Below are 55,190 nucleotides of genomic sequence, written 5' to 3'. Positions count from 1 at the left end.
TCTGCTTCAGTCCTAGCGGCCAATGATGACATGCCGGTTACAATCCCGTCACCAAGGCGCGGCCGCTGGCTCGGCATTGGCGCCGTGGCGGCTGCGCTGATCGGCGGTGTGGTCGCCGTGCCGACTCTGATGCAGGGCGATGCGGCCTATGTCGTCGAAACCGGGCCGGGCGAGCAGCGCGTCGTCACGCTCGGAGACAATCATATCGTGCTCAACGGCGGCACTCGTCTGGGGCTCAAGCACGGCGATGACCGCTATGCCGAGCTCATCGATGGCGAGGCGCATTTCACGGTAGAGCATGATCCCGATCACCCCTTCGCGCTGCGGGTCGGCCAGGACGAGATACGCGACGTCGGCACCAGCTTCGACGTGGTGCGCGATGCCGCCGGCCTGCGTGTCGCCGTTGCCGAAGGTGCGGTCACCTTCAATCCGCGCAGCGACGCGATCCAACTTGCGGCCGGGCAGGAACTGCGCCGCTCGCGCGGGGCGGGTCCCAAGGTAGACGCGGTCGCGCCCGAGGCGGTGGGCGGCTGGCGCACCGGCCGTCTTTCCTATCGGGATGCGCCGCTCGCCGATGTCGGCCGGGATCTCGGCCGTGCACTCGGCACGACCGTGACCTTCGCTCCCGCCGTGGCGGCGCGATCCTTCACCGGCGTGATCCACATCGATCCGGACCGGCCGGCCATGCTACATCGCATCGGGCTATTGCTCGATCTGGATGTACGGAAGGATGCGGATCGTTGGACTTTCGTGCCGCGCGCTGGTGAGGCTCGCTAGTTGCGGGACGGCCGTGCTCGGCATCTGCCTCGGCACGGCCGGCGCCCATGCCGCCGAGATGAAGAGCTTCGATCTGCCGCGCGGCCCGCTCGACGCGGCGCTGCTCGCTTTCGGCCAGCAATCGGGATTTGACGTCGGGGTCGATGCGGCTGCCATCGGCGGGATATGGACACAGGGCGTGCGGGGCAGCTTTTCGTCGGAGGATGCGCTGTCCCGTCTGCTGGCCGGCACCGGGTGCAGTTTCCGTTTCGTCGACGCCAGGACGGTGCGGATCTCGCATCCCAGGCAGAGGCCGGCCCGGCATGGAGCGGAACCCGGCCGGATCGCGCGGCGCGATCCGGCCGAGATCGTGGTAACGGCCAGCAAGCAATCCAGCCTGCTTGCCGATTTCCCCGGTTCGGTGCTGATGATCGCGCTCGACAGCGACGCTCCGGCTGCCCGCACTGCGCATGGCAGCGATACCGTCCTCTCGCGCTTTCCGCAGATCGCTTCCACCAATCTCGGCCCTGGACGCAACAAGCTGTTCATTCGCGGCATATCGGACTCGAGCTTCTCGGGGCCGACGCAGGCGACGGTCGGGCAATATCTCGGTGAGGTGCGGCTCACCTACAACGCGCCCGATCCCGATTTGAATCTCTATGATGTGGAACGCGTCGAGGTGCTCGAAGGGCCGCAGAACACGCTCTACGGCACGGGTGCGCTCGGCGGCGTGTTCCGCATCGTGCCCCACGCTCCATCGGCCGACGGGATCGCCGCATCCTTCTCGGCGGGCCTCAGCGTGACCGAGCATGGCGGCGTCGGACACGATCTCGCCGGGATGGTCAACGTGCCGATCACCTCCCGCCTCGCGCTCCGCCTCGTCGGCTACCGGGAGTTGGACGCCGGCTATATCGACGATCCGGGCCGGGCGTTGCGCGACATCAATCATTCCAGCAGCTATGGTGGCCGCGCCGGGCTGCGCTACACGCCGGGCGGCGACTGGACGATCGACATCGGCGGCGTGCTCCAGAATATCGACATGAAGGACGGCCAATATGCGCTGTCGAATCTGCCGCCCCTGACGCGGGGCTCCGTCCTCGCCCAGCCGTTCGACAATGATTATGTCCTGGGCCACGTCACCATCCGCAAGCAATGGGGATCGATGGAGCTGGTCTCGGCCACCGGCTATGTCGACCAGGACGTGAAGACGCGTTTCGACGCGACCGGATCGGATGGCACGGCAAGCCCGCGCCTCTTCGTCGAGGACAACCGGTTGACGGTGCTCTCGCACGAGACCCGCCTGGCTGGCCACCGGCGCAAGGGGGTGAGTTGGGTCGCCGGCATCGCCTTCGTCTCCGCCACCGACGAGATCCGCCGCATGCTGGGCGATCCCGCCGCGCCGGTGGCGATCACCGGCGTGCGCAACGACAATATCGAGGCTGCGCTGTTCGGGCGGCTCACCTTCCCGCTGTGGCGCCGGTTTTCGCTGATGGTCGGCGGCCGCGTGACCTATGCCGACGCCAGCGGCCATCTGCTCGCCGTCCGGTCGGAGCCGGACGCATCGCGCGTTCGCCATGGCTGGAGCGTGTCGCCCAGCGTCGGCCTGACCTGGAAAATTCCGTCCGGCATGTCTCTCTTCCTGAGCTATGACGAAGGGCAACGTGCAGGCGGTCTCGCGGTGTCGAGCAGCGGCACCCAGGAGACGACCCAGCGCTTCGAACCGGACAGCATGTCGGCGATGCAGGGCGGCCTGCGCTTCGGGCGGGAGGAGCGGGGCCATGTCTCGGGCAGCATCATCGCTTCCTACACGCGCTGGAAGAACATCCAGGCCGATCTGATCGACGAGACCGGCCTGCCCTACACGGCCAATATCGGTGACGGCCGGATCAAGGCGCTGGAAGTGCAGCTGCAATGGATGCCGCTGTCCGGCCTGCGGGTGGCGGGTGGGTTGTTCGCCGACAAGAGTCGCCTGGTCAACGCCGCCACGGAGATCGTCTCGCCGACGCATATCGATCTGCCGAATGCGGCCCGGTTCGGCGGACGCGGCGGCTTGTTCTACCGAACGGAGCTGGGAGGGGATCGGACGCTCGCGCTCAATGCGTCGCTGCAATATGTCGGGCGTTCCCGGCTCGGGCCGCCGCCCGACCTCTATATCCGCCAGGGCGATTATTGGAACGCGGATCTCGGCGGCCGGCTGCAGCTGGGCCGGTTCGGCTTTTCCGCCGACGTCACGAATCTGTTCGATAGCCGCGGCAACCGTTTCTCCTATGGCAATCCGTTCACCGTGCGGCTCGGCAATCAGGTCACGCCGCTGCGCCCGCGCACCTGGAGGCTCGGCATCGATGCGGCATTCTGACGCGAAACGCCTGCTCGTTTCCATCCACGACGTCGGCCCGATGTTCGAAAGCGAGGTCGATCGCCTCGCCGATCGCCTGGCCGGCCATCTCGGCGGCCTGCGCCTCGCCATGCTGGTCGTCCCGGATCACTGGCATCAGGCGCCGCTGAGCCGGGCGCCGGCCTTTCGGGCGAAGCTGCGGGGATGGGCCGATGCCGGGGTGGAGATGTTCGTCCATGGCTGGAGCCATCGCGACGACAGCCGGCATGCGGGGGCGGTGGCCGGCTTCAAGGCGCGCCACATGACCGCGGGGGAGGGCGAGTTTCTCGGCCTCGACGCGGCGGAGGCGGCGCGGCGGATGCGCGAGGGCCGCGCCCTGGTCGAGGATGCGATCGGCCGCCCCGCCGCAGGCTTCATCGCGCCGGCCTGGCTCTATGGCGAAGGCGCGCATGCCGCGCTGGCGGAAACGGGCTTCGCGCTGGCCGAGGATCATATGCGCGTCTGGCGGCCGAGCGACGGCGCTACGCTGGCGCGCGGCCCGGTCGTCACATGGGCGAGCCGCAGCCGCGGGCGCATCCTCAGCTCGCTGTTCTTCGCCGCGCTTGCCCGCCAGGGTTTGAAGCCGCTCTCCACCCTCCGCGTCGCCGTGCATCCCGGCGACACTCGCATTCCCGCTCTGCTGGACAGCATCGATCGCACGATGCGCTCCGCACTCGCCGCGCGGCAGGCAGGCCGCTACGCCGATCTTCTGACATAGGCCCGGGCGAGAGATGCGGGTCTGTCGTGTCCGCGACGTCGTCGGGGCATGATCTCTCCCACGTCCGTCTCGGCGCAGCGGTTGCGAATTCTTTGTTTCCTCCACAGTTTCGAGCCGGGCGGTGTCGAGCGGGTCGCGCTTCGCCTCTGCGAGTCCTGGCAGCGCGCCGATGCGGAGGTGATCGTCGCGCTCGGCCGGCGGGAGGGAGCGTTGGGGGAGGATGCCCCATTCCTGGATTATCGGCTTTTCTCGTCGGGCCGGATATCGACGGCGTGGTTCGAAACGCTGTGGATGATCGTCAACTTGCCGAGCATGATCCGGCGGCTGCGGCCGGACATCCTCTTCTGCGCCGGCAATACCTACACGATCGTCGCCGTCGTGATGAAGCTGCTGCTCGGCCGCCGCTGCCCGCCGATCATCAGCAAGATCAGCAATTCGCTCGATCGCACCGATCTGCCGGCGCCGCTGCGCTGGTTCATCCGGCAATGGGGTCGGGTGCAGGGCCGTTTCATCGATCATTTCGTCGCGACGGCCGAGCCCGTTCGCGCGGAGGCGGCACGGGAGCTCGGCGTATCGGATCAGGTCATATCGGTCATTCCCAACCCCGTGCTGAACCGCGCCGATCTCGATCGCCTTGCCGCCAGCGGAATGGCTCGCCGATCGCGGGGGGAAGCGGGGGGGGTCCGTTTCCTCGCGGCTGGCCGCCTCGTCGCCCAGAAGGATTTCGCCGCGGCGCTCAAGGCTTTCGCCGAGGCATCCGGGCCTGCCGACCGGCTTGCCATCGTCGGCGAGGGACCTGAGCGAGGCGCGCTCGAGCGGCTGGCACGGCAGCTGGGTGTCGAGGATCGCGTGGTGCTGCCCGGACACGCCCGTTCGCTCGTCGAGTGGTTCGCGCGCAGCGACGTCTTCCTGCTGTCGTCCCGCTACGAAGGCGTGCCGGCCGTGATATTGGAGGCGCTGGCGGCAGCCATGCCGATCGTCGCCACGGACTGCTGCGTAGCCATGGCCGATCTGCTCCAGCAAGGGCGTCTCGGCCGGCTCGTGCCGCGCGGCGATCTGCCTGCGCTCGCCGCCGCCGTCCGCGCGTCTCGCGACGATCGGCAGGATGGAGCGCTCGCCCGGGCGCAGGCGGCGGGCTTCACCGTCGAGAGCGCATCCGACGCCTATGTCCGCACGATGACGATGCTCGCCCGCCGGGAACCGCTGCCGCGTGAACTTTCCGCAATGCAGTGCGGGACGGCCTCCCTCCTGCCGTCACAAGACTGAACAACGAAGCGGAACTCTTGCACGTGTACGATTCTCGTCTGGCCGTGAGCGGAGCCGAGACTGCCGATTGGACCGGCGTACTGGATCCGAAGACGGCCATTGCCGATCCCGAGCCGCTCAGGGCCGCGATCGGCGGATGGCGCCGCTGGATCGCCCCGGCCATTTCCCTCGCCATCATCGCTGCCGTAGCTCTGCAATTCGGCAGCCTCGATCTCGGCCGGGTCTGGCTGATGGTGCCGACCTCTCCGCTGTTCTGGTTCGTCTTCGCCATTTCCTACATGGTGGGCCCGGCATCGGAATGGCTGATTTTCCGCCGCCTGTGGCGATTGCCCGCGGCCGGCCTCGTCGCATTGCTGCGCAAGCTGATCGGGAACGAAATCCTGCTCGGCTATATCGGCGAGGTCTATTTCTACGGCTGGGCGCGCGCACGCACGGATCTGCCGGGTGCCCCGTTCGGCGCCATCAAAGACGTTGCGATCCTGTCGGCGATGACGCGCAATGCCGTCACGCTGATCATGCTGATGGTCTCCTGGCCGCTGTTCGGTTCGCTGCATCTCGGCCTCGAGGGGCGGCTGCTGCTGCTCTCGGTCGCCACGATGGTCGCATCCTCGCTGGTTGCCATGCTCTTCCGCCGGCGGTTGTTCAGCCTGCCGAAATCGGATCTCTGGTTCGTCACCAAGGTGCATCTGGTGCGGATCGGCGCCAGCGCCTTCCTTTCGGCGCTGCTCTGGCATCTGGTGCTGCCTTCCGTTGCGCTGAGCTGGTGGCTGCTGCTCTCGACGATGCGCATGCTGATCTCGCGGCTGCCCTTCGTCCCGAACAAGGATCTCGTCTTTGCCGGCGTGGCCATCTTCCTGATCGGGCGCGATGCCCAGATCTCCGATCTGATGGCGATGATGGGCGGCGTCATCCTGGCCACCCATCTCGCGCTCGGCGCTCTGCTCGGGACGGCGGACGTCGCCCAGCATGTCGCCCGGCGGATCGCGTGACCATGCTCCTTGCGATGCTCCTCGCCGCCTCCGGCCTGGCGTCGCGGCCCGAGCTCGGCATGGCGGAAGGACGCTGCCGCCAGAACGAGCCGGGGCCCGCGCTCCTGGTGACCGCGGTGGGGCTCAAGGATCGCAAGGGCCTGATCCGCGCCGAGCTTTATCCTCCGAACGATCCGGATTTCCTCGCAGACGACAATATTCTGATCGAACATGGCAAGACTTTCCGTCGCGTCGAGATGCCGGTGCCCAGTGCCGGACCGGTGCAGCTCTGCATCCGTGCGCCGGCTCCGGGCGTTTACACTCTCTCGCTGCTTCACGATCGCGACATGAACCGCAAATTCGGCTTCCTCAGCGATGGCATCGGCTTCCCCGGCAATCCGAAGCTCGGCCATTCCCAGCCGCCCGCCTCGGCGGCGCGAATAACCGTGGGGGCGGGCATCACCCCCATATCGATCGTCCTCAACTATTATCACGGGCTCTTCTCGTTCGGCCCGATCAAGGAGCGGTGACGATGAAGATCGTCGATGTCTGCGCCTTCTATGCGCCGCGCGGCGGCGGCGTCAGGACCTATGTGGAGCGCAAGCTCGCCGCCGGCCCGCGCTTCGGGCATGAGATCGTGATCATCGCGCCGGGCGAAGAGCATCGCGTCGAGGAGCGGGGCGAGGGCGCTCGCATCGTCTATCTGCCTGCGCCGCGCTTCCCCCTGGATCGCAACTATCGCTATTTCGACGACGCCCGGCTGCTCCATCAGGCGCTGGATGCGGAGCGGCCCGATTTCGTCGAGGCCTCCTCGCCCTGGCGCAGCGCGGACACGGTGGCGCAATGGCAGGGCTCGGCGCCGCGCGCGCTGGTGATGCACGCCGATCCGCTCGCCGCCTATGCCTATCGCTGGTTTGAACCGGTGGCGAGCCGACCGGCGATCGATCGCGGCTTCGATCTCTACTGGCGGCATCTGCGCAAGCTCGATCAGGGTTTCGATGCGGTGGTGAGCGCCAGCGAAAGCCTGTCCGGCCGGCTGCGCGAGGGCGGGCTGCACGGCGTGACGACGCAGCCCATGGGGGTGGAACCCGGTATCTTCGATCCGGCGCTGCGCGACGAGCAACTGCGCGCCCGCCTGCTCGCCCGCTGCGGGCTGGGGCGCGAGGGGACACTGCTCGTCGGCATCGGACGCCACGCTCCGGAAAAGCGATGGCCGATGGTGATCGATGCCTGCGTCGCTGCCAGCTATCGCCGCCCGGTTGCCCTGATGCTCGTCGGCGACGGGCGGGAACGGAAGAAGATAATGCGCCATGTCGGGCCGAACCCGCACATCCAGCTTCTCTCGCCGATCAGCGACCGGCCTGCGCTGGCCCGGCTGATGGCGAGTGCCGACGCGCTGATCCACGGTTGCGAAGCGGAGACCTTCTGCATGGTGGCGGCCGAGGCGCGTGCCTCCGGCCTACCGCTCATCGTGCCCGATCGCGGCGGCGCGAGCGATCAGGCGCGTGCGGCCGGCGGGCTGCTCTACACGGCTGCCGATGCGGCTTCGGCTGCGCAGGCGATCGGCCGTTTCGCCGACGTGGATCGCGTCGCATTGCGGCAGGCCGGGCTGTCCGGCGCCCGCGAGACACGCACCATGGATCGACATTTCGCGGAGCTTTTCGCGCTCTATGCATCGATCGCAACGCCGGTGCGACGGGCTGCATGATGGGTGCGCTGCCTCTACCCCGCACCGTGCCGTACGAGGAGGCACCGGTCGCCGACAGTCCCGCACCCGCGCCCATGGTGCGGACGCGGATGCAGGGCTGCGGCCTCAGCTATCTCGGCCCCTGCGAATGCCGTCCGATCTTCATGCGTTTGCTGGTCTGGGCGCTGCGGCGCAGCCGACGCTGAGGCTACGCGCGGTCCGGGCGATCTCGGGCCTCATTTCGATAGATCGGCCGCAATCGCACAGCATCGCCGTGCGCCCCTCGATGTCCGCCGGGCTCCGCTTGCTCTAAGGCTCCGGTCGATCGGATGCGTTGCAAGTGGAGAGAGGAATGAGCGGGACCGAGACGACCATCGCCGACAAGCAGGAGCTGGCCGAGCTTGTGCTCAACTATGCGCGCGGCTGCGACACGCAGGATCCCGAGATTTTCAAGGCGATCTTCGCCGAGGACGGCGTGATCGAATCCCCCCAGGCGACGATGGTCGGCCGCGATCAGATCGTCGATGTCGTGCCGCGCATGCTGGGCGAGATGTATCTGCGCTGCATGCATTTCGTCGGCAACATGCTGTTCGACGTCAAGGGCGATACGGCGACCGGCGAGGTCTATTGCCTCGCGCACCACCTCACCCGGGAATCGGACAGCCAGGCCTCCGATTTCATCATGTCGATCAAATATGCCGACGCGTTCCGTCGCGTCGACGGCCGCTGGCTGATCGCGCGCCGCCGCCTCAACCTGGGCTGGACCGAGACGCGCACCGTGCAGATCTGATCGTGCGCGCCTCCGACCACCCGGCGGGGCGGGACGTGGCTCAGGCGGCTTCTGCGGCGATGCTGCGTATCGCCTTCTCGAAGGCTTCGGGCGGTTGTCCGCCCGAGATAAGATAGCGCTCGTCGATCACGATCGCGGGCACCGCGCTGATGCCGCGGAGTTGCCAAAGCCGTTCGGCATGGCGCACCTCCTCGGCATAGCGGCCGGAGGCGAGCACATCGCGCGCGGCGTCCGGATCGAGCCCGGCCTTGCGCGCCGCGTCGATCAGCACCTCATGATCGGAGGGATCGCGCCCCTCGCTGAAATAGGCTTCGAACAGCGCATGCTTGAGCGCCTTCTGCTGGTTCTCTCCCGCCTGCTCGGCCCAGTGCAGCAGCCGGTGCGCGTCGAACGTGTTATAGATGCGGCTTTCGTCGGATCCGCGGATGGTGAAGCCGACATCGGCGGCGCGCTGGCGGATCATGTCCCGGTTCGCGGCCGACTGTTCCGGAGTCGAGCCATATTTCTGGGCGACATGCTCGACGATATTCTGCCCCTCGGGCGGCATGTCCGGATTGAGCTCGAACGGGCGGAAGGTGATGTGCGCGTCCACCACGTCGCGCGTCCGCTCCAGCGCCTCTTCCAGCCCGCGCAGCCCGATGATGCACCAGGGGCAGGATACGTCCGAGACGAAATCGATCTTCATGGGCTTGGCCATTGCGGGCTCCCTTGCGGTCAGCGCTTTAGGTAGGAAGCAGGTTGGCGCATTCCCACCCTCGCTCATTCCATAAATGGGGCCAGCGGCAATCGATCCGGCCCCGCCACCGTCGCACGGGATGGCCGGATGCCGCGGCGGATGCTACCGGCCGGACGCATAATCGGGGAGGATCATCATGGCTCAGCAGCTTCGCCGTTTCGACGATCGCAAGATTCTGATCACCGGCGCCGGATCGGGCATCGGCCAGGCCACCGTCGCGCGTCTGCTCGAGGAGGGCGGCACCGTCATCGCCACCGACATTTCCGAAGCGGGCCTCGCCGTCACGCGCGAGCGGGCGAAGGAGGCGGGCGACGGCGATCGCCTGTCGACGGTGGCGGCGGACGTCGCCAGCGAGGATGCGGTGCGCGGCGCGATCGGCGGTGCGATCCGCGATCTGGGCGGGCTCGACGTGGTGGTGAACGCCGCCGGCATCCTGCGCGCCTGCCACACCCACGAGATGACGCTCGACTTCTGGAACAAGCTGCTCGCCGTCAACCTGACCGGCACCTTCCTGGTCACGCGCGAGGCGCTGCCCGCGCTGCTCGCCTCCGGCCGCGGCGTGGTCGTCAATTTCAGCTCGACCTCGGCCACCTTCGCCCATCCCTATATGGCGGCCTATGCCGCGACCAAGGGCGGCATCCAGTCCTTCACCCACGCCATCGCGCTCGAATATGCCAAGCAGGGGCTGCGCGCCGTCTCGGTACAGCCGGGCAGCATCCGGTCGGGCATGAGCGACGATCCCGGCGTTCCCGCCGACGGCGACTGGAGCCTGTTCGCCAAGATGTCGCCCGCCCTCGCGCAGGGCTTCGCGCCGCCGTCGGTGGTGGCGAGCGTGATCGCGATGCTGGCGTCGGACGACGGCAAGTTCGTGACGGGCACGGAGCTGCGCATCGACGGCGGCGCGCATATGTGAGGCCGCTTGGTCTCTGCCCTGCCGATGTCGCCGGCCACGGCGGCAGCGTGATGCTGCCGCGCGGCGGGTCGGTAGTCCTATGCGGGTGGGGCGGGCCGGGCACATCAGTGCCTTCCGTGCCGCGCCTTCTTTCACCCCCGACGTTCAGGGGAGGGGCTTCTGGTCGCCCCACAAGGCGAGCGCATCCATCGCCTCCGCCCCCTCGGGCGATACCGCGAGCGGATTGACCTCCAGCGCGACGAGATCCGGCCCCAGCGCCATCGCCGCCTTCGCAAACGCCACGATCGCTTCCGCGACCCGGTCCAGATCGATCGGCGTCCGCCCCCGCGCGCCGGCGAACAGCGGCGCCGCCTTGAGGCTGCGCAGCGCAGCGATGATGCGCGGGGCGTCGGCCGGCAGCGGCAGCAGCACGCTGTCGCCGAGCAGCTCGACCCAGAGGCCCCCGAGCCCCAGCGCCAGCATCGGTCCCCACACCGGATCGCGCGTTACCGACATGATGAGCTCGATCGAATGGCGCCGCATCGGCGCGACGACGACGCCGTCGATCCGCGCATCTGCCAGCGGGCCGGCCATGATCGCCGCGAAGGCCGCACGCACCGTCTCCGCATCGGCGAGATCGAGCCGTACGCCGCCCACCTCGCTCTTGTGCGCAATATCTGGCGAGGCGAGCTTGAGCGCGACCGGATAGCCGATCGTCTCGGCGGCCGCGACCGCTGCATCGGCATCTGCCGCCAGCCGGCGCGGCGTCACCGGCACGCCGCGCGCGGCCAGCCAGTCGAGCAGCGCGGCCTCACCGACGGGGCGCTCGCCGACCGGTAGCGCCGGGGCCGGCGTCCCGAACAGGCTCACTGGCCGGGGATCGAGCGCGCGCTTGCTCCAGCGCGCATGCTGCACCAATGCTGCAACCGCAGGCTTGAGGCCCGGGATCGCGCCGGGCAGTCCGGCCTCGGCCAGCGCCTTGCGGCCGAAGGGGGTCACCGGCTCGGTCACGGTCGCGATCAGCGGCGGTGCTGACGGATAAGCGGCATAGCCGCGCGAGATGGAGCGCAACGTCTCGCTCATCCACTCGGCCTCGCCGCCGACCGGCACGTCCCAGATGCACATCGGCAGGCCGATCGTCTCGTCCTTGGCGATCGTCTGGAGCAGCCGTTCCCACAGGCTGATGTCGCGCAGCGCCGCGCCGGTGAGGTCCAGCGGATTGTGCGTCTGGCCAAAGCCGCTGACGATCGCGTCCAGCTCGGGCCGGATCGTCTCGGAGAAGGCTGGGAAGTCGACGCCCGCCATCCCCGCGAGATCGGACAATATCTCGCCCGATCCGCCCGATATGGTCAGTGCGGCGACGCCGGTCTTGGCGACCGGGCCGGTATGCTGCAGCAATGTCGCGGTGGCGACGAGATCCTCATAGCTGTCGACGCGGCATATGCCGAGCTCGCGCGCCACGGCGTCGAACGCCTTGTCGTCGCCGACCAGCGCGCCGGTGTGCGCGGCGGCCAGGCGCGCGGTGTTCTCGGCCGCGCCGGCCTTCAGCATGACGATCGGCTTTTTCATGGCGAGCGCCCGCTCGGCGGCGCGCGCGAAGCGCTCGGGATCGTAGATCGCCTCCAGGAAGACCGCGATCGAGCGCGTCTCCGGATCGTCGACCAGGAAGTCGACCACGTCGGCGATCGTCGTCCCCGCCTCGTTGCCCGCCAGCACGACATGCGACAGGCCGACGCCCTGGAGATGCGCCACCTTGGCGAGATAGCCGCCGACCGATCCCGACACCGAGGCGATGCCGAAGCTGCCGCGGAAATTCTCGCGCTCGAGCGTGGAGAGCGCGACGCCGTCGACATAGTTGAGGAAGCCGAGCGCGTTGGGGCCGAGCAGCGAAAGCCCCCGCTCGCGCGCGATGCTGCGCAATATCTCCTGCTGGCGATGCCCCTCCGCGCCGGTCTCCGCAAAGCCCGAGGAGACGATGACGAAGCCGGTGACGCCCGCCTCGGCCGCCTCGGTGACGACGTCGATCACGTTCGCCGAGGGCACGCAGACGAAGGCCGCGTCGATCGGGCCATCCAGTTCGCGCGGGCTGCGCAGGGTCGGCCGGCCGTTGACCGGCTCGCCCTTCGGGTTGACCAGCAGCACGTCGCCCTTGAAGCCGAAATGATCGATGTTGCGGACCACCGGCGCGGAGAAGGGGTTGCGCTCGGACGCGCCGATCACGGCAATGCGTTTGGCGCGCAGCATGCGCGCAAGGTCGGGGCGGGGTGCTTCAGCGGCCACGATGGTCGCGCTCCGTGCCGGCGGTCTTGGGGTGGGCATAGGGATGCGCATCGTCCATCTTGGTCACTTCCACCCTGGCTGCCTGTGCCGCGAAATCGCGCGCCAGCGCGATCAGCCGGTCCTCGGCGGCATAGTCGAACACGTCGAGCATCCGCCGCTCGATCTCGCCGCCGCGTTCCAGCGGATGGTCGCGATACCAGCGCACCGTGCGCTGCACCGCCTCGATCGTCGGCACCACGTCGCGATAGCCGAGTTCGGCGCGGATGCGGTGGATGTCCATCAGCTTATGGTCGGTGAGCGGTGCCAGCGCGGCGCTGCGCGTGGCGGGCGTATCGGGTACCGAGGCGATCTCCAGCGTGACGCCCAGCGCGTCGCCTGCCAGCTCGACGAACTGGCGGAGATCGAGCTGCACCTCGTCGCCGAGATTATAGGCCTTGCCGCCCGCAATGGCGGGATTGTCGATCGCAAGCATCACCGCATGGGCGATGTTGGCCGCGTATCCATGGGTGAGCAGCCCCATGCCGCCGTTGATCAGCACGATGGCGCGCCGCCCGTCGAGCACGCGCCGCACCACCGACCATTCGCGCGGCACGAGCTGGCGCGGGCCGTAGACATAGGGATAGCGGAACAGCGTGGCGCCGGGATGGTGACGCAGCACCGCGGCCTCGGCGGCGGCGACCAGCGCGGCGAACTTGTGCTCGGCCGGATCGGAGACCAGCGGCCAATCCTCCGGTGTCGGGATCGGCAGGCCCGAGGGCCGGGTCGTTTCCGGCGCGTAGAAGCCGCGATAGCCGACGAAGCCGCCGACGCCGATGAACCGTTCGGTCCGCCCGGCAAAGGCCTCGGCGACGATGCCGAGCCGGCCATAGCTGGCGACCACGAGGTCGAAGCTGCGCGTGCCGATCGCCTCGCGCAGCGGCTCCAGGAAATGCGGATCGCCGACGATCCGCTCGACATCGTCGGGCAGCTCCACCGGATGCACGCCGCGGTTGAGCACCGCGACGCGATAGCCGCGCGCCCGCAGCCCCTCGACGATATGCGGCCCCGTCGGCCCGCCGCCGCCAATCACCAAGGCCGTTTTCATAGCGCCTCCGCCCAGCGCGCCACCCGATCGAAGAAGCGGGTGCGGCTCGGATAGATGAAATGGTTATGCTTGGTATCCGGCAGCACCAGCAAGGTGATGTCCGGGCTGCCGGCGTAGGCGGCCGGCGTGCGATGGGGCTCCCTGTGCAGGTCTCCGTCGCCGAGCGCGATCAGCACCGGCACGTCGATCGCCGCGGCATCCGCCGCGATCATGCCCGGCAGCATCGCCATATAGGAAGGTGTCAGATAGACGCGGTCGATCGCGACGGCGGCGGAGACCGGCCGGCTGCTCGGCGGCGGCTCCAGCGCGATGAAGGCATCGGGGAAGCGCTTGCGCGTCAACTCGACCAGCCGGGTGCGCGTATCGACCGGATCGAGCCCAAAATCCCCCTCGCTGAGCTGCGCCGGCAGGCCGCCGGTGTGGAAGCCGAACAGGGCAAGCGCATCATGCATCGGCTCGGCCGCCTGCTGCACGATGGTGAGCAGCGCCCCCATCGAATGGCCGACGCCGATCGACCGCAGCTCCGGCGCAGCTGGATATCCCTCGATCAGCGTGCCGGCACGGAGGCCGCCGAGAATCTGCCGGGTCGCCACCGCATGGCTCTCCGCCATCCGGTCCGGATGCAGCGCGAAGCCATCCTCCGGCACGCTGCTGCCGCCGACACCGAGCGGATCGATCATCGCCACGGCATGGCCCTCTGCCAGCATCGCCCGCGCGAAGCTCACCTCCGTCTCGCCGGGCGGTGTCGGCAGATCGAAGTAGCGGCTGTTCATACCGCCGCCGGGCACGCAGACGAACAAGAAGCGCGGAACTGCGTCGCCCGGCACGATCAGCTCGACCGCGATATGGGCAGCGCAGCCGAGCGCGGCCGCCTCCGTCACGTCGATGCGGAGTTGCTCTCGAAGGGCAGGCCGTACGGAATTCCGGCCGCTGTCTGGATAATCGTTATGCACCGCCCCTCGTCGCCGCTGCCTGCGGCGGAGTCAATGGCGCCAAGTTTTAAAAAGAGCCGCCCTGCGCACATAGCGCCATCTTCGCTATTCCCCTCCCTGCAAGGGAGAGGTCAGGGGTGGGTCAGTGGTCGGTGGGGGCTCGATGCCCCAAAGCCTTTGTCCGTCATCCTGACCCTTCGACTTCGCTCAGGATAAACTCGCCTGCGGCGAAGTCAGGATCCATTCGCCGCAGCGTCGCGTCTTATTGGCAACGCTGCGGCGAATGGATCCCGGATCAGCGAAGCGACCCGCTGAGCCGGGATGATGAAGAAGAAAAAGCCGCGCTGACCATCACCCCGCCGGCATCGCCTCCGCCGTCCGTGTCTCCGACGCATCCTGCCAGCCGCCGCCCAACGCCCGGAACAGATCCACCTGCGCGAAGCCGACATCGCGGCCGGCATCGGCGAGGTCCGCCTCGGCGCCCGCCAGCGTGCGCTGCGCGTCGAGCACGGTCAGGAAATCGATCTGTCCCTCCCGTTGCCGCGCCAGGCTGATCCGCGCGGCGCGCGCCGCCTCGTCACGGGCGGCGACCAGGGTCTGCTGGCGCTCCACCGCATGCTGATAGGCGGAGAGGGCGGTCTCGGTCTCTTCCAGCGCGCGCAGCACCGTGCCGTCGAAGCTGGCGAGCGACGCGGCCGTGTCCGCCTTGGCGCCGCCGATGCGGGCGCGGATCGCCTCCTGGTTGGGGAAGCTCCAGCTGATCAGCGATCCGAACAGCCAGCGGAACGGCCCGCCGCCGACCACGTCGCCGAGGCCGAGGCTGGTCGTGCCGACCGACCCGCCGAGCGAGATGCGCGGATAGAGATCGGCGGTGGCGACGCCGATGCGCGCCGTGTCCGCCGCCAGCCGCCTTTCGGCGGCGCGCACGTCGGGCCGGCGGGCGAGCAGCGCGCGGCCGTCGCCGACCGGGATCGGCTGGTCGAGCGTCGGCGTCGTCGTGCGGTCGCGCACCTCGGCGGGCAGCTCCTGCGGGGTGCGTCCGGTCAAGGTCGCGAGGCGGAACAGCGCCGCGTCGCGCTCGGCGACGATGCTCGGGATCAGCGCCTTCTGCTGGTCGCGCAGCGCCGTCACCCGGATCACGTCGAGCCGGTCGGACCGGCCGGCATCGAAGCGGGCGCTGGTGATGCGGATCGATCGGTCGAGCAGGTCCACAGTATGCTGCGCCACCGCGATCCGCGCGGCCGCCGACGTCGCGTCGACATAGGCGCGCACCGTGTCGCTGACCACGGCGACGCGCACCGCGTCGGCATCGCCCTGCGCTGCGCCAAGATCGCCGCGCGCGGCCTGGATGCTGCGCTTCACCCGGCCGAACAGGTCGATCTCGTAGTTGACGTTGAGGCCGCCGTCCGCGCTCCAATTCTGCCGGTCGGTGCCGGGCAGCACCTGCGACGCGGGTACGCGGCTGTCGGTCAGCGATCCCGCGATGTCGGTTTGCGGCAGCCGGTCCGACCGCGCGCCGCGCAATTGCGCGCGCGCCTTTTCGAGATGCGCGATGGCCACCCGGATGTCGGTGTTGGCGGCGAGCGCATCGGCGATCAGCCGGTCGAGCACGGGATCACGATAGAGCTGCCACCAGCGGTCGTCGGTCGCGGCGGTCGTCACCACCGGATTCGCCGTGCCGATGAACGGCGCGGCGGCGGTGGCGGAGGTTTCGGGCCGGTGATAGTCCGGCCCCACGGCGCAGGCGGTCAGCGAGGTCGCGCCGAGCAGCAATGCAAGCAGGCCTTTGGTCATGGCGATGGTCCTCATTCGGCCGGTTGCAGCGTCGGCGCGTTGCCGCGGCCGCGCAGGCGGGCGACGCGGTCGCCGAGCGCGCGGCAGACGACGTAGAAGGTGGGGGTGAAGATCAGGCCGAAGCCGGTGACGCCGACCATGCCGAAGAACACCGCGGTGCCCAGCGCCTGGCGCAGCTCGGCGCCGGCTCCGCTCGCGATCACCAGCGGCACGGCGCCGAGGATGAAGGCGAAGCTGGTCATCAGGATCGGGCGCAGCCGGGTGCGCGCGGCATGCACCGCCGCCTCGACGGGCGAGAGGCCCTGCTCCTCCTCGGCCTGCTTGGCGAACTCGACCACAAGGATGGCGTTCTTGGCGGCGAGCGCGATCAGCACGACGAGGCCGATCTGGGTCAGGATATTATTGTCCATGCCCCGGATGTTCACGCCGGTCATCGCGGCGAGCAGGCACATCGGCACGATCAGGATGATCGCCAGCGGCAGGGTCAGGCTCTCATATTGCGCCGCCAGCACCAGGAAGACGAACAGCACGGCCATGCCGAAGACGATGCCCGCCGTGTTGCCCGCGGTCTCCTGCTGATAGGCGATGCCCGTCCACTCGCTGGTGTAGCCGGCGGGCAGCGTATCGGCGAGCTTGTTCATGATGGAGAGCGACTGGCCGGAGGAGAAGCCCGGCGGCGTGTTGCCGTCCACCTCCACCGCCGGCATGAGGTTGTAGCGCACGACGCGATAGGGGCCGGTCTTGTCGCGGAAGGTGGAGACCGATCCGATCGGCACCATCGCCCCCGAGTCCGACCGCGCCTTGAGATTGGCGATGTCGGCGACCGAGCCGCGATAGGGCGCGTCGGCCTGCGCGGTCACGCGATAGGTGCGGCCGAGCAGGTTGAAGTCGTTGACGAAGGTGGAGCCGAGATAGACCTGCATCGCCTCGAACACCCGCTCCGGCGGAACGCCGAGCAGATCGGCCTTGCGGCGGTCGACATCGGCGAAGATGCGCGGCGTGCCCATGTCGAACAGCGTGTAGACCTGGGTGAGGCCGGCGGTCTGGTTGGCCTTGGCGATCATGTCGCCCGCCGCCTTGGCGAGCCCGGCATAGCCGCGCCCCTCCTTGTCCTCCACCATGATGCGATAGCCGCCGGCGGGCACGATGCCCTGGATGGTCGGCGGCGGCAGCAGCAGGATTTTGGCCTTGTCATAGCCTTCGATCGCCTTGGCGGCCTGGTCCATGATGCCCTTGTAGGTCACGCCTTCCTTGCTGCGCTCGGCGAAGCTCTTGAACGGGAAGTAGATCGCGGCCGAGTTGGGCGCCGCGGTCTGCGAGGGCCCGTGGAAGCCGGCGAACATAACCGCGCCGCGCAGCCCCTTGATCGGCAGGATACGGGCGGCGACCTCGCGGGTCACTTCGTCGGTCCGCTGCAGCGAGGCGCCGGAGGGCAGGAAGACGACGGCGGCGAAATAGCCCTGGTCCTGCTGCGGCACGAAGCCGCCCGGCGTCGCCCAGAACAGGGCGACCGTCGCCGCGATCAGGCCGCCATAGACGGTCAGCATCTTCTTCGGCCGCAGCACCAGGAAGCGGGTCAGGCGGGCATACCCATTGCCCAGCCGGTCGAAGCCGCGGTTGAACCCATCCGCCGCGCCGCGCGCGAGCCGCTGCCAGCGATTGCCTGCCGGCGGCGCCTCTCCGCCATGCCGGGCGCGCAGCAGCAGCGCCGCCAGCGCCGGCGACAGGGTGAGCGAGAGCAGCAGCGAGATGATCGTCGCGGTCGAGATGGTCACCGCGAACTGCTTGTAGAAGGCGCCGCTGAGGCCGGTCAGGAACAGGGTCGGCACGAACACTGCGCACAGCACGAGCACGATCGCCACCAGCGCCGCCGACACCTCGTCCATCGAGACGCGGGCAGCCTCGAGGGGCTTCATCCCCTCCTCGATGTTGCGTTCGACATTCTCGACCACGACGATCGCGTCGTCGACGACGATGCCGATGGCGAGCACCAGGCCGAACAAGGACAGGGTGTTGAGCGAATAGCCGAGCGCGGCGAGCACCGCGAAGGTGCCGACCAGCGAGACCGGGATGGCCACGATCGGGATCACCGCGGCGCGCCAGTTCTGCAGGAAGATCAGGATGACGAGCACGACCAGGATCATCGCCTCGCCGAGCGTGTGGTAGACCGCGTCGATCGACTGGCTGATGAACTCGGTCGGGTTGTAGATGACGCTATATTCGAGGCCCTTGGGGAAGCCCTTGGACAGCGCGTCCATCTCCGCCTGAACGGCCTGCGCGGCGGCGAGCGCGTTGGATCCGGGCCGCTGCATCACCGCGATCACCACGGTGGGCTTGCCGCTCAGATAGGTGTTGATGCCATAATCCTGCGCGCCGAGCTCGACCCGGGCGACGTCGGACACGCGCACCTGGTGGCCGTCGGGATCGGTGCGCACGACGATGTCGGCGAACTGCTTGGGATCGGTGAGCCGGCCCTGCATCTCGACGCCGACCTGGAAGGCCTGGCCGGTGCTGTAGGGCGGCTGGCCGATCTCGCCCGAGGCGACCTGCACGTTCTGCGCGCGCAGCGCGGCGACGATCTCGCCGGCGGTTAGGTTCAGCGCGGCGGCGCGGCCCGGATCGATCCAGATGCGCATGCCATAGTCGCGCGCGCCGAACAGCTGCACGTCGCCGACGCCGTCGATGCGGGCCAGCCGGTCGCGCACCTTGGTGAGCGCATAGTTGGAGAGATAGTTGCGGTCGAACGTGTTGTCCGGGGACTGCAGGTTCACGACCATCAGGAAGTCGGGCGAGGTCTTGCGCGTGACGACGCCGAGGCGCTGCACCTCCTCGGGCAGGCGCGGCGTCGCCACCGCGACCCGGTTCTGCACCAGCACCTGCGCGGCATCGAGGTTGGTGCCGATCTTGAAGGTGACGGTGATGGTGAGCTTGCCGTCGCCGGTCGATTGCGAGCTCATGTAGAGCATGTTGTCGACGCCGTTGATCTCCTGCTCGATCGGCGCGGCGATGGTCTCGGCCACGGTCTCGGCGGAGGCGCCGGGATAGGTGGCGGAGACCGTCACCGTCGGCGGGACGACGTCGGGATATTGCGAGACGGGCAGCCCGGCGAAGGCGAGCGCGCCGACCACGGTGATGATCACCGCGATGACGGCCGCGAAGATCGGGCGGTCGATGAAGAAACGCGACAGACGCATCGTCTTGGTCCTCGAACGGACGCACCGGGCCGGCGGGCAGCCGATGGCGCCCGGGGAATGCGTCGCGGGGGTGTTTTCGTCCCGGCAGGGATAGGCCTTGCCGGGCTCATTTTTCTTTTCTCGTCATCCCAGCGAAAGCTGGGATCGCTCTCTAAGCGGGAGCGGCTTGAGGTTGGGAGCGATCCCAGCTTTCGCTGGGATGACGCCCATTCCGAACTTCCCCCGCTACGATGCGAACGTCGCCTGCGCCGCGACCGGCGCCGTAGCATCCGGCGTATCCGGTGCGCCCGCGTCGGGCTTGATCCGCTCGAGATGCGTCGTCACCTTGGCGCCGGCCGTCGCCGACTGCATGTTGGAGACGATCACCCGGTCGCTTGCGGCAAGGCCGGAGCGGATGATGCGCAGGCTATCGACCACCGGACCGAGCTCGACCGGCTTGGCCGAGACCGTGCCGTCCTTGCCGACCACCAGCACCGTCTTGCGCGCCTGGTCGGACTGGATCGACGCATCCGGCACCAGCAGCGCATGCGTCGTGCCGCCATTGGCCAGCCGCATATTGCCGAACATGCCGGGCGTCAGGAACAGATTGGCGTTGGCGAAGGTGGCGCGGCCGCGGATCGTGCCGGACTTGGGATCGAGCCCGTTGTCGGTGAAATCGAGCGTGCCCCGCCAGCGATAGTCCGCCTCGTCCTGCAGCCGCACCTCGACGTCGCTCGCCGCCTTGCCCGCCTCGCGGTCGCGCTGCGCCTTGAGGTAGAGCGCCTCGGACGCATCGAAGGTGAAGTAGATCGGATCGAGCGCGTTGATCGTGGTGAGCAGGGTCGCCGAGCTGCCTTCGCCGCCCGAGACGAGATTGCCGATGTCGATCCGCCGGTCGGAGATGCGGCCGGCGATCGGCGCGCGAACCTGGGTGAATTCGAAATCCAACGCCCGCGCCCGCGCCCGTGCTTCCGCCGCCGCCAGTGCAGCCTGGGCGGCCTGCAGCTTGGCGCGCAGCGAATCGACTTCGCTGGCGGATACGGCCTCGTCGCCGGTCAGCCGCTGGACGCGGGCATAATCGGATCGCGCGAGCGCCAGCGCGCTGCGCGCGCTGGCGACGCCCGCCTGCGCCTCGGCCAGCGCGGCCTGGAAGGGCCGCTGGTCGATGGTGAAGAGCAGCTGACCGCGCCGCACGATGTCGCCGTCCTTGAAGTGGATCGCGGTGACGGCGCCGGAGACGCGCGGGCGCACCTCCACCGTCTGGCTCGGCGCGAAGCGGCCGACATAATCGTCCCACTCGGTCACGGTGCGCACCAGCGGGGCGGCGATGCCGACGCTGGGCGGCTGCGCTGCGGCGGCGGCCGGCTGGGGATGATCCAGTACCCGCCAGCCGATCGCGCCGACCAGGACGAGCGGCGCGAGGATCAGTGCCGCTCGTCGTCGCGAGGGAAAGCGGGCGGACACGGGCGTGGCGCTGGCGCCCTGCTCGCCCACGGCTTCGACACGGGTGAGCATGTTCATGCGGCGGCCCTCCGGCCGCGCGCATCCCGCGTGGCGCCGATGCTCGCCATCAGCAGCTCGAGCTGTGCGATGCTGAACCCTTCCGCGCGGAAGGCCTTGATCGCCGAGACGGGCACCGCATAGCCGCGATGCCAGGCTTCGACGGCGAGCTGGCGCAGCGCCTCCAGCCGGCTGTCGGCCAGCCGCGGATTCTGCTTTCTGCCGAACAGCAGGCCTGACAGGCGGTCGAGGCGGCCCGGCTCGCGCAGTGAGCGCAGGCTGTCATTCTGCGCGAAGCGGATGATCCGCCATTCGCGTGCGTCGAAACCGATCGCATCCTCGCCTTCGGCGCGGGCGGCCGCGATCGTGGTGGGCGCTCCCGCCAGCGGCTGAGAGAAATCCAGAAATGCCATGGCTCTAACCCCTTTCCATGCGGGACGCGTCAGCCCGCGCGGCGAACGGCGCATGCGGTGCGCCGGCCGTGATTCTGATGAGCCGGCGCATGGGATCGTCACTGCATATGCGCAGGACGCCCCGGCCGGACGGAATGGCTCATGATGAACGGTGCCCGCATGAAGGGCGCCGCGGATCGTCAGATGGTGAGTCGGGACCCACCCTTACATCGAAGCATGATCACCTCCCTGGGCGGTTGAGCCCGGCGGTTTCATTCCATACCAAGAGGTATATAATGCGCCGCAGCATCGCGTCAACCGGATTTTTGTACCGCTAGGTATTTATTCGTCGATGCGGAGGCGAAAAGGCGCAGAAAAGCGCCCATGAGCGTAGATGGGGATGGCCGGTCGTTCCGGCAACCCAAGGATGGACATTTATCGTCCGGGCCAGCAGGCCAGGGTCGTATCGACCAGTCGCTCCAGCGTTTCGCGCGATGCGCCGGCACCGGCCTGGACCGCCATGCCCTGAATCACGGTGGAGAGATAGCAGGCCAGCGCCTGCGGCTCGATCGTATCGGGCAGGTCGCCTTCGTCTCGCGCGCGCTCCAGCCGGCGGACGAGCGCCGCATCGGAGGAGGCGCGGCGGGCGATCACCTCGCCGCGAATCGATTCCGCCTCGGCACCACAGGTCACGCTGCTGATTACGCCCAGGCAGCCTTTCGGCTCGCTGGCGCTGGTCTGGATGTCGAGCGCACCGCGCAGCAGCCGCTCGGCGACGCCGCGGGCCGTCTCGGCTTCCAGCGCCGAACCCATGTAGCACATCTTCTCGCGCTCGTAGAGATCGAGCGCCTTGCGGAAGAGTGCCTCCTTATTGCCGAAACAGGCATACATGCTGGGCCGGGTGATCCCCATCGCCTCGGTCAGCTCGGTGATCGAGGCGCCCTCATAGCCACGCCGCCAGAATATCTTGAGCGCGGCCGAAAGCGCCTCGTCAGGATCGAATTCACGGGGCCGTCCGCGGACGGCCGTCAAGGCGGCGCTGCTTTTCATACCGATCGTTATATAGGTGAGCCGAAAGCGAACGTCCACTGGTGGCTTGGGCTTGCCAGTACGCCACGTCGTCGGCCTGCCCGAAGCGTTGCGGCGGCCATCTAGCATCTCGCGCAGATCGATCGCCTCAAGAAAGGATCATCCCGGAATTGAAGGCAGGGCTGGCAACATCGGTCTTCATCGCGGACCATTGCTGGAATAGAACAAGGTGGGCGGCTCTGCTGCGAAACCGGATCCTTTTTCCCGGCCTACGCGCTTGCTTCCGCCGAAGATTTCGGGAATGTGTCTACACCTATCGAACGGGGGTTCAGGTGAGAAAAATGATCTGGGCTGCAGCTACCTCTGCAGCTCTTGTGATGTGTCCGCAGCCTATCTGCGCTATGGAAGTGCCAAGCGCAAGTGTGCCTCCCGAAGTTGATGATCCGGCCAAATTCTTCTTGTTTCACTTGGACGGTATTTCGCCCGACGTGGCTCGCGCTGACTTGGTCTATTGTATCAATCAAGCCAAGGGCATTTTGTCATTACGAGATCGAACCGGTAACAGCGGGGGTCTCCTAGGGGCGCTGATCAATGCGAGAGCTGCCGAGATCGATCGGTTCCGCATGCGGAATGCCGTCATGCGCAAATGCATGGGGCTCTACGGTTATGCGCGATACAAGGTACCACAGGCTGAATGGAAGCTGCTGGTAAAGGAAGGCGATATCGTCCTCGACAACAAGGGTGCTCCCGATCCTGAAGTGATCGATCGTATGGCGATATTTGCATCGGGGCCGACGCCCGCCGGGGAAAGGCTGGACCCATGATCCGCCACGGTATCTGTAAGCGCCTGTTGTTGGTTCTGGCTGCGCTCGGATCAATGAGCGCAGTCACGGAAATGGCTTACGCGCACAAGCCGTTGAAGTCGAAGGAACTCGTCTTCGATAAGGCAAAGGGCTATATTCTGGTTCGGCTGGGTCCCGCAGTGGGCTCCACCGGATCTGCGGCGGTAGTCGGCTTCACTAGGCTCGATCCCTATACCGGCAAGATCATGGGTGACGGCGTTCTGAACGGACTGAGTAGCAAGGAGTATAATGCCGCAGCCGCTGGCGGAGGTAATTTGCTGTCGACCGATGGCAAGACGAGCCTGTATCTGATTCCAGTGAATCCAGGACGGTGGATCATTACCGGAACCGGTGTGACTGTTTACTCGCTCGGCACCTATGGATTCGATGTAAAGGCTGGCGAGACGGTTGACATCGGCACGATTCTGACAGGACGGGAGGACGGGAAATCGGCAATCCCGGAGATTGCTGCAGCCAAGCTTTCCGAAGATCTGGTGCATTTCGGCACGTTAATGAATATCGTCATGACGGACGCCTTGCTGCTCCGGCCACCCGGTGACGCAGACCCGATACCTGCGGAATTGGCGGCCTTCAATGTACGCAAGGCGGAGCTGATTCCCGATATACGGTTCGACAACGTCTATCATAGTCTCGTGGGGCGAGTGCTGGGTCTGCCGCCGATGCAGCATAATCCACCACTTGCCGCAGCCACGTTTCCCAGTGAGTCTAAATAGATATGGACGTGCAGGGCCGCCGCGATGCAGGACAGGGTGGCGGTTCACGATATACGCGCTCTATCGTGACAGAGCGTCGCTGCGCGATGAGGTTGGGATTGTGCGGCGGGCCATGATCGGCTGTTCGATCGTCGCCCGCCCGCTATCGTCGATATGGATGCGCTGGTCGCACCGCGCCGCGGTATCGGGCCGGTGGGTGACGACCAGCATGGTGAGCCCCGGGCGGGCCGCCTCCAGCGCCGCGAACAGCCGGCTTTCGGAATCCATGTCGATCTGCGCGGTGCCTTCGTCGAGGATCAGGATCGCCGGATCTCCGATCAGCGCGCGCGCGATGCACAGCCGTTGTCGTTGCCCGCCCGAAAAGCGCATGCCGCGCTCGCCCATGCGCGTGTCGAGCCCATGCGGCGTGGATCGGACCAGATCGGCGAGGCCGACGATTTCGAGCAGCTGCCAGAGCGCGTCGTCGCCGGGCCAGGGCGTGCCGAACAGCATATTCTCGCGCAATGTCTCGTTCGCGATCAGCGGATCCTGCGGCACATAGCCGACCAGCCGGCCCCAGCAGGAAGGGCCGCCCTCGGCGAGCGGCAGGATCCGCCCGTCGACCGCCACCGTGCCGCCGAGCGGCGGCAGGAGGCCGAGCAGCGTGTCGAGAAAGGTCGTCTTGCCCGCGCCCGAACGGCCGGTGATCGCGATCCGGCTGCCGGCGCGGACGGTGCATCGCACGTCCTGCACCACCGGTACGCCGTCGCCATAGCCGCAGGCGAGCCCTTCGATGCGGATCGTGTCGGAAAAGCCGGTCATGCCGGCGAAGTGGCGTCCTGGCCCCGGATCGGCGGCATCGATCGCGGTCAGCGCCGCAAAGGCGCCGTCCGCATTCTCGCGTACCTCCGCGGCGGCGCGCGTGATCCGGTTGAACACCGGCAGCAGCCGCCAGCCGCCGGAGCCGAACAGCGCGAAGGTAGGGAGCAGCCCGGCGCCGGCATGGCCCATATGCACGGTGAACAGCATCGCGGCGAACAGGGCGAGGAACAGCGCCGCCTCGTTGCCCGAGCGCGAGAGCATGCCGCGCATCCCCTCATGTCCGATCGCCCGGCCATAGCGGATGGCGACGCCGCGCATCTTCGCGCGAAAGCCCGGCACGCGGCCCATCACCCGCACCTCCTTCAGCGAGGAGAGGGCGAGCGCGGTGAGCGACAATATCTCGGGCATCACGTCGCGCCCGGCGCCGGCACGCATCGCGGCGGCCATGATCCGCTTCTCCAGCCACGCCATCGCCCGGCTGCTGCCGAGGAAGGTCGCGCCGAGGCCGATGGCGAGCAGCGGATCATAAGCGAGCAATCCGCCGATGATGAACAGCGCCACCGCCGCATCGGTCGCGATCTCGAGCGAGGGTGCGAGCACGTGGCGGAAGGTGGCGCGCAGATCGTCGGTCATCAGCGTCGCCGATCGCGCGACGTCGCGCGCACCGGCGCTGGTCCACGGCATGTCGAGCTGGAGCGAGAAGAGGCGCCGCAGCAGCGCGGTGGCCCAGAGCGACATCAGCGCGTTGCGCGATACGATCAGCCGATATTGGAGCAGCGCGCGGACCAGGCTGATGCCGAGCAGTCCCGCGGCAGCGAGCGGCAGCGCGGACTCGTCGAGCCGGAGACCGATCAGCGGAAGCATGCCGCCGGGATGGATGAGGATGCGGATAAACCCGAAGATGCCGGCCAGCAGCGCCAGCTCGAGCAGGGCGACGAGCACCGAAAGCGCGATCAGCCCGATCAGCGCGCGGCGGCTGTCCGGATCGGCGATGCGCCAGAACAGCGCGGCGAGGCTGGTCAGTCCCGTGCCTCTCGCCGTCACGCGGCGGCCCCGCTATCGGATGGTCTCGTCCCCGCGGCTAAGGTGTCGGGCGCCGCGCCGTGCATGGTTTCTCCATTGCGGACGGGAATAATGCGGCGGATGCGCATGATGATGGCATGTTCCCCTTTTCAGGCTGCGCAATCGTTCATAGCATTTGGGGCAGGATGCGTACCGGATTTTCGTGCCGAAGGCGAGGCTGTTCGCTTGGTGGTCGGCAGATCAATCCGGCTTCGGGGGGCACTATTGGGAACGGGGTCATGATGGTTCGTTTCGCGACGTCGCTCGCGGCTTGAGGACGCGTCGCGCCATGGCCTCCTATCGCGACCTTGCCTCGCTCGGCCTGCCGCAGCCGGATCTCGCCACCCGCGATCTGCTGCGTGCTGTGCTGGAGATCGCGCCGCCGAGCGAGGCGGCGCTCGCGCTCGCCGGCCGCGCCCTCGCCGGACAGGCCAATCGGGGGATAGAGCGGCTGCTGCCGTTTGCCGCCCGCTCGGCTTGGCTGGCCGCCGCGGACCCTCCGGGAAGCCGGCGCATCGCCGCCGTGCGCCGGCGCGCCGCGATGGACATGCTGGCCTATCAGCATTTCGTACAGCGCGTGATTGGGCAAATCTCCGCGCGCGGCATCGCCCCGCTGGTCACCAAGGGTTATGCGCTTGCCCGGCTCTATTATGACGATCCGGCGCATCGTCCGGCCGGCGATCTCGACATAGCGATCCGGCCGGGCGATTGGTCGGCGGTGCTGGCGCTGCTGGAGGCTGAAGGGTTCCGCGCCATCCAGCCGCAGATTGCGAGCGCCCATTCCCCGGCCTTTCACGCCCACGGCATGAGCCGCGACAGCGATCCCTATGAGATCGACCTGCATCGCTCGATCGTCGCGGCGACGCCATGGCCCGGTGCCGACGACGGCTTCTGGGCGCGCGCGCGGCCATTCGCCGTGGGCAAGGCGAGCGCCCTGACCCTGAGCGATGCCGATCATCTGCTCCACGCCTGCCTTCACGGCTGCATGCCCAATGACGTGCTACCCATCCGCTGGATCGTCGATGCCGGCCGCATCGTCGCGCATGGCACGCCCGATTGGACGGTGTTGATCGGCGAGGCGCGGCGGCGGCGGGCGGCTTGGCCGGTGGCTGCCTGCCTCGGCTATCTGCGCGACGAGATCGGCATCGCCGTGCCCGAGGACGCGATCCGGCAACTGGCCGACGAACCGATGGAAGCGGCCGACGAGGCATATTTCCGGATTCGCGCGACGGGGCTGACGTCCACCGCGCTGCGCGATCGACTGCGTTTCCTCTGGCTGCTCTACCGGCGTAGCGTGACCGGACGGCATGGCGCGGTCGGCTTCCTGCGCTGGCTGCGCACCCGCTGGGGTATCGCGGGCGATCGCTCGATGATCGCCGAAGCCGTGCGCCGTCTTCCGCGGGCTCATTGGCGGCGTTGAACCCGGGTCGGGCCTGCCTGAGGGAAGCGTGATAGGGGCCGTTGAAACGCGCCGCCCTTGCCGCAACGCACCAATAAGGCTATGCGCGCGGCCAAATCCCTCATCCTGACAGGACCCGTTTCGAATGAGCCTCCGCAACGTGGCCATCATCGCGCATGTCGATCATGGCAAAACCACGCTGGTCGACCAGCTTTTCCGCCAGTCGGGTACGTTCCGCGACAATCAGCGCATCGAAGAGCGCGCGATGGATTCGAACGACCTCGAGAAGGAGCGGGGCATCACCATCCTCGCGAAATGCACCTCGATCGAGTGGGAAGGCACACGGATCAACATCGTCGACACCCCCGGCCACGCCGATTTCGGCGGCGAGGTGGAGCGTATCCTCTCGATGGTCGATGGCGTGATCCTGCTGGTGGATTCGTCCGAAGGCGCGATGCCGCAGACCAAGTTCGTCACCGGCAAGGCGCTGGCGCTCGGCCTCAGGCCGATCGTCGTGGTCAACAAGATCGACCGCTCCGATGCGCGCGCGCAGGAGGTGCTGGACGAGGTGTTCGACCTGTTCGTGAGCCTCGATGCCAATGACGAGCAGCTCGATTTCCCGGTGCTCTTCGCCTCGGGCCGCAACGGCTATGCGAGCGACGATCCCGAAGCACGCGAGGGCACGCTGCACCCGCTGTTCCAGAAGATCGTCGATCATGTGCCGCCGCCGGCGCTGGACCAGGATGGTCCGTTCAAATTTCTCGTCACGCTGCTCGATCGCGACAATTTCCTCGGCCGCATCCTTACCGGCCGGGTCGCCTCCGGTGTCGTGAAGGTCAATCAGCAGATCCACGCGCTCGACGGTTCGGGTGCGGTGGTGGAGAGCGGCCGCGCCTCGAAGATCTTCGCGTTCCGCGGGCTGGAGCGCGTGCCGGTCGACGAAGCCAAGGCCGGCGACATCATCTCGATCGCGGGCCTGACGGTCGCGACCGTCGCTAACACCATCGCCGATCCGAGCGTCAGCGATCCGCTGCACGCGCAGCCGATCGACCCGCCGACGCTGTCGATGCGCTTCGCGGTCAATGATTCGCCGATGGCGGGACGCGAGGGCACGAAGGTAACGAGCCGCATGATCCGCGACCGGCTGCTGCGCGAGGCGGAAAGCAATGTCGCGATCAAGGTGACCGAAGCGGCCGACCGCGACAGCTTCGAAGTCGCGGGTCGCGGCGAGCTCCAGCTCGGCGTGCTGATCGAGACGATGCGCCGCGAGGGCTTCGAGCTCGGCATCAGCCGCCCGCGCGTGCTGTTCGGCGAGGACGAGAATGGCGGCCGGACCGAGCCCTATGAGACGGTGGTGATCGACGTCGACGACGAATATTCGGGCACGGTCGTCGAGAAGATGTCGATCCGCAAGGCCGAGCTCACCGACATGCGGCCCTCGGGCGGCGGCAAGACCCGCATCACCTTCTCCGCGCCGTCGCGCGGGCTGATCGGCTATCATGGCGAGTTCCTGTCGGACACGCGCGGCACCGGCATCATGAACCGGCTGTTCGAGAAATATGGCCCCCACAAGGGCAATATCGAAGGCCGCAAGAATGGCGTGCTGATCTCCAACGGTGCGGGCGAGGCAAATGCCTATGCGCTCGGTCCGCTCGAGGAGCGCGGCGTGCTGATGGTCGAGCCGGGCGAGCCGCTCTATGAAGGCATGATCATCGGCGAGAACGCCAAGACGGACGACCTCGAGGTCAATCCGATGAAGGCGAAGCAGCTCACCAACTTCCGCGCCTCGGGCGGCAAGGATGACGCGATCCGCCTCACCCCGCCGCGCCGTCTGACGCTCGAGCAGGCGATCGCCTATATCGACGATGACGAGCTGGTGGAGGTGACGCCGAAGTCGATCCGCCTGCGCAAGCGCCACCTCGATCCGCACGAGCGCAAGCGCGCCAGCCGCGCCAAGGCGGCCTGAGCGGATTGGACATGCGCTCCGGAAAGTGGAGCGCTGTCCGGGAGCGTCGGTGCGGCGCCGTTGCCATCATGCCATCAGGCGCCTATCTTGCCTGCATGACAGCGCCGCAGCTTTCCGTTCGATCGGCCCGCGCGAGGGACTTGGCTCATCGTCTCTCCCGACTGGAGAGACGGCCGATCCATGCGATCGTCGAAGATGCGCTTACTGAATATGCAAAGCGCCATCCCGAACCGAGCGCTTCGGCCTTTCTTAAGCGTCTCAGGGTGTTGGCGGTGGAAGATGTCGATCTTGAAGCGCTGATCGAGGATAATCGCACGTCTCACGACGGTGTCGCGCTCTGATTCTACTCGATACCAATGTGATGTCGGAATTGATGAAGCCGACGCCGGACGCCGTGGTCGAGCATTGGTTTCTCCGCCATGAGGAGGAATGCGTCCTAGCTTCGATCGCGATCGGCGAGCTGGCCTATGGTGTTGCCAAGCTGGAGGCCGGCGCACGTAAGCAGCGGCTCGGCGAGCAGATCGCCGAATGGCGGCTGCATTTCGCTGGGCGCACCCATGCGTTCACGGCAGCAACGGCCATGCTATATGGAGAGATACTGGGCAAAGCGCGTCGCGCCGGAAGGCCCATGTCGGTGCCGGATGCGCAAATCGCGGCGATTGCTCAGCAACATGATTGCACCCTCGCAACGCGCAACGTGCCGGATTTTCAAACCACCGGACTGGCATTGATCAATCCTTGGGAATGACCGGCGCCGGACGCGCCGATCTTCGTTTGATACCGCGTACGAAATCGCGCCATAAAAGGCGCGACAGCCTGTCAACGGCGGTTTCGCCGGGCTGGTGCCGATGGTAGACGTCGCCTCCGATCCAAGGAGAGGACGTCCCCATGAATCCCGCCGATTTCGCTTCGTTGCTCGCGCTTCGCCATCCCGACAAGCTGTTCATCGGCGGCCAGTGGGTCGCGCCGGCGAAGGGCGGCGCGTTCGACATGGTCTCGCCGATGACGGAGGAGGCCTATCTCAGGATCGCCGAGGCGACCGAGCCGGACATGGACCGTGCCGCCGACGCGGCGCGCGAGGCGTTCGACAACGGCCCCTGGCCGAAGCTCAGCCATGCCGAGCGCGCCGACTATCTGCGCCGCATCGCCGCCGGGCTGGCGGCGCGTGCCGAGGCGCTCGGCCATGCCTGGACGCAGCAGGTGGGCATCCTCCACGCCATGGGCCAGTTCAGCGCACATGGCGCGGCCGGGATCTTCAACCAATATGCCGACATTGCCGGCACCTTCGCATTCGAGGAGCAGCATACGCCCGGCTATGGCGGCGGCACCGCGCTGATCGTGCGCGAGCCGGTCGGCGTCGTTGCGGCGATCGTGCCGTGGAACGGGCCGCTGAGTCTGGCCAGCCTCAAGGTCGCGCCGGCATTGCTCGCCGGCTGCACCGTAGTGCTCAAGGCCTCGCCCGAGGCGCCGCTCGACGCCTATGTGATTGCCGAGATCGCCGAGGAGATCGGCCTGCCGGCGGGCGTGCTCAATCTCGTCACCGCGGATCGCCCCGCGTCCGAGCATCTCGTCCGCAATCCGACGATCGACAAGGTGAGCTTCACCGGATCGTCCGTTGCGGGACGCAAGATCGCCTCGATCTGCGGCGAGCGCATGGCACGCTTCACCATGGAGCTGGGCGGCAAGTCGGCGGCGATCGTGCTCGACGACATGCCCGTCGAGGAGGCGGTGCAGGGCCTGACCGGCAGCATCTGCCTGATGAGCGGCCAGGTCTGCGCCGCGCTGACCCGCGTCGTCGTGCCGCGCCGCCGGCATGACGAGTTCGCCGATGGCTTCGCGGCTGCCATGTCCGCGCTGAAGGCCGGCAATCCTTATGATCCGGCTTCCAATCTCGGCCCGCTGGCGATGGGGCGGCAGCTCGATCGGGTGCTGGGCTATATCGAGAAGGGCAAGGCGGAAGGCGCACGGCTCGCCGCCGGTGGCGGCCGCCCGGCCGGGCTCAATCGCGGTTTCTATGTCGAGCCGACGCTGTTCGTCGGCGTCGACAACGCTATGACGATCGCGCAGGAGGAGATCTTCGGCCCGGTGATCAGCCTCATTCCGGTGGAGGACGAGGAGGATGCGGTGCGTATTGCCAACGAGTCGATCTACGGGCTCAACGGCGCCGTGCTGACTCACGACCGGGATCGTGCCTATGCCTTTGCGCGGCGCATGCGCACCGGCAATGTTTCGCAGAACCAGTTCCGCGTCGATACGAGCGTGACTTTCGGCGGTTACAAACAATCGGGCGTGGGCCGCGAAGGCGGGGTCGAGGGGCTGCTTCCCTATCTCGAGGCGAAGACCGTCTTCCTCGACGATGCGGCGTGAGCCGGGCCTGACGACCAGGGAACGGGCCGCCGCCCTTATCCGTTGAACGCCCTATGAATATATCGTTCCCACAGGATTAAGGGTGGGAACGCTAGTGTCCCGACTCAAGCATGGGATGCCATGCGAACGAGGGGCCGAAGGAGCGAGCAATGAATAGGTTCATGAAGACGACCGTGGCCGCGCTCGTAGCCGGCGCGACCATCGCTACTGCGGCAGCGCCGGCTTCCGCACGCGGCTGGCACGGCGGCGGCGGTTGGCACGGTGGCGGAGGCTGGCATGGCGGCGGCGGTTGGCATGGCGGCTGGGGTGGCTACCGTGGCGGCTGGGGCGGTTATCGCGGCGGCTATTATCGCGATCATACCGGCGCCATCCTCGGTGCCGGCGTTGCGGGTCTTGCGCTCGGCGCGGTGATCGCGTCGAACAACCGGCCTTATTATGGCGGCTATTATCGCGACGGCTATTATGACGGCTATGGCTACGCCGACGACTGTTACTCCCGTCGCGTCTGGGATCCGTATATCGGACGTTATGTCTGGAGCCGCGAGTGCTACTGATCGCTGCTCGACGTTCCCACTGTCTTGAATGAGCGAAGCCGGCTCGCCCTCCCTCGGGCGGGTCGGCTTCTCATTTGGCCATGGCGAGAATGGCCGCCCATTCCGCGTCGCTGACCGGCGAGACGGAAAGCCGCGACTGGCGGATCATCTTCATCTCGGCGAGCGCGCTATTCGCCTTCATGGCCCTGAGCGTGACAGGTTTCGCCAGCGGCTCGACCGGCTTCACCGCCACGGACGACCATTTGCCGTCTGGGCCGTCCGGCTTTGCGGTGCGGCCGATTTCCATGATCCCCACCGCCGCCTTCTCGTCGCCACTGTGGTAGAAGAAGGCGCGATCGCCGACCGCCATGGCGCGCAGGTTGATCGCCGCTTGCGGATTGCGCACGCCATCCCACTCCGTCGCCTTGTCGCGCACCAGATCATCCCACGAATAGGAATCCGGTTCGGATTTCATCAGCCAATAGGCCATGCATCGCCCTCCCGTCGCAGGCCGCAATCCTGCCCGGCAGCTAGACGCTTGTGAAGCGCTTTGCGCTTTCGCTGGAAAAGTCGCGCCAGTTGGGGCAGGGCGCGCGCATGACCGACACTACCGAAGAGAGCGGCGCCCCTGCCGCGGACACGCCGCCCGATCGGCTCTCGATGAACCCGAAGAGCCCCTTCTACGATCCGCAGATCCTCTCGCGCGGCATCGGCATCCGCTTCAAGGGGTCCGAGAAGACCAATGTCGAGGAATATTGCATCTCGGAAGGCTGGATCCGCGTGATGGTCGGCAAGACCGTCGATCGGAAAGGCAACCCGCTCTGCATCAAGCTCAGTGGCCCGGTCGAACCCTATTTCGAAGACATCGCTTCGAAGGAATAGGTGGGCCTTTTGGCCTTCTCCCGCTCGCGGAAGAAGGTCTGGGTGAGGGCTTCTCCCTTCCTGGCGCTGCACCGCTGATCGACTCAGCCGCGGTCCAGCATCAGGTTGAGCTTGGCGGTGGCGATCAGCTTGCCGCGATCCTCTTGCCAGGCCTCCGCTTCGACATTGGCAACGCGCCGGCCGAGCCGGGTCACCCGCGCCGCAGCGCGCGTCTCGATCAGCCGCCCGCCCCGCATATAATCGACGGTGACATTGATCGGCTTGATGCGCGGACCGTCCGATCCGCCGAGCGCGTGGCGGATGGCGGCGAAACCGGCGAGTTCCAGCAGGCCTGCAATGGCTCCGCCGTGCATGAAGCCGGGACGGCCGATCAGATGGCTGGCATGCGGCAGGACGAGCAGTGGCTGGCCATGCTCATGGTCCAGCCGGACGCCGAGCAGCTTCGCATAGGGAGGGAGCTCGGCCATGATCAGTCCACGTCGGTATACATGAAGGTGCCGGCGATGTGCGCTACCGGATCGTCGGGATCGCCGTCATGCGCGGTACCGCGGACGAAGGCTATGCGGCGGGTGACCCGATAGCATTCGGCGCGGCCGATCACCTCCTGTCCGATCTTCGACGGGCGAAGATAGTCGACCCGCAGGTCGAGCGTCGCATGCGGCTTCTTCGGGCCGGAGCGGATGAAAACCGCACAGCCGGCCGCCATGTCCATCAGGCTGATGATCGGGCCCGATGAAAGCACGCCGGATTCGGCGTCTGCCGCAAGATCGGGATCATAAGGCAGCGAAAGCTCGCACCAATCCCGACCGTGCGCGCGATAGCCGATGCCGAGCCGCGTGCTGTGGTGCGATTCGGGAGCCCGCGTGAGAAAGGTCTTGGGATCGAAATCGTCGGACATGGGCTGCGCATAAGCTGCAACGCGGGGCACGGCAACCATGGGCGGAAGCGCGCGGCTTGCGGGCTCGGCACGGAGGCTTACCTTGCGTGCGATGATCGGCGGAGACTTTCGATGATGCGGACCTTGGCTCTCGTGCCGTTGCTCGGCCTGTTGCTGCTGGCGGCATGCGGCAAGCCGGCGGGAACAGCCAGCCCCGCTGGCCCTTACCGTGCGGTGATCAGCTTGCCCTCGGGCGAATTGCCCTTCGGCCTGGAGGTAACGGAGAAAAATGGCGTGCCGGTAGCGACGATCGTCAACGGCGACAATCGTGTCCAGGCGGAGCAGACGCGTTTCCAGAATGGGCGCCTGACACTGGATTTTCCTTCTTACGATTCGAGCCTGGATGCGGAGCTGAAGCCTGACGGCACGCTGGCCGGCACCGCACATCTCTATCGTCGCAGCGGCCGCGTCGATGCGCCTCTTTCGGCCATGCCCGGCATCGCCTGGCGCTTCTTTGAGCGGCAGGATCCGCCTGCGGCCAAGCTTTCCGGCCGCTGGTTGATCGAGACGCAGGGCGAGAAGCCGGAGAAGGGGCTGTTGCTGCTCGATCAGAATGGCAACAGGCTCACTGGCACGGTTCAGTTTCCGAGCGGAGACGAGCGTTTCCTGACGGGCGAGGTTTCGGGCGCTCAGTTCGCGCTTTCCACCTTCGACGGTAATCAGGGATCGGTCTGGAAAGGCAATATCCGGCGCGACGGAAGCCTGTCCGGCGACAGTTACGGCGCGACCAGCAAGGTGCCGGAAGCCTGGACGGCGAAGCGGCAGGATGCTTCCCCGGCAGACCAGGTGGCGGCGATCGCCGAGGAAAAGCCGCCGGTCGATCGCATCGCCTTCACCTTCCCGGACGTCGACGGCAAGCCGGTGTCGCTTGCCGATCCACGCTTCAAGGGCAAGGTGGTCATCGTGTCGATCGGTGGCACCTGGTGCCCCAACTGCCATGATGAGATTGCCTATCTCGCGCCCTATGTCGACCGGCGGCGGGCGGAGGGGCTGGAGGCGATCGGGCTGCAGTTCGAATATGACGCCGATCCGGTGCGCTCGGCGCGGCAGATCAAGCGCTTCGCCGAACGCTATCGGGTCCATTACCCGCTGCTCATTGCCGGCGAGGCGACGCCGGAGGGCACGAAGAAAGCGCTGCCGGCGATCGGTGGCGTCAGAGTCTATCCGACGACCCTGTTCATCGATCGCAGGGGCAGGTTGCGCGCCATCCACGTCGGTTATGCCGGGCCGGCTGCGGGCGCGCTGCACGAGCAGGCGATCCAGCGCTTCGATACGCTGGTGAACGCACTTCTAGCCGAAAAGGCCTGATGGAGGGGTTTTCCGATGGCGCGCTCGTTCCAACTCGTCGATGTTTTTGGTCAGGCAGATTTCTCGGGCAATCCGCTGGCAGTGGTCGCCGCGGCGGAGGATCTCGACAGCGAGGCGATGCAGCGCATCACGCGTTGGCTGAACCTGTCCGAGACCAGCTTCCTCTTGCCGCCGACCGATCCGGCGGCGGACTATCGGGTGCGTATCTTCACGCTGGAGCGCGAAATGCCCTTTGCCGGCCATCCGACGCTCGGCACCTGCCACGCCTGGCTGAAGGCCGGCGGCCGGCCAAAGCACCCCGCGCGGATCGTGCAGCAATGCGGTGCGGGCCTGGTGCCCATCCGGCGGGACGACGACAGGCTGGCCTTCGCGGCGCCGCCGTTGATCCGTTCCGGCCCGGTCGACGAGGCCGATCTCGACGAGGCAGTGGCGCTGCTGGGCATAGAGCGTGGTGCGGTGGTCGATGCCCAGTGGGCGGACAATGGGCCAGGCTGGCTGGCGTTGATGCTCGATTCGGCGGAGGGGGTGCTCGCGCTCGCGCCGGCGCGTGCGCATCCGAAGCGGATCGACGTCGGTGTGGTCGGCCCGCATGCCGGAGGCGGTGAGGCGGCCTATGAGATTCGCGCCTTCTTCAGCGATCAGCATGGCGCGGTGATCGAGGATCCCGTGACCGGCAGCCTCAACGCGTCGATCGCGCAATGGCTCTATGCCTCCGGCCGCGTCGACGGCCCCTACGTCGCTGCGCAGGGCACGCGCTTGGGCTGCACCGGGCGCGTGTTCCTGGATCGCGACGCCAGTGGAGAAATCTGGGTCGGCGGCCGGACGCGCACGCTGTTTTCGGGGACGATGGAGGTTTGAGTGAGCCTCCTCGCCGCAGGGCAGCGAGGGAGAAAAAGGCTTATTTCAACAACCCGGCTGCGCGATACCAATTCGCCGTGGCCCGCAGCCCATCCGGCGTTGCCACTGCCGGTGCCCACATGTCCCCCGGCGGTCGGGCGGCTGCGCTCACGACCCAATCGGGATGGCAGAAATAGCGAACGCGATCCGGCGTCAGCTTGGCGGCGCCGCCGCGTGCCAGCCGGTCGGCGCGGGCACCCAGCATGAGGAGCGCTTCAGGGATCGAAAGCGGCAGGATCCTGCGCCCCACCGCGAGGCCGATGGCGCGGGCGAACTCGCGATGGTCCCAGCCGGCCGAGACGCCGTCGTCGGGTTCGTACAGCGCGCCGATTCCGGCCGGGGTCTGTCCCAGCACCAGCAGCAGCCGGGCGAGGTCTTCGCCGGCGATAACCGACAGCCGCCCGTCCGGCGGCAGGGGTATGAAGCGCCAACGCGCGACACGGAAGAGCTCCAGCATCTCGCGGTCGTGCGGGCCATAGACGGCGGGCGGGCGGACGATCGTCCAGTCTAGTCCCGAGGCGCGAACCACGTCTTCCGAGCGTGCCTTGGACCAGCCATAGTCGGAGAGGCTCGGTTCGCGGGCGGCCAGCGAGGAGACATGGACGAAGCGGCGGATGCCTGCTTCCCGCGCTGCTGCGATCACGTCCGCGGTGCCGGTGACGTTGCACGCCTCGAAGCCGGCCCGATCGGGTGCGTTGATCATGCCGGCGATGTGGAGCATCGCGTCGGCCCTGTCCGACAGCGCAGCGAGGCTCGCCGGCCTGTCCAGCGCGCCTTCGATCCACGTCACGCCGGGCTGCGCCGGCTGGGCGCGGCGGGTGAGCGCTCGAACGGCGAGCCCCTGCGCCCGCGCCTGCTGGATCACATGCGTGCCGACGAACCCGGTGCCTCCGGTGATCGCGATGGTGGCCGTCATGCGGGGCCGATCACAGGAGGACGAGATGATCGCGATGGACGAGCGCCGCGCGCGGCGCATAGCCGAGTATCGCTTCCAGCGCGTCGCTGCGCCGGCCGACGATCCGTGTCGCCTCCTCGGCGTCATATTCGATAAGGCCGCGCGCGAAGGCGGTGCCGTCCGGTCCGGCGATGTCGACCACGTCGCCGCGCGCGAAGCGCCCTTCGATGCCGGTCGCGCCGGCCGCGAGCAGGCTACGGCCCTGGCCCAGCGCCCTGGCCGCGCCCTCGTCGACGCGGATCAGCCCGCGCGAGGTGAGCCGGCCGGCAAGCCAGGCCTTGCGCGCCGAGGCGCCTTTCTCGGCAACGAATAGCGTGCCGTGCCCAGTTTCCTCGAAGGCCTGCAGCGGCCGATCGACCTTGCCGGTGACGATGGCGAGATGGGCGCCGGCGCGCTGCGCGATGCGGGCGGCGGAGAGCTTCGAGGTCATGCCGCCCGAGCCCATGCCGCTCGCCGAGCCGCCGTCCGCCATGGCGAGAATGCGGGCATCGATCCGCTCGACGCGCGGGATCATCTTCGCCGACGGGTCGCGGCCGGGATTGGCGGTGTAGAGCCCGTCGATGTCGGAGAGCAGGATCACTCCGCGCGCGCCCGCAGCCTGACCGATCCGCGCCGCCAGCCGGTCGTTGTCGCCGAAGCGGATCTCGGCGGTGGCGACCGAATCATTCTCGTTGATGATCGGTACGACGCCGAGCGTCAGCAGCCGGTCCAGCGTCGCGGCCGCGTTGAGATAGCGTCGCCGATCCTCGAGATCGTCCAGCGTGACCAGGATCTGCGCGGCGGTGAGGCCTTTTTCGCCGAGCAGTTCGGCCCAGCTGTGCGAAAGCGCGATCTGTCCGGTGGCGGCAGCGGCCTGCGCATCCTCAAGGCTGGCGCGGCCGCCCTTGGGCAGCTTCAGCCGGCGCGCGCCCAACGCAATCGCGCCGGAGGAGACCACCGCGATCTGCTGGCCCGCGCCGCGGCGGGCGGCGATGTCGGCGACGATGCCCGCAAGCCATTCCCGGCGCACCGCTCCGGCCGCATCGACGAGCAGCGCCGATCCGATCTTGATGACGAGGCGCGGACAGGCGGCGGGAGAAAAGGCCTCGGAGATCATGAGCGGAGCCGGCCCCGCGCGGGGAGGGAGGCCAGGCAGGTCAGATCGGGGACCATTCGGTATCCCCGTCGTCGCTTTCGCGGAATTCGGCGGCGGTTTCCGCCGGACCGATCGCCTCGATCAGCCGGTCGAGCACCGCCTCGATACCCGTCCCGGCCGCGCCGGAGAGGGGAAGTACCGCGGCGCCGCTCGCCTTGGCGAGCTTCTTGCGCAGCTTCTCAACGGCCTTGTCGTCGAGTGCGTCGATCTTGTTGAGGCCGATAACCTCCGGCTTGTCTGGGAGGTCCGCGCCATAGACCTCCAATTCCTCGCGTACGATGCGATAGGCCTCGATCGGATCCTCGCCCGTCGCATCGACGAGGTGAAGCAGCACGCGGCAGCGTTCGATATGGCCGAGGAAGCGGTCACCGATACCCGCGCCGTCCGCCGCTCCCTCGATCAGGCCGGGGATGTCGGCGAGCACGAATTCGCGGCCCTTGTGGCTGACGACGCCGAGCTGCGGGCGAATGGTGGTGAAGGCATATTCGCCGACTTTCGCCTTCGCATTGGTAGTTGCATTGATGAACGTCGACTTGCCGGCATTGGGCAAGCCGAGCAGGCCGGCATCGGCGAGCAGCTTGAGCCGCAGCCACACCCACATCTCTTCGCCCGGCCAGCCCGTGCCATGCTGACGCGGTGCGCGGTTGGTCGAGGTCTTGTAGCTGAGATTGCCGCGCCCGCCGTCGCCGCCGCGCAGGAATACTTGGCGCTGGCCGGGCTTTGTGAAGTCGGCGAGCACATGCTCCTTGTCGTCGGAAAGGATCTGCGTGCCGACCGGTACCTTGATGACGAGATCCTCGCCTCCTGCACCGGTGCGGTTGGCGCCGGCACCGCCCTTGCCGCGTGGAGCCCGGAAATGCTGCGTGTAGCGGAAGTCGATCAGCGTGTTGAGGCCGGGTACCGCTTCGAACACGATGTCGCCGCCCTTGCCGCCATTACCGCCGTCGGGGCCGCCATATTCGATGAACTTCTCGCGCCGGAAGCTGACGGCTCCAGGGCCGCCCGCACCGGAACGTATGAAGATTTTGGCTTGATCCAGGAAATGCATGGCGCGCGCTTAATGCATTTTGCACCCTGGGGGAAAGCTTAGTCGCAAGAGCGGCGCGGCGCCGCCCTAATCCTCGGGCGGAATCTGCTGCATCGCGGCCAGCTGCTCGAGCACCAGGGCCCGTCCGATATCGCGCGGCAGGCCGAGCCGCTCGGTCAGCTTGTCGCCGATCAGCGCATCGCCGATCGCCGCGTGAACCAGCATGACCGCCATTTGTGGCAAGGGACGGCCGGCCGCCCCCTCGTTCAGGCGACTCACGAGCCCATGGATGGAATCGATGATCAGGTCGATCGGTGCGCTGTCACCCTCGATCATCAGCGCATAGACCAGCGCAGCGGCACCTTCGCGGCCGAATGCATCGAAGATCAGGTCCACGACCTGCTCGTAGCTGATCGTTCCGCGCCGTGCGTCTTCCACCGCTGCTCCGATCGCTTCGATGATCGCGCTGGTCAGATGCCCGACCAGCGCTTTCTGAAGCCCCGCTGCGGATCCGAAATGATGGAGCAGATTAGCGTGTGTACGATCGACCCGCTGGGCCACGGCCTTCAACGTGACCGCGCGCGGCCCCTGATCGAGCAGCAGCGACTTTGCAGCTTCCAGTGCGGCGACTCTGCTGTCTGCCGCCCGAAGCCGGGTCCGTTTGATCGCCACTGCTCAGCAGTTCTTGCCGGAGGTCGAATTGAGCGGGGGACTGGGCAGGGTAAGCTCCTAACTACAACGACCCAAGCGACCTATGTTGGTTTATAAAATCGTTATGAACGGTCGTTCGCATCCTCGCAAGTGTGGCAAATCCGCCATCTTCCGCAGATCTTCGCAAATGCCACCGAAATGGAAGCGACTATCGTTGACTTTAGATTAAGTATACATCCTCGGTCAGGCCTTAGCCGATCAGGCTGCGGACAAAATCCACCAGACCCGTGCGACGTGCCCGTCTGACCCTTTCTGCCGCGAGGATCGAGCGGACTTCCGCAAGGCAGCGTTCCGCATCGTCGTTGATCAAGACGTAATCATATTCCGCCCAGTGGCTTATTTCCGCAGCGGCGCGATTCATGCGTCCGGCGATCACTTCGGGACTGTCGGTGCCGCGTGCGTTCAGCCGGCGAGCCAATTCTTCCATCGATGGGGGCAGGATGAAGACGCGCACGAGATCGTCGCGCATCTTCGCGTGAAGCTGCTGCGTGCCCTGCCAGTCAATGTCGAACAGCACGTCGCGGCCCTGCGCGAGCACCGCTTCGACGGGCGCCCGGGGCGTGCCGTAGCGCCGATCGAAGACGTGCGCCCATTCGAGAAACTCGCCGCCTGCCACCATCGCTTCGAAGCGCGGCGTGTCGACGAAATGATAGTCCCGTCCATCCACTTCGCCGGGCCGCATCGGACGGGTGGTAGCCGAAACCGACATTTCAATGCCGTCGTCGCTCTTCAGCAGCATGCGGGAGATGGTGGATTTGCCTGCGCCGGAGGGGGAAGACAGGACGAGCAGTACGCCACGGCGCGCGGAAGGGGAGAGGATTTCGGCCATGGCGCTCTTTCCGCCGGGTCGCTCTTTCCGTCAACGGCGGAAAGCGGCATGGTCCAGGGCCATGAGACCTCATGTCGCCCTCCTGCGCGCGGTGAATGTCGGCAAGCGCAAGATGCCGATGGCGGAACTGCGCGCGCTCTGCGCCGAGATCGGTTTCGCCGAAGCGAAAACCTATGTCGCCAGCGGCAATCTCGTCTTTTCCGCGGACGGCAAGGCTGCCGATTTCGAGCATGCGCTGGAGACGGCGATCGAGCGGCACTTCGGCTTCGTCTCGGAAGTGATCGTCCGCACGCCCACGGCGCTCGAACATGCACTGGCGGATAATCCGTTCGCGAAGGCCGGGGAGAAGGAGCCCAATCGCGTCCTGCTGCTCTTCGCCAAACGCAAGCCTGCGGCGGATGCGGCGGCCCGCATCCTGGAGCGTGCCCAGGGGCGGGAGGCCGTCGTCGCGGTCGGCGACATGCTCTGGTTCCATTTTCCGGACGGAGTTGGCGCTTCGAAGCTGACCCCGAGCTTCATCGATCGCTGCGTGGGATCGCCTGCCACATCGCGCAACCTGCGCACCGTAAGCATCCTGGCCGAAATGGGATCGGCCCTGGCGTGATGGCGCCATCGCTGCGCGATATCCGGCCGATCCATTGGGGGCTGGTCCTCGCCATCCTCGCGCTCGTGGCGATCGAGGAATTGGCTACCGGGCGCAACGCGATCTGTGCCTGCGGCACGGTGCAGCTCTGGCATGGCGCGCTGGATGCCGGGAACAGCCAGCATATCGCTGACTGGTACACGCCCAGCCACGTCATCCACGGCTTCCTCTTCTACGCGTTGGGACGATGGCTGCTGCCGACACGGTCCCCCGGCGAACGGCTGGTGCTCGCGGTCGCGATCGAGGCGTCGTGGGAGATGATCGAAAATTCACCGATCATCATCGATCGCTATCGCGAGGCGACGATCGCGCTCGGCTATAGCGGCGATAGCGTGGTCAATTCAGTGGCCGACGTCGCCTGGATGGCGCTCGGCTTTGCGCTTGCCCGCCGCCTGCCGACAGGGATTACGATCGTGATCGCCATTCTGTTCGAACTGGCCGCTCTATGGGCGGTGCGCGACAATCTGACCCTGAACGTGCTGATGCTGGTGTGGCCGGTCCAGGCAATCAAGGTCTGGCAGGGCGGCTGACGCCCGCGGCATCTCAGCGGATGATCGAATCGGCCAGCCGTTTGTCCTCGCGGCGCTTGTCGATCATCTTTTTCGCAAGATAGCCGCCGCCCATCGCAAGGCCGATCGGCATCGCTGCCCGGCGCGCCAACCCCGCCACGGCCGCGCCGATCAGTGCGCCAGTGATGCCACTGCCCCCGTCGCGCCGGTCAATCTTGCGCCCGGCGAGCGCGCCCAGAATCTTACCGATCATCCTTGTGCCTCCATGCCGTAGATGCAGGTGCAGCGCGCCGGATGCCCAAAGGTTCCCACCGGCGGCAGCAGGGTGGCGCCCCTCGCAGCGGCAGACTATCAGGGCAGGCGGGACCATGTTTCTTCCCGCTGGGTGGAGGCGGGGGCGGTTCCGCGTTCGGGGGTGAAGCGTCGTTGCGTACATCGTGGGTGATCGCTGGATCGATGCTGTCGATCGCGCGGCCGGGGCCGGCCGCGGCCCCAGTGGGCGTGACGCTGGCGCAGTCGCCGGTCCCGGCCACCGCCGATGGACAGGCTGTCGCCGTCGCCCGCATGGTACGCGGCATTCTGAGCTATTCGCGCTGGCCGGATCCGGTCCAGGCGATCCGGCTGTGTGTTGCCGGCGCGCCGCTTTATGGAGCGAGGCTGGACGAAGCCGCGAGCGCGGCCGGGCGAACGATCCGGATTCGCCCGCTGGCGCCTGGCGAGGGACCCGCAGCGGCGGGATGTGACGGGCTCTATCTCGGCCATATGGCGGCGACGTCGCGCGCGCAGCTGGTCGCGGCATCGCGCGGCCGGCCGACCGTGACCATCGACGAGGATGACCCCGCCTGCCGGGCCGGAGCCATGTTCTGCCTGTCGGTGGAGCCAGCCCACCTTTCCTTCCAGCTCAATCTCGATGCCGTGTCGCGCGGCATGGTGCGCATCGATCCCAAAGTGCTGCTCCTGTCCCGGGGCCGGGAGGAGCAGCCTTGAGCGGCCGGGATCCCAACCGCTTCACCCATGGCACGGGCAGGCTGCCCAGCATACGCGACGTGTTGTCCCGCGCGCATTTCCGCGTGACCATGGTCGCAGTTGCGGCGGCGGGCATCACGGTGCTGATCGCCGGACTGATGGTCATGCGCGCCTACGCCTATCACAATCTCGCCCTGATCGCCCAAAGCGCGAGCTACACAGTCGAAGCGGCGGTGGTTTTCGACGATCCGCTGGCGGCGCAGGAGGGGATCGCGCCTCTTACCAGGACCGAGGGTGTGGCCGGGCTTGCGGTCAAGCGTGCCGACGGGCGGCCTCTGGCCAGCTGGCGGCGGGTTGGAAACGGTCTGCGCTACCGCTTCGAGGATCGGGCCGGACGCCTGCTCTTCGCCGTCCCGGTGCGTGCGGCGATTCGTCACGAAGGCCGCACCGTCGGCCAGGTCGTGGTTTATGGCGATGCTGCCGGGCTCGAGCGATTCGTGATCACTGGCCTGCTCGGCATGCTGGGCTGTCTCATCGTCACAGCGGCGGCGGCGACCCTGCTCACGCGGCGGCTCCAGGAAAGCATCGCTGGTCCGCTGCAGACGATCGCCTCGGTCGCGCATGCCGTGCGTAACGAACGCGCGCTGAATCGGCGCGCGCCGGCTGCGCGGATCGCCGAGATCGACGCGCTCGGCCGCGATTTCAACGCGCTTCTTGCGGAGCTGGAAGGCTGGCATGCCAGCCTGCAGGACGAAAATGCGGCGCTCGCGCATCAGGCCAACCACGATCCGCTGACCGGACTATGCAATCGCGGCTCGTTCGAGGCGATCCTGACCGACACCCTGTCCCAGGCCGCAGCTTTCGGCAGGATGGTGGCGCTGCTCTATCTCGACAGCAATGACTTCAAGGAAACCAACGATCGCTTCGGCCACTCCGCCGGCGACGCCGTCCTGGTGGAAGTCGCTCGCCGGATCTCGAGCCTGCTCGGCTCACGGGACCTGGCCGCACGCATGGGCGGCGATGAGTTCGTCATGTTGCTGGCGCCACCGGTCGATCGCGATCGTGCGCAGGATGTCGCCACGCAGCTGCGCCAGGCGATGACCGAACCGATCCTCCTTCCCGACGGACGGACGCTCGTCTCCTCGCTCAGCATCGGCATCGCGCTCTTTCCGCCCGACGCCGGCGACGCCGCAGATCTGGTCCGCGTTGCCGATGCGGCGATGTACGCGGACAAGGAACTGCACCGCCAATCCCCCTGATCCGATGCCTGCGGAGTGTTGCCCATGCGTATATCCTTGCCGATCCATCGGATCGTGCCTCTCCTCCTCCTGGCGCTGGCAGCGTGCCAGACGGTTCCACCTTCCCCGCCCTCTGCGGCCTTCTCCACGACCCAGCAGCGGGCACTGCGCGAAAATGGTTTTGCAGAGACTGACCGGGGATGGGAGTTCGGCATGGCGGACCGGCTGTTGTTCGCAAGCGACGATAGCCGCGTTCGGCCCGAGCAGGCGGATCGAATCAGCAGGATCGCACAGGCGCTGCGCTCGGTGGGCATCGTGCGCCTACGCGTCGAAGGCTATACCGACAGCACCGGCCGGATCTCCCATAATGACGCGCTGTCGCTGGCCCGTGCCAAGGCCGTGGGCGATGCGCTCGTCGGCGGCGGCCTGCCGCGGGGCGGCATCGTCGTCGCCGGGCTCGGCCAGCGTCAGCCGATCGAGACCAACCGCACCGCTGCCGGACGCGCCGAGAATCGGCGCGTCGTGATCGTCGTGCCGACGCCCTGAGGGGATTTGGCAGCCTGCGTCGCGCAGGCCGGCTGGAGGGGCGCTCAGCGACCGAGCATGGCATCCGGTCGAACCACCCGATCGAAGGTCGCTTCGTCGACGAGCCCGAGCGCCAGGCCGGCCTCTTTCAGCGTCAGCCCCTCATGATGGGCATGTTTGGCGATCTTGGCGGCATTGTCATAGCCGATCTCGGGCGCGAGCGCGGTGACCAGCATCAGCGATCGATCGAGCAGGGCGGCGATCCGCGCGCGATCGGGCTCCAGTCCGTCGAGGGCGCGCGCCGTGAAGCTTTCCATGCCGGTCGCGAGCAGGTCGATCGAGCGCAGCACATTGGCGCCGATCAGCGGCTTGAAGACGTTCAGCTCCATATGGCCCTGCAGCCCGCCGACAGTGATGGCGACATGATTGCCCATCACCTGCGCTGCGACCATGGTCAGCATCTCGCATTGGGTGGGATTGACCTTGCCCGGCATGATCGAACTGCCGGGTTCATTCTCGGGCAGATGGAGTTCGCCGAGGCCGCACCGCGGGCCGGAGCCCAGCAGGCGGATATCGTTCGCGATCTTGGAAAGCGAGACGGCGAGCGTGTTGAGCGTGCCGGAGAGATGAACGATCGGGTCGTTGGAGCCCAGCGCTTCGAACTTGTTGTCGGCGGTGCGAAACGGCAGGCCGGTGAGAGTGGCGATCTCGGCCGCGATCGCCTCGCCAAAACCGGCCGGCGCGTTGAGCCCCGTTCCGACGGCGGTGCCGCCCTGGGCGAGCGCGGTCATGCCATGCATTGCAGCCGGCTCGATCCGCTTGCGGTTGCGGTAGATCTGGTGTGCGTAGCCCGAAAATTCCTGGCCGAGCGTGAGCGGCGTCGCATCCTGCAGGTGGGTGCGGCCGATTTTGACGATGTCGTCCCAGGCCTTGGCCTTGGCGTCGAGCGCGGCGAAGATCCGGTCGAGCGCGGGAAAGAGCCGGCCGGACACCGCCCGTGCCGCGGCGATGTGCAGTGCGGTGGGAAAGCTGTCGTTGGACGACTGGCTCTGGTTGACATGGTCGTTGGGATGGACGGGCGATTTACCGCCACGCCGGCCGGTGAGGATTTCATTCGCGCGGCCGGCGATCACCTCGTTGACGTTCATGTTGCTTTGCGTGCCGGAGCCGGTCTGCCAGATCACCAGCGGGAACTGATCGTCGTGCAGGCCTTCGATCACCTCGGCCGCAGCCGCCTCGATCGCATCGGCAATCTCGCCGGGCAACCCGTGACGGCGGTTCACCCGCGCCGCCGCCCGTTTCACGATTGCGAGCCCATGGATGATCTCGATCGGCATCCGCTCGCGTGGTCCGAAGGGGAAATTCTCCAGCGATCGCTGCGTCTGGGCGCCCCAATAGGCGTCGGCAGGAACCTCGATCGGGCCGAAGCTGTCGGATTCGGTGCGGGTGGTCATCGGGAGCCTCGCGACTTTTTGGCCCTCCTCGCGTGCGGGAGAGGGTTGGGAGAGGGCCTTATTTTCAGCGGGAGCTCGCAGGGCGCTCTTTCGGCGCCTCCCCGACCCTTTCCCGCAAGCGAGGGAGGGGAATCTGGATTATTTCTTGCGGGTGAAATCCACCGAAACGACGTTCGATCCGTCCTCGACCGGTTGCGCGATCGGGTGGTCGTTCTCGGCCTTTTCGGTCGGCTCGTCCGCCTCTTCTTCGACATGTGCCTGGAATTGCAGGGCGAAATTCACGGCGGGATCGACGAAGCCGGTCACCGCAGCGAACGGAATGGCCAGGCGTGCGGGCACCTGGTTGAAGCTGAGGCCGACCTCGAAGCCGTCCTTGCCCACCTTCAGATCCCAGAAGCGATTCTGGATGACGATCGTCATCTCGTCGGGGAAGCGCTCCACGAGGTGCTTGGGAATGTCGACCCCCGGCGCCGTCGTCTTGAAGGTGATGTAGAAATGGTGGTTGCCGGGCAGGCCACCATTTTGCTGCACTTCTCCGAGCACGCGACCGACCACGGCGCGGAGCGCCTCCTGGACGATCTCGTCGTAGGGAATCAGGCTGTCGGGCGTCTGCTCGCTCATGGTTGCTAGGTGAACGCTGGGGCGGAAAGGGTCAAGACATTGCGAAGCGTGCCGATCGCGCTATAGCGGCGCGCCATGCGGACCGCCTCCATCCATCGCAAGACCAGCGAGACCGATGTCGCGATCGAAATCGATCTCGACGGCACCGGCGCCTACAGCGTTTCGACGGGCATCGGTTTCCTCGACCATATGGTCGAACAGCTCTCGCGTCATTCGCTGATCGATATCCGGATGACGGTGACGGGCGATCTGCACATCGATCCGCACCACACCACCGAGGACAGCGCGATCGCGCTCGGCGAGGCGTTCGCCAAGGCGCTCGGCGACAAGCGCGGCATCACCCGGTACGGCCATGCCTATGCGCCGATGGACGAAACGCTGACCCGCGTCGCGATCGACATCTCAGGCCGCCCCTTCCTGGTCTGGCGCACGGAATTCAGCCAGCCGCGGCTGGGCGAAATGGATACCGAGATGTTCGAGCACTGGTTCCACAGCTTCGCCCAGGCCGCCGGCATCACCCTGCATGTCGAGACGCTGTACGGGCGCAACAACCACCATATCGTTGAAAGCGCCTATAAGGCGCTGGCACGCGCTCTGCGCGCGGCCGTAGAAATCGATCCGCGCAAGGCGGATGCGATTCCTTCGACCAAGGGCACGCTGGGCGGGGGAGCCGAAGCCGATGGCTGAGCGCATCGCGCTCGTCGACTATGGCGCGGGCAATCTTCGTTCGGTCGAGAATGCTCTTCGCGCTGCCGGGGCCGAATCGATCGCGGTCACCTCGGATCCCGCCGACGTTCGCGCGGCGGACCGGGTCGTGCTGCCGGGCGTCGGCGCCTTTGCGGCCTGCATGGGCGCGCTGTCGGCGATTGGCGGCATGGTCGAGGCGATGGAGGAGGCGGTGCTGCGCGCCGGCCGGCCATTCCTGGGTATCTGCGTCGGAATGCAACTCATGGCGGACCGTGGTGAGGAGCATGGCATCCATCGCGGGCTCGGCTGGATCGGGGGTACGGTCGGCCGGCTGGAACCGACCGATCCCGCGCTGAAGGTGCCGCATATGGGCTGGAACGACGTGGTGCCGGTCCGTCCGCACGCGATGATCGTGCCCGGCGAGGCCTATTATTTGCACAGCTATGCCTTTGCGGCGACCGATCCGGCCGACGTGCTGGCGATCACCGACCATGGCGGCCCCGTCGTCGCGGCGATCGGCCGCGGCAACATGGTTGGTGCCCAATTCCATCCTGAGAAGAGCCAGGCCTATGGCCTCGCCTTCCTCGCCCGTTTCCTGGAGTGGCGGCCTTGAGCCTGATCGTGTTTCCAGCCATCGACCTCAAGGGCGGCCAGGTGGTGCGTCTGGCCGAGGGGGATATGGATCGGGCCACCGTCTATGGAGACGATCCCGCCGCACAGGCCCGGCGCTTCGCCGAAGATGGGGCGGATCACCTCCATGTCGTCGATCTCGACGGCGCCTTTGCCGGCAAATCGGTCAATCCCCAGGCGGTCGAGGCGATCGTCAGGGCCTTTCCCGGCAAGGTGCAGCTGGGCGGCGGTATTCGCGACCGGGCGGCGATCGATCGCTGGTTAGCGCTCGGGATCGACCGGGTGGTGATCGGCACCGCCGCGCTCACCGATCCCGATTTCGTGAAGGGCGCGGCGCGAGATCTGCCCGGACGGATCGTGGTCGGTGTCGATGCGCGCGACGGCTTCGTCGCGACGCATGGCTGGGCGGAGGTATCCGATATCGCGGTGGCGGATCTCGCCGCTCGCTTCGCCGATGCCGGCGTCGCTGCGCTGCTCTTTACCGACGTAGGCCGCGACGGGCTGCTCAAGGGCTGCAACGTCAAGGCGACGGTGGCGCTCGCGCGGCGGACGTCGATCCCGGTGATCGCCAGCGGTGGCGTCGCCGACATCACCGACATTCTCGAGCTTGCCCGAGCAAGCTCCGAGGGAATTGAAGGCGTGATCACCGGACGCGCGCTCTACGACGGGCGGCTCAGCCTGGCTGCCGCGCTCAAGGTGGCACGCGGATGAGCGTTCGGGCCCGCGTCATTCCCTGTCTCGACGTCGCCGGCGGTCGCGTCGTGAAAGGCGTCAACTTCGTCGATCTCGCCGATGCCGGCGATCCGGTGGAGCAGGCGCGGGTCTATGATGCGGCCGGCGCGGACGAGCTCTGCTTCCTCGACATCACCGCCAGCCATGAGGAGCGCGGCACGATCCTGGACGTCGTCGCCCGTACCGCGGCGGTGTGCTTCATGCCGCTCACCGTAGGCGGCGGCGTGCGGTCGGTCGAAGACGGCCGCGCCCTGCTGCTGGCCGGCGCCGACAAGGTGGCGATCAACTCCGCCGCGGTAGCGCGCCCCGCACTGGTCGCCGACCTCGCCGAGCGCTTCGGCAGCCAGTGCGTCGTCGGCGCCGTCGATGCGCGCCGTGTCGCGCCTGGCCGCTGGGAAGTGTTCACCCATGGCGGCCGAAAGCCCACCGGCATCGATGCCGTAGCCCATGCGCGCGAACTGGCCTCGCGCGGCGCGGGAGAATTGCTGGTGACCTCGATGGACCGGGACGGCACCCGCGACGGCTATGATCTGGAGCTGATCCGGATCATTTCCGACCAGGTCTCGATACCGGTGATCGCAAGCGGCGGTGTCGGCACGCTCGACCATCTCGTGCAGGGCATTACCGAGGGCCATGCCAGCGCCGTTCTGGCCGCTTCCATCTTCCATTTCGGTCAGCACAGCATTGCCGAGGCGCATGCTGCACTGCGCAGCGCCGGCCTCCCCGTCCGCAGCTGAGCGCGTCCGAACGACGGAAATGTCACGTATCTGTCGGTTAGATTTACATTAACCAATTGACATATCTTCGTGTTAACCTTTTTGCAGCGCGGAATTTCGCGAATCCTGTAAACTGGCGAGGTGCTTGCACATGCCAGGCCACCGACAGGTAAATATTTGCGTAACCTTAGTGAGCAGGGGTTCGGCATGATCAATCTTCGCACCGCGGCCGTGGCGTCGGCCATCGCCGTCGCCTTGGCAGGCACCACCCCGGCATCGGCCGGTTTCATCTCCTCTGGCGGCTGGAGCTCTTCCGGCGGCACCTGCAAGAAGCATTGCGGAACGACCAGCACGTCGTCCACCTCGGGCGGCACGACCACGTCGTCCACCTCGGGTGGCACGACCACGTCGAGCAGCAGCGGCGGCACGCCGGTACCCGAGCCTGCCGATTTCGCGCTGTTCGCCGCCGGCATTGCCGGCCTGGTGATCGGCCGCCGCAGCAGCCGTCGCCGCCGGACGAGCTGATCGGTTCAGGACGGTTGCGCTCCGGCCGTCCCCGCGTCAAAGGGCGGCATGGCCGGAACGCTCGAAAAACTGGAAGATACGATCGCCAAGCGCCGGGTCTCCGATCCGGCGCTTTCCTATGTCGCCAAGCTGACGGCCAGGGGCCGGGGCAAGATCGCCCAGAAGGTGGGTGAAGAAGCCGTCGAGACAGTGATTGCGGCGATCGAGGGGGATCGCGCTGCCGTCACCTCCGAATCGGCGGACCTGCTGTTCCATCTGCTCGTTCTGCTCGCCGACATGGATGTGCCGCTCGCCGAGGTGCTGGCGGAGCTGGAGCGGCGCGAAGGAACGTCCGGCCTTGCCGAAAAGGCCGCGCGCAAGGAGAGCTGAGCCCATGCCGATCGATCCCACCGCCGCCTATGATGACGGCAATGTCTTCGCCCGCATCCTGCGCGGTGAGCTGCCGTGCCGGAAAGTTTATGAGGATGCGCATGCGCTCGCCTTCCACGACATCAATCCGCAGGCGCCGGTGCATATCCTCGTCATTCCCAAGGGGCGCTATGTCTCCTGGGACGATTTCAGCGCCAAGGCCTCGGACGAGGAGATCGCCCACTTCATCCGCGCGGTTGGCGCGGTGGCGCGGCAGGAGGGGCTGGTCGAGCCGGGTTATCGCATGCTCGCCAATGTCGGACAGCACGGCCATCAGGAGGTGCCGCACCTTCACGTCCATCTTTTCGGCGGACGCCAATTCTACGCGATGGTTCCCGAATAGCGCGCTTTCCCGCTCCTGTTACGACCGGATGTAACGGCGCAAATGCCCGTTACAGGGCGCCGCAAGCCTATTGCGCGTGCAGGATTAGCGGTTAGGCTGCCCTCCCAATATGGTCCGGGCCACACAGTGCGGCCGGCCGCAGGGGACATCCATGATTTTCTGGCGCGTAAAGTCGCTCGATGCCATCCTCGCTACTGCTGAAAAGAAATCGCTGCACCGATCGCTAGGGCCGTTCCAGCTCACCATGCTGGGCATCGGCGGCATCATCGGTACGGGCATCTTCGTGCTGACGGCCGAGGCCGCGCAGAAGGCCGGTCCGGCGATGATGATCAGCTTCCTTCTGGCTGCTTTCGTATGCGGTGTCGCGGCACTCTGCTATGCCGAGCTCGCTGCGATGGTGCCGGTTTCGGGTTCGGCATATACCTACACCTATGCCGTGCTGGGCGAATTTCTGGCCTGGATCGTCGGTTGGGCGCTGGTGCTCGAATATGCCGTCGCCGCGAGCGCCGTGGCGGTCGGCTGGTCGGGCTATATCGTCGGCCTGCTCGATCATCTGCTGGGCATCCATGTGCCCGACGTCATCGCGAATGGCGATGGGCTGATCGCGCGGATGCAGATGGCGATCGGCATGGAAGCGACTCCGGATCTTCTCAAGGCCGCTGAAGTCGGCGGGATCGTCAATTTTCCCGCGGTGCTCATCGCGGGGCTTGTGACCTGGCTGCTCGTGATCGGCACCAAGGAGAGTGCGACGGTCAACGCCGCGCTCGTCGCCATCAAGCTGGCAGCGCTGCTGCTGTTCATCGCCTTCGCGGTGCCCTTGATCCAGATGGATCATTTCGTCCCGTTTGCCCCGCTCGGCAGCGTGGGCGTGATCGGGGCGGCTTCTTCCATCTTCTTCGCCTTCGTCGGGTTTGATGCGGTCTCGACCGCGGCGGAGGAAACCAAGAATCCGCAACGCAACGTGCCGATCGGATTGATCGGCAGTCTCGTGATCTGCACCATTCTCTACATGCTGGTCGCGGCGGGTGCCGTCGGCTCGTTCGGCGCCCAGCCGGTGATGGAAGCCAATGGCGCGATGATCTCGCCGGGTTCAGCGGAGCTCGCCGGAAAATGTGCGAGCCTCGCGGCAGCGGGCACAAATCCGCTGGTCTGTTCCAAGGAGGCGCTGGCTCATGTGCTGCGCTCGATCGGGCATCCCGCGGTCGGCAACCTGCTCGGCCTGGCAGCCGGGTTCGCGCTGCCGTCGGTGATCCTGATGATGATGTTCGGCCAGACCCGCATCTTCTTCGTGATGTCGCGTGACGGCCTGCTGCCAAAGCGGTTCAGCGCGGTGCATCCGAAGTACAAGACGCCGCACGTCATCACGATCGTCACCGGTATCGCGGTCGCGATCGCGGCCGCTTTCTTCCCCGTGGGCAAGCTGGCCGATATTTCGAACTCAGGCACGCTCTGCGCCTTCTTCTTCGTCGCGATCGCTGTGATGATTCTTCGGCGGACGGAGCCGAATCGCAGGCGAGTCTTCCGCACGCCGCTGGTCTGGATCGTGGCCCCGCTGGCCGCGGCCGGCTGCTTGCTGCTGTTCTTCTATCTGCCGCCGGCCGCGATGATCGTGTTCCCGGTCTGGGCGATCATCGGTCTCTTCATCTATTTTGGCTATTCGATGCGCCGCAGCCATGTCGGCCTCGGCATCGTCGAAGTGCATGAGGAGGATGCCGACGCACCGCCGCAACCCGTGCCGCCGATCGCATAAGTGGTTGCCCCGGGCCATCTGCCCGGGGCTTCCGTTTTCAGGCGCCGAGGCGGCGGGCGATCAGCGTCTTGATGTCGGATTCGGGCCGGGCGCCGAAATGGGAAATCACCTCGGCCGCGGCGATCGCGCCCATGGTGAGGCTGTCGGTGACGTCCAGCCCCTTGGCCTGCCCGGCGAGGAAGCCGGCGGCGAACAGGTCGCCGGCGCCGGTGGTGTCGACGATCTGGTCGATCGGTTCGGCCGGCACTTGGAAGCGTTCTCCATCCTTCACCGCCAGCGCGCCCTTTTCGGAGCGGGTGACGACGAGCGTCGGCACCTGCTGCGCCGTTGCGGAAACCGCCGCCTCGAAATCGTCGGTCTCGTTGAGTGACAGGATCTCGGCTTCGTTCGCGAACAGGATGTCGACATCGCCATCGGCGATGAGCGCGCGGAAATCGGCGCGGTGCCGCTCGATGCAGAAGGCGTCGGAGAGGCTGAAGGCGACTTTGCGGCCGGCGCCGTGCGCGATCTCGATCGCGGCGCGCATCGCGGCGCGCGGCTGCTCCGGATCCCACAAATAGCCTTCGAGATAGAGAATCTCTGCCGACGCGATCAGATCGCGATCGATCGCTTCCTCCGGCAGATATTGCGATGCGCCGAGATAGGTGTTCATCGTGCGCTGTCCATCGGGGGTCACCAGGATCAGGCAGCGGGCCGTCGGCGGATCGCCCGCGCGCGCCGCGGTGCGGAAGGCGACGCCCAGCGCCCGGATGTCATGTGCAAACACTTCGCCGAGCTGGTCCTGCGCCACCTGGCCGATGAAGCCGCACTTGCCGCCCAGCGCGGCGATGCCGGCCACCGTGTTCGCGGCCGAACCGCCGCTCGCCTCTATGCCGGGCGCCATGCGGCCGTAGAGTCCCTCGGCGGTTTCCGTGTCGATCAACCGCATCGATCCCTTGGCGATGCCTTCGCGATCGATGAACGCATCGTCTGCTCGCGCAATCACGTCCACGATGGCATTGCCGATCGCCACGATATCGAGGGTTGCTTCGCTCACGCCGTCGCTCCATCCGCCTGTTTGCACAGGCCGCGCCTAGACGCGGGATCGATGCGACGCAATGCGTGTGCGATGCGTCTGGCGTGAAGGCACGGCCTGGCTCGGGTGAGTACCAATCGGGTAGGATGATCTATGGCACGATCACTGGTTCTTTCCGGCGGGTTCGCCGTCCTGACGCTATTGTCGGCGTGCGCGCCGGAAACCCCGCCGAAGACGGCCGGGCCGCCGCCCAAGGCGGCGCTTCCGATCGCCGGGCTCGAACGGGTGATGGGCAAAGATGCGCGCTCGCTCATGGCCTTGTTCGGCACGCCCGATCAGGACCTGCGCGAGCAGAGCGGGGCGCGGCGGCTGCAATTTGCGAGCTCTGTCTGCGTGCTCGATGCTTATCTCTATCCGCCCGGCCAGGGTGCCGAGGCGGTCGTCACCTATGTCGACGCGCGCATGCCCAATGGTGAGGATGTCGATCGCGCCTCCTGCGTGGCGGCACTGAGCCGGCGCAAGGAGGCGCGCTGAGCGGCTTCGCGCCGCGCCTTTCGGCGCGTAGGCAAACCTTTATCCTTCCGCAGCGTTATCGCCTCATATAGCCTCGTGGCACCCAACAGGGGAGGACGACATGATCCGGATGGTGATCGGCAGCCTTGCCGGGGCGGTGGCGATGTTCGTCGTGGGATTTCTCTTCTTCGCGACGCCGCTGCAGCTAGTCGGCCTTTCGACCGCAGGCGACGCTCCGAATGCGGCGATACAGGTGGCGCTGGCGCAGAATCTGCCGGGAACCGGCACCTATGTCGTCCCCTCGCCGATGACCGCGCCTGGCGCCGTGCTTTATGGCAAGGGCCCGATCGCGGTGGTGCATTACAACAGCCTCGGCTTTTCCTCCTCCAGCATGGCGGTGGTGGTGGCGGGCTTCGTCCATGAATGGATCGTCGCGCTGATCCTCGGCTTTGCGCTGCTCGGTATCGCCGGCCGCGTGACCGACTTCGCCTCCCGCATGCGGCTGCTGCTGCTCTTCTCGGTCGGGGCAAGCGCGCTTACCCTCTTTTCCGACCCGATCTGGATGCACCAGGATTGGCGCTATGCCATTTATTCCTTCGTCGGCAGCGTCGCGATGCTGGCGGCTGCGGGCATCGTGATCGCGCGCTGGTTCCTGCCGAACGGTTCAACCGTCCAGTAGCGCGAGGAAGCGGGCTGCGGCCTCGAAATCCCTGCGGCGCGCGGCGCGTGCGTCGGCCGCGAACGGATCCTCGCCCCATTGCTCGGCCTGCCACAGCTCGTCGAGATGGGTCGCCTCGAAGGCCGTGCCGGCCTCGATCCGGCCCTCCGCCAGCGCCAACGCGGCGACGAGCGAGCCGCCGATCGTGACCAGCGGGGACAGGGCGGCAAGACGGAACGGATCGCACGCGGCCAGCGCGGCCGCGAGGCGCGCGACGGTCGCTTCATGCTGGGCGCGATGGACGATGCCGGTCACGACCTCGAAGCCGATGTCGTAGCGGCCGCGTGCCCATTCTAGCAACGGGTCCCAGGCTTCGGCCTGGCGGGCGACCAGATCCGCCGGCTCGTCGGCGCGATAGCAGAGCAGGTCCGTCTCGGCATAGGGTGCCAGCGTGGCGGTAAATGCGTCGGGATCCGGCGCGACGCGATCGATCGCGGCATT

At 67.1% G+C, this 55,190-nt stretch carries 58 protein-coding genes (2 of these 58 cut by a window edge); 35 read left to right on the top strand and 23 right to left on the bottom strand.

The window, feature by feature from the left end; translation table 11 throughout:
• The 8 genes from GQY20_RS09405 to GQY20_RS09370 form a co-directional block, all read left to right on the top strand.
• Nucleotides 1–777 carry the 3' portion of a FecR family protein gene (locus GQY20_RS09405; RefSeq protein ID WP_198350889.1) on the top strand. The gene continues 174 nt to the left of window position 1, outside the view, so only the last 777 of its 951 coding nucleotides appear in the window; its start codon lies off the left edge, out of view; its stop codon occupies nt 775–777.
• The gene (locus GQY20_RS09400) at nt 731–3,112 is read left to right on the top strand and encodes a TonB-dependent receptor domain-containing protein (protein ID WP_198350888.1); all 2,382 of its coding nucleotides are present in this window, start codon (nt 731–733) and stop codon (nt 3,110–3,112) included. The genes GQY20_RS09405 and GQY20_RS09400 overlap by 47 nt, the downstream gene beginning before the upstream one ends.
• Nucleotides 3,099–3,848 carry a DUF2334 domain-containing protein gene (locus GQY20_RS09395; RefSeq protein WP_157216776.1) on the top strand — a complete coding sequence of 250 codons (750 nt, stop codon included), beginning with the start codon at nt 3,099–3,101 and terminating at the stop codon, nt 3,846–3,848. The genes GQY20_RS09400 and GQY20_RS09395 overlap by 14 nt, the downstream gene beginning before the upstream one ends.
• A gap of 81 nt (nt 3,849–3,929) precedes the next feature.
• Complete coding sequence (locus GQY20_RS09390; protein WP_198350887.1) at nt 3,930–5,114, top strand: glycosyltransferase; 1,185 nt, start codon at nt 3,930–3,932, stop codon at nt 5,112–5,114.
• 23 nt (nt 5,115–5,137) lie between these two features.
• Nucleotides 5,138–6,103: a hypothetical protein gene (locus GQY20_RS09385; RefSeq protein ID WP_157216774.1), complete on the top strand. Its 966-nt coding sequence runs from the start codon at nt 5,138–5,140 to the stop codon at nt 6,101–6,103.
• A 2-nt stretch (nt 6,104–6,105) separates the two neighbouring features.
• Nucleotides 6,106–6,612, top strand: a complete 507-nt coding sequence (locus GQY20_RS09380; RefSeq protein WP_157216839.1) for a DUF2141 domain-containing protein — start codon at nt 6,106–6,108, stop codon at nt 6,610–6,612.
• Nucleotides 6,613–6,614: 2 nt separating this feature from the next.
• Complete coding sequence (locus tag GQY20_RS09375) at nt 6,615–7,790, top strand: glycosyltransferase (RefSeq protein WP_157216773.1); 1,176 nt, start codon at nt 6,615–6,617, stop codon at nt 7,788–7,790.
• 331 nt (nt 7,791–8,121) lie between these two features.
• Nucleotides 8,122–8,559 (top strand): nuclear transport factor 2 family protein, encoded by a 438-nt coding sequence (locus tag GQY20_RS09370; protein WP_157216772.1) that lies wholly within the window; start codon nt 8,122–8,124, stop codon nt 8,557–8,559.
• Between the two features lie 40 nt (nt 8,560–8,599).
• Here the strand turns inward: GQY20_RS09370 and GQY20_RS09365 are convergent, their stop codons facing one another.
• A complete protein-coding gene (locus GQY20_RS09365) occupies nt 8,600–9,256 on the bottom strand; it encodes a DsbA family oxidoreductase (protein ID WP_157216771.1) in 657 nt (218 codons plus the stop codon).
• Nucleotides 9,257–9,431: 175 nt separating this feature from the next.
• Between GQY20_RS09365 and GQY20_RS09360 the strand changes: the two genes are divergently transcribed.
• A complete protein-coding gene (locus GQY20_RS09360; protein ID WP_157216770.1) occupies nt 9,432–10,208 on the top strand; it encodes an SDR family NAD(P)-dependent oxidoreductase in 777 nt (258 codons plus the stop codon).
• A gap of 144 nt (nt 10,209–10,352) precedes the next feature.
• Here the strand turns inward: GQY20_RS09360 and GQY20_RS09355 are convergent, their stop codons facing one another.
• The 8 genes from GQY20_RS09355 to GQY20_RS09320 all read right to left on the bottom strand — a co-directional run bounded on the left by GQY20_RS09355 (nt 10,353) and on the right by GQY20_RS09320 (nt 22,392).
• On the bottom strand, nt 10,353–12,467 hold the full coding sequence (locus GQY20_RS09355; RefSeq protein WP_198350886.1) for an acetate--CoA ligase family protein: 2,115 nt from the start codon (nt 12,465–12,467) through the stop codon (nt 10,353–10,355).
• Nucleotides 12,457–13,551, bottom strand: coding sequence for a Rossmann-fold NAD(P)-binding domain-containing protein (locus tag GQY20_RS09350; RefSeq protein ID WP_157216768.1), 1,095 nt, complete (start codon nt 13,549–13,551; stop codon nt 12,457–12,459). Before GQY20_RS09350 ends, GQY20_RS09355 begins: the two co-directional genes overlap by 11 nt.
• Nucleotides 13,548–14,504: an alpha/beta hydrolase gene (locus GQY20_RS09345; protein WP_157216767.1), complete on the bottom strand. Its 957-nt coding sequence runs from the start codon at nt 14,502–14,504 to the stop codon at nt 13,548–13,550. The genes GQY20_RS09350 and GQY20_RS09345 overlap by 4 nt, the downstream gene beginning before the upstream one ends.
• Nucleotides 14,505–14,834: 330 nt before the next feature.
• Nucleotides 14,835–16,277: an efflux transporter outer membrane subunit gene (locus tag GQY20_RS09340; RefSeq protein ID WP_157216766.1), complete on the bottom strand. Its 1,443-nt coding sequence runs from the start codon at nt 16,275–16,277 to the stop codon at nt 14,835–14,837.
• 11 nt (nt 16,278–16,288) lie between these two features.
• The gene (locus GQY20_RS09335) at nt 16,289–19,471 is read right to left on the bottom strand and encodes an efflux RND transporter permease subunit (RefSeq protein WP_157216765.1); all 3,183 of its coding nucleotides are present in this window, start codon (nt 19,469–19,471) and stop codon (nt 16,289–16,291) included.
• A 225-nt stretch (nt 19,472–19,696) separates the two neighbouring features.
• Nucleotides 19,697–20,971 carry an efflux RND transporter periplasmic adaptor subunit gene (locus GQY20_RS09330; RefSeq protein WP_157216764.1) on the bottom strand — a complete coding sequence of 425 codons (1,275 nt, stop codon included), beginning with the start codon at nt 20,969–20,971 and terminating at the stop codon, nt 19,697–19,699.
• Nucleotides 20,968–21,363 (bottom strand): hypothetical protein, encoded by a 396-nt coding sequence (locus GQY20_RS09325; RefSeq protein WP_157216763.1) that lies wholly within the window; start codon nt 21,361–21,363, stop codon nt 20,968–20,970. Before GQY20_RS09325 ends, GQY20_RS09330 begins: the two co-directional genes overlap by 4 nt.
• Before the next feature lie 414 nt (nt 21,364–21,777).
• Nucleotides 21,778–22,392, bottom strand: coding sequence for a TetR/AcrR family transcriptional regulator (locus tag GQY20_RS09320; RefSeq protein WP_157216762.1), 615 nt, complete (start codon nt 22,390–22,392; stop codon nt 21,778–21,780).
• 320 nt (nt 22,393–22,712) lie between these two features.
• Between GQY20_RS09320 and GQY20_RS09315 the strand changes: the two genes are divergently transcribed.
• On the top strand, nt 22,713–23,195 hold the full coding sequence (locus GQY20_RS09315) for a hypothetical protein (RefSeq protein WP_157216761.1): 483 nt from the start codon (nt 22,713–22,715) through the stop codon (nt 23,193–23,195).
• The gene (locus tag GQY20_RS09310) at nt 23,192–23,947 is read left to right on the top strand and encodes a hypothetical protein (RefSeq protein ID WP_157216760.1); all 756 of its coding nucleotides are present in this window, start codon (nt 23,192–23,194) and stop codon (nt 23,945–23,947) included. Before GQY20_RS09315 ends, GQY20_RS09310 begins: the two co-directional genes overlap by 4 nt.
• 60 nt (nt 23,948–24,007) lie before the next feature.
• On the opposite strand, the gene GQY20_RS09305 is transcribed toward GQY20_RS09310, so the two are convergent.
• A complete protein-coding gene (locus tag GQY20_RS09305; RefSeq protein WP_157216759.1) occupies nt 24,008–25,792 on the bottom strand; it encodes an ATP-binding cassette domain-containing protein in 1,785 nt (594 codons plus the stop codon).
• A 307-nt stretch (nt 25,793–26,099) separates the two neighbouring features.
• Here GQY20_RS09305 and GQY20_RS09300 point away from each other — a divergent pair, with 307 nt between their 5' ends.
• The 6 genes from GQY20_RS09300 (at nt 26,100) to GQY20_RS09275 (ending at nt 32,096) form a co-directional block, all read left to right on the top strand.
• Nucleotides 26,100–27,230 (top strand): nucleotidyltransferase family protein, encoded by a 1,131-nt coding sequence (locus tag GQY20_RS09300; protein ID WP_157216758.1) that lies wholly within the window; start codon nt 26,100–26,102, stop codon nt 27,228–27,230.
• Nucleotides 27,231–27,354: 124 nt separating this feature from the next.
• Nucleotides 27,355–29,175: a translational GTPase TypA gene (gene typA / locus GQY20_RS09295; RefSeq protein WP_157216757.1), complete on the top strand. Its 1,821-nt coding sequence runs from the start codon at nt 27,355–27,357 to the stop codon at nt 29,173–29,175.
• An 11-nt stretch (nt 29,176–29,186) separates the two neighbouring features.
• On the top strand, nt 29,187–29,516 hold the full coding sequence (locus GQY20_RS09290) for a hypothetical protein (RefSeq protein ID WP_198350885.1): 330 nt from the start codon (nt 29,187–29,189) through the stop codon (nt 29,514–29,516).
• Nucleotides 29,513–29,923 carry a type II toxin-antitoxin system VapC family toxin gene (locus tag GQY20_RS09285; RefSeq protein ID WP_332836085.1) on the top strand — a complete coding sequence of 137 codons (411 nt, stop codon included), beginning with the start codon at nt 29,513–29,515 and terminating at the stop codon, nt 29,921–29,923. Before GQY20_RS09290 ends, GQY20_RS09285 begins: the two co-directional genes overlap by 4 nt.
• A 140-nt stretch (nt 29,924–30,063) precedes the next feature.
• Nucleotides 30,064–31,542, top strand: a complete 1,479-nt coding sequence (locus GQY20_RS09280; RefSeq protein WP_157216755.1) for an aldehyde dehydrogenase — start codon at nt 30,064–30,066, stop codon at nt 31,540–31,542.
• A 149-nt stretch (nt 31,543–31,691) separates the two neighbouring features.
• A complete protein-coding gene (locus GQY20_RS09275) occupies nt 31,692–32,096 on the top strand; it encodes a hypothetical protein (protein ID WP_157216754.1) in 405 nt (134 codons plus the stop codon).
• Nucleotides 32,097–32,166: 70 nt separating this feature from the next.
• On the opposite strand, the gene GQY20_RS09270 is transcribed toward GQY20_RS09275, so the two are convergent.
• A complete protein-coding gene (locus GQY20_RS09270; protein ID WP_157216753.1) occupies nt 32,167–32,565 on the bottom strand; it encodes an EVE domain-containing protein in 399 nt (132 codons plus the stop codon).
• A 107-nt stretch (nt 32,566–32,672) separates the two neighbouring features.
• Here GQY20_RS09270 and GQY20_RS09265 point away from each other — a divergent pair, with 107 nt between their 5' ends.
• Entirely contained in the window at nt 32,673–32,957 is a 285-nt protein-coding gene (locus tag GQY20_RS09265) for a DUF3297 family protein (RefSeq protein WP_157216752.1), read from the top strand.
• A gap of 83 nt (nt 32,958–33,040) precedes the next feature.
• On the opposite strand, the gene GQY20_RS09260 is transcribed toward GQY20_RS09265, so the two are convergent.
• Nucleotides 33,041–33,424, bottom strand: coding sequence for a PaaI family thioesterase (locus GQY20_RS09260; protein ID WP_157216751.1), 384 nt, complete (start codon nt 33,422–33,424; stop codon nt 33,041–33,043).
• A gap of 2 nt (nt 33,425–33,426) precedes the next feature.
• Nucleotides 33,427–33,855, bottom strand: a complete 429-nt coding sequence (locus tag GQY20_RS09255) for a PaaI family thioesterase (RefSeq protein WP_157216750.1) — start codon at nt 33,853–33,855, stop codon at nt 33,427–33,429.
• A gap of 111 nt (nt 33,856–33,966) precedes the next feature.
• On the opposite strand from GQY20_RS09255, the gene GQY20_RS09250 reads away from it, so the two are divergent.
• Nucleotides 33,967–35,202, top strand: a complete 1,236-nt coding sequence (locus GQY20_RS09250; protein WP_157216749.1) for a peroxiredoxin family protein — start codon at nt 33,967–33,969, stop codon at nt 35,200–35,202.
• A gap of 15 nt (nt 35,203–35,217) precedes the next feature.
• Nucleotides 35,218–36,060: a PhzF family phenazine biosynthesis protein gene (locus tag GQY20_RS09245; RefSeq protein ID WP_157216748.1), complete on the top strand. Its 843-nt coding sequence runs from the start codon at nt 35,218–35,220 to the stop codon at nt 36,058–36,060.
• 40 nt (nt 36,061–36,100) lie between these two features.
• On the opposite strand, the gene GQY20_RS09240 is transcribed toward GQY20_RS09245, so the two are convergent.
• The 5 genes from GQY20_RS09240 to gmk form a co-directional block, all read right to left on the bottom strand.
• Entirely contained in the window at nt 36,101–37,015 is a 915-nt protein-coding gene (locus GQY20_RS09240; RefSeq protein ID WP_157216747.1) for an NAD-dependent epimerase/dehydratase family protein, read from the bottom strand.
• Between the two features lie 10 nt (nt 37,016–37,025).
• Nucleotides 37,026–38,150: a glutamate 5-kinase gene (gene proB / locus GQY20_RS09235; RefSeq protein ID WP_157216746.1), complete on the bottom strand. Its 1,125-nt coding sequence runs from the start codon at nt 38,148–38,150 to the stop codon at nt 37,026–37,028.
• 40 nt (nt 38,151–38,190) lie between these two features.
• On the bottom strand, nt 38,191–39,237 hold the full coding sequence (gene obgE / locus GQY20_RS09230) for a GTPase ObgE (RefSeq protein ID WP_157216745.1): 1,047 nt from the start codon (nt 39,235–39,237) through the stop codon (nt 38,191–38,193).
• A gap of 66 nt (nt 39,238–39,303) precedes the next feature.
• Nucleotides 39,304–39,888, bottom strand: a complete 585-nt coding sequence (locus GQY20_RS09225; RefSeq protein WP_157216744.1) for a TetR family transcriptional regulator — start codon at nt 39,886–39,888, stop codon at nt 39,304–39,306.
• Between the two features lie 229 nt (nt 39,889–40,117).
• Entirely contained in the window at nt 40,118–40,756 is a 639-nt protein-coding gene (gene gmk / locus GQY20_RS09220; RefSeq protein ID WP_157216743.1) for a guanylate kinase, read from the bottom strand.
• Between the two features lie 61 nt (nt 40,757–40,817).
• Here gmk and GQY20_RS09215 point away from each other — a divergent pair, with 61 nt between their 5' ends.
• Both GQY20_RS09215 and GQY20_RS09210 read left to right on the top strand, forming a co-directional pair.
• Nucleotides 40,818–41,360 carry a DUF1697 domain-containing protein gene (locus GQY20_RS09215; RefSeq protein ID WP_157216742.1) on the top strand — a complete coding sequence of 181 codons (543 nt, stop codon included), beginning with the start codon at nt 40,818–40,820 and terminating at the stop codon, nt 41,358–41,360.
• On the top strand, nt 41,360–41,929 hold the full coding sequence (locus tag GQY20_RS09210; RefSeq protein WP_157216837.1) for a DUF2585 domain-containing protein: 570 nt from the start codon (nt 41,360–41,362) through the stop codon (nt 41,927–41,929). The genes GQY20_RS09215 and GQY20_RS09210 overlap by 1 nt, the downstream gene beginning before the upstream one ends.
• 13 nt (nt 41,930–41,942) lie before the next feature.
• Here the strand turns inward: GQY20_RS09210 and GQY20_RS09205 are convergent, their stop codons facing one another.
• Nucleotides 41,943–42,161 (bottom strand): hypothetical protein, encoded by a 219-nt coding sequence (locus GQY20_RS09205; RefSeq protein WP_157216741.1) that lies wholly within the window; start codon nt 42,159–42,161, stop codon nt 41,943–41,945.
• 173 nt (nt 42,162–42,334) lie between these two features.
• Between GQY20_RS09205 and GQY20_RS09200 the strand changes: the two genes are divergently transcribed.
• Genes GQY20_RS09200 through GQY20_RS09190 form a run of 3 tightly spaced genes read left to right on the top strand, consistent with a single transcriptional unit; the run spans nt 42,335 to nt 44,658 of the window.
• Nucleotides 42,335–42,895 carry a YfiR family protein gene (locus GQY20_RS09200; RefSeq protein ID WP_232475970.1) on the top strand — a complete coding sequence of 187 codons (561 nt, stop codon included), beginning with the start codon at nt 42,335–42,337 and terminating at the stop codon, nt 42,893–42,895.
• A complete protein-coding gene (locus GQY20_RS09195) occupies nt 42,892–44,133 on the top strand; it encodes a diguanylate cyclase domain-containing protein (protein WP_157216740.1) in 1,242 nt (413 codons plus the stop codon). Before GQY20_RS09200 ends, GQY20_RS09195 begins: the two co-directional genes overlap by 4 nt.
• Nucleotides 44,134–44,157: 24 nt before the next feature.
• Nucleotides 44,158–44,658, top strand: a complete 501-nt coding sequence (locus GQY20_RS09190; RefSeq protein ID WP_157216739.1) for an OmpA family protein — start codon at nt 44,158–44,160, stop codon at nt 44,656–44,658.
• A 44-nt stretch (nt 44,659–44,702) separates the two neighbouring features.
• On the opposite strand, the gene fumC is transcribed toward GQY20_RS09190, so the two are convergent.
• Together fumC and GQY20_RS09180 are read right to left on the bottom strand one after the other, a co-directional pair.
• On the bottom strand, nt 44,703–46,091 hold the full coding sequence (gene fumC, locus GQY20_RS09185; protein ID WP_157216738.1) for a class II fumarate hydratase: 1,389 nt from the start codon (nt 46,089–46,091) through the stop codon (nt 44,703–44,705).
• Between the two features lie 138 nt (nt 46,092–46,229).
• Nucleotides 46,230–46,712, bottom strand: coding sequence for an SspB family protein (locus GQY20_RS09180; RefSeq protein WP_157216737.1), 483 nt, complete (start codon nt 46,710–46,712; stop codon nt 46,230–46,232).
• Between the two features lie 75 nt (nt 46,713–46,787).
• Between GQY20_RS09180 and hisB the strand changes: the two genes are divergently transcribed.
• The 8 genes from hisB (at nt 46,788) to GQY20_RS09140 (ending at nt 52,503) form a co-directional block, all read left to right on the top strand.
• Nucleotides 46,788–47,399: an imidazoleglycerol-phosphate dehydratase HisB gene (gene hisB / locus GQY20_RS09175; RefSeq protein ID WP_157216736.1), complete on the top strand. Its 612-nt coding sequence runs from the start codon at nt 46,788–46,790 to the stop codon at nt 47,397–47,399.
• Complete coding sequence (gene hisH, locus GQY20_RS09170; protein WP_157216735.1) at nt 47,392–48,012, top strand: imidazole glycerol phosphate synthase subunit HisH; 621 nt, start codon at nt 47,392–47,394, stop codon at nt 48,010–48,012. The genes hisB and hisH overlap by 8 nt, the downstream gene beginning before the upstream one ends.
• Nucleotides 48,009–48,740, top strand: a complete 732-nt coding sequence (gene hisA, locus GQY20_RS09165) for a 1-(5-phosphoribosyl)-5-[(5-phosphoribosylamino)methylideneamino]imidazole-4-carboxamide isomerase (RefSeq protein ID WP_157216734.1) — start codon at nt 48,009–48,011, stop codon at nt 48,738–48,740. Before hisH ends, hisA begins: the two co-directional genes overlap by 4 nt.
• The gene (gene hisF, locus GQY20_RS09160) at nt 48,737–49,498 is read left to right on the top strand and encodes an imidazole glycerol phosphate synthase subunit HisF (protein WP_157216733.1); all 762 of its coding nucleotides are present in this window, start codon (nt 48,737–48,739) and stop codon (nt 49,496–49,498) included. Before hisA ends, hisF begins: the two co-directional genes overlap by 4 nt.
• Nucleotides 49,499–49,684: 186 nt before the next feature.
• Complete coding sequence (locus GQY20_RS32075) at nt 49,685–50,002, top strand: hypothetical protein (protein WP_198350884.1); 318 nt, start codon at nt 49,685–49,687, stop codon at nt 50,000–50,002.
• Nucleotides 50,003–50,050: 48 nt separating this feature from the next.
• On the top strand, nt 50,051–50,371 hold the full coding sequence (locus GQY20_RS09150; RefSeq protein ID WP_157216732.1) for a phosphoribosyl-ATP diphosphatase: 321 nt from the start codon (nt 50,051–50,053) through the stop codon (nt 50,369–50,371).
• Between the two features lie 4 nt (nt 50,372–50,375).
• Nucleotides 50,376–50,753 (top strand): histidine triad nucleotide-binding protein, encoded by a 378-nt coding sequence (locus GQY20_RS09145; RefSeq protein ID WP_157216731.1) that lies wholly within the window; start codon nt 50,376–50,378, stop codon nt 50,751–50,753.
• Nucleotides 50,754–50,904: 151 nt separating this feature from the next.
• Nucleotides 50,905–52,503: an amino acid permease gene (locus tag GQY20_RS09140; RefSeq protein ID WP_157216730.1), complete on the top strand. Its 1,599-nt coding sequence runs from the start codon at nt 50,905–50,907 to the stop codon at nt 52,501–52,503.
• 37 nt (nt 52,504–52,540) lie between these two features.
• Here GQY20_RS09140 and GQY20_RS09135 read toward each other — a convergent pair whose 3' ends face one another.
• Nucleotides 52,541–53,539, bottom strand: coding sequence for an adenosine kinase (locus GQY20_RS09135; RefSeq protein ID WP_157216729.1), 999 nt, complete (start codon nt 53,537–53,539; stop codon nt 52,541–52,543).
• Between the two features lie 132 nt (nt 53,540–53,671).
• On the opposite strand from GQY20_RS09135, the gene GQY20_RS09130 reads away from it, so the two are divergent.
• Both GQY20_RS09130 and GQY20_RS09125 read left to right on the top strand, forming a co-directional pair.
• A complete protein-coding gene (locus GQY20_RS09130; protein WP_157216728.1) occupies nt 53,672–54,052 on the top strand; it encodes a hypothetical protein in 381 nt (126 codons plus the stop codon).
• A 100-nt stretch (nt 54,053–54,152) separates the two neighbouring features.
• Nucleotides 54,153–54,710, top strand: a complete 558-nt coding sequence (locus tag GQY20_RS09125) for a hypothetical protein (protein WP_157216727.1) — start codon at nt 54,153–54,155, stop codon at nt 54,708–54,710.
• On the opposite strand, the gene GQY20_RS09120 is transcribed toward GQY20_RS09125, so the two are convergent.
• Nucleotides 54,696–55,190 carry the 3' portion of an ATP12 family chaperone protein gene (locus GQY20_RS09120; RefSeq protein WP_157216726.1) on the bottom strand. It continues 192 nt past the right edge of the window, so the window shows 495 of its 687 coding nt (coding positions 193–687); its start codon lies beyond the right edge, outside the window — the gene reads right to left on this strand; its stop codon occupies nt 54,696–54,698. The two genes, GQY20_RS09125 and GQY20_RS09120, sit on opposite strands and share 15 nt — an antisense overlap.

The sequence above is a fragment of the Flavisphingomonas formosensis genome, from assembly GCF_009755815.1.
GTDB lineage: Bacteria > Pseudomonadota > Alphaproteobacteria > Sphingomonadales > Sphingomonadaceae > Flavisphingomonas > Flavisphingomonas formosensis.
This window is presented reverse-complemented; position numbering and strand designations above follow the sequence as displayed.

Bases quoted from the DNA above. Each gene is read 5' to 3' on its own strand.
- GQY20_RS09400 (WP_198350888.1), top strand. From the start codon at position 731: ATGCGGATCGTTGGACTTTCGTGCCGCGCGCTGGTGAGGCTCGCTAGT.
- GQY20_RS09395 (WP_157216776.1), top strand. From the start codon at position 3,099: ATGCGGCATTCTGACGCGAAACGCCTGCTCGTTTCCATCCACGACGTC.
- GQY20_RS09380 (WP_157216839.1), top strand. From the start codon at position 6,106: ATGCTCCTTGCGATGCTCCTCGCCGCCTCCGGCCTGGCGTCGCGGCCC.
- GQY20_RS09375 (WP_157216773.1), top strand. From the start codon at position 6,615: ATGAAGATCGTCGATGTCTGCGCCTTCTATGCGCCGCGCGGCGGCGGC.
- GQY20_RS09370 (WP_157216772.1), top strand. From the start codon at position 8,122: ATGAGCGGGACCGAGACGACCATCGCCGACAAGCAGGAGCTGGCCGAG.
- GQY20_RS09365 (WP_157216771.1), bottom strand. From the start codon at position 9,256: ATGGCCAAGCCCATGAAGATCGATTTCGTCTCGGACGTATCCTGCCCC.
- GQY20_RS09360 (WP_157216770.1), top strand. From the start codon at position 9,432: ATGGCTCAGCAGCTTCGCCGTTTCGACGATCGCAAGATTCTGATCACC.
- GQY20_RS09350 (WP_157216768.1), bottom strand. From the start codon at position 13,551: ATGAAAACGGCCTTGGTGATTGGCGGCGGCGGGCCGACGGGGCCGCAT.
- GQY20_RS09340 (WP_157216766.1), bottom strand. From the start codon at position 16,277: ATGACCAAAGGCCTGCTTGCATTGCTGCTCGGCGCGACCTCGCTGACC.
- GQY20_RS09335 (WP_157216765.1), bottom strand. From the start codon at position 19,471: ATGCGTCTGTCGCGTTTCTTCATCGACCGCCCGATCTTCGCGGCCGTC.
- GQY20_RS09330 (WP_157216764.1), bottom strand. From the start codon at position 20,971: ATGAACATGCTCACCCGTGTCGAAGCCGTGGGCGAGCAGGGCGCCAGC.
- GQY20_RS09325 (WP_157216763.1), bottom strand. From the start codon at position 21,363: ATGGCATTTCTGGATTTCTCTCAGCCGCTGGCGGGAGCGCCCACCACG.
- GQY20_RS09320 (WP_157216762.1), bottom strand. From the start codon at position 22,392: ATGAAAAGCAGCGCCGCCTTGACGGCCGTCCGCGGACGGCCCCGTGAA.
- GQY20_RS09315 (WP_157216761.1), top strand. From the start codon at position 22,713: ATGATCTGGGCTGCAGCTACCTCTGCAGCTCTTGTGATGTGTCCGCAG.
- GQY20_RS09310 (WP_157216760.1), top strand. From the start codon at position 23,192: ATGATCCGCCACGGTATCTGTAAGCGCCTGTTGTTGGTTCTGGCTGCG.
- GQY20_RS09300 (WP_157216758.1), top strand. From the start codon at position 26,100: ATGGCCTCCTATCGCGACCTTGCCTCGCTCGGCCTGCCGCAGCCGGAT.
- typA (WP_157216757.1), top strand. From the start codon at position 27,355: ATGAGCCTCCGCAACGTGGCCATCATCGCGCATGTCGATCATGGCAAA.
- GQY20_RS09290 (WP_198350885.1), top strand. From the start codon at position 29,187: ATGCGCTCCGGAAAGTGGAGCGCTGTCCGGGAGCGTCGGTGCGGCGCC.
- GQY20_RS09280 (WP_157216755.1), top strand. From the start codon at position 30,064: ATGAATCCCGCCGATTTCGCTTCGTTGCTCGCGCTTCGCCATCCCGAC.
- GQY20_RS09275 (WP_157216754.1), top strand. From the start codon at position 31,692: ATGAATAGGTTCATGAAGACGACCGTGGCCGCGCTCGTAGCCGGCGCG.
- GQY20_RS09270 (WP_157216753.1), bottom strand. From the start codon at position 32,565: ATGGCCTATTGGCTGATGAAATCCGAACCGGATTCCTATTCGTGGGAT.
- GQY20_RS09265 (WP_157216752.1), top strand. From the start codon at position 32,673: ATGACCGACACTACCGAAGAGAGCGGCGCCCCTGCCGCGGACACGCCG.
- GQY20_RS09260 (WP_157216751.1), bottom strand. From the start codon at position 33,424: ATGGCCGAGCTCCCTCCCTATGCGAAGCTGCTCGGCGTCCGGCTGGAC.
- GQY20_RS09255 (WP_157216750.1), bottom strand. From the start codon at position 33,855: ATGTCCGACGATTTCGATCCCAAGACCTTTCTCACGCGGGCTCCCGAA.
- GQY20_RS09250 (WP_157216749.1), top strand. From the start codon at position 33,967: ATGATGCGGACCTTGGCTCTCGTGCCGTTGCTCGGCCTGTTGCTGCTG.
- GQY20_RS09245 (WP_157216748.1), top strand. From the start codon at position 35,218: ATGGCGCGCTCGTTCCAACTCGTCGATGTTTTTGGTCAGGCAGATTTC.
- GQY20_RS09240 (WP_157216747.1), bottom strand. From the start codon at position 37,015: ATGACGGCCACCATCGCGATCACCGGAGGCACCGGGTTCGTCGGCACG.
- proB (WP_157216746.1), bottom strand. From the start codon at position 38,150: ATGATCTCCGAGGCCTTTTCTCCCGCCGCCTGTCCGCGCCTCGTCATC.
- obgE (WP_157216745.1), bottom strand. From the start codon at position 39,237: ATGCATTTCCTGGATCAAGCCAAAATCTTCATACGTTCCGGTGCGGGC.
- gmk (WP_157216743.1), bottom strand. From the start codon at position 40,756: ATGGCCGAAATCCTCTCCCCTTCCGCGCGCCGTGGCGTACTGCTCGTC.
- GQY20_RS09215 (WP_157216742.1), top strand. From the start codon at position 40,818: ATGAGACCTCATGTCGCCCTCCTGCGCGCGGTGAATGTCGGCAAGCGC.
- GQY20_RS09210 (WP_157216837.1), top strand. From the start codon at position 41,360: ATGGCGCCATCGCTGCGCGATATCCGGCCGATCCATTGGGGGCTGGTC.
- GQY20_RS09205 (WP_157216741.1), bottom strand. From the start codon at position 42,161: ATGATCGGTAAGATTCTGGGCGCGCTCGCCGGGCGCAAGATTGACCGG.
- GQY20_RS09190 (WP_157216739.1), top strand. From the start codon at position 44,158: ATGCGTATATCCTTGCCGATCCATCGGATCGTGCCTCTCCTCCTCCTG.
- fumC (WP_157216738.1), bottom strand. From the start codon at position 46,091: ATGACCACCCGCACCGAATCCGACAGCTTCGGCCCGATCGAGGTTCCT.
- GQY20_RS09180 (WP_157216737.1), bottom strand. From the start codon at position 46,712: ATGAGCGAGCAGACGCCCGACAGCCTGATTCCCTACGACGAGATCGTC.
- hisB (WP_157216736.1), top strand. From the start codon at position 46,788: ATGCGGACCGCCTCCATCCATCGCAAGACCAGCGAGACCGATGTCGCG.
- hisH (WP_157216735.1), top strand. From the start codon at position 47,392: ATGGCTGAGCGCATCGCGCTCGTCGACTATGGCGCGGGCAATCTTCGT.
- hisF (WP_157216733.1), top strand. From the start codon at position 48,737: ATGAGCGTTCGGGCCCGCGTCATTCCCTGTCTCGACGTCGCCGGCGGT.
- GQY20_RS32075 (WP_198350884.1), top strand. From the start codon at position 49,685: ATGATCAATCTTCGCACCGCGGCCGTGGCGTCGGCCATCGCCGTCGCC.
- GQY20_RS09150 (WP_157216732.1), top strand. From the start codon at position 50,051: ATGGCCGGAACGCTCGAAAAACTGGAAGATACGATCGCCAAGCGCCGG.
- GQY20_RS09145 (WP_157216731.1), top strand. From the start codon at position 50,376: ATGCCGATCGATCCCACCGCCGCCTATGATGACGGCAATGTCTTCGCC.
- GQY20_RS09140 (WP_157216730.1), top strand. From the start codon at position 50,905: ATGATTTTCTGGCGCGTAAAGTCGCTCGATGCCATCCTCGCTACTGCT.
- GQY20_RS09130 (WP_157216728.1), top strand. From the start codon at position 53,672: ATGGCACGATCACTGGTTCTTTCCGGCGGGTTCGCCGTCCTGACGCTA.
- GQY20_RS09125 (WP_157216727.1), top strand. From the start codon at position 54,153: ATGATCCGGATGGTGATCGGCAGCCTTGCCGGGGCGGTGGCGATGTTC.